Annotated in this window: 59 protein-coding genes and 1 pseudogene (2 of these 60 running past the window's edge); 37 read left to right on the top strand and 23 right to left on the bottom strand. The window is 66.2% G+C overall.

Translation table 11 applies throughout. The annotated features are described in order from the left end of the window. Positions 1–1149, top strand: partial view of an LCP family protein gene (locus tag A5785_RS14960; protein WP_331710867.1) — the 3' portion only. Its footprint begins 438 nt before the window's first position; the window shows 1149 of its 1587 coding nt (coding positions 439–1587); its start codon lies beyond the left edge, outside the window; it ends in the stop codon at positions 1147–1149. A gap of 124 nt (positions 1150–1273) precedes the next feature. Further along, complete coding sequence (locus A5785_RS14955) at positions 1274–2689, top strand: purine-cytosine permease family protein (protein ID WP_064867218.1); 1416 nt, start codon at positions 1274–1276, stop codon at positions 2687–2689. A 73-nt stretch (positions 2690–2762) separates the two neighbouring features. On the opposite strand, the gene A5785_RS14950 is transcribed toward A5785_RS14955, so the two are convergent. After that, a complete protein-coding gene (locus A5785_RS14950) occupies positions 2763–4343 on the bottom strand; it encodes a PucR family transcriptional regulator (RefSeq protein ID WP_064867216.1) in 1581 nt (526 codons plus the stop codon). Positions 4344–4429: 86 nt separating this feature from the next. On the opposite strand from A5785_RS14950, the gene A5785_RS14945 reads away from it, so the two are divergent. The 7 genes from A5785_RS14945 to A5785_RS22985 all read left to right on the top strand — a co-directional run bounded on the left by A5785_RS14945 (position 4430) and on the right by A5785_RS22985 (position 9264). Next, positions 4430–4951, top strand: coding sequence for a nucleoside deaminase (locus A5785_RS14945; RefSeq protein WP_051993999.1), 522 nt, complete (start codon positions 4430–4432; stop codon positions 4949–4951). 8 nt (positions 4952–4959) lie between these two features. Then, entirely contained in the window at positions 4960–5928 is a 969-nt protein-coding gene (locus A5785_RS14940; protein WP_064867242.1) for an isopenicillin N synthase family dioxygenase, read from the top strand. Between the two features lie 143 nt (positions 5929–6071). Beyond that, positions 6072–7142, top strand: coding sequence for a PHP domain-containing protein (locus tag A5785_RS14935; protein ID WP_005207730.1), 1071 nt, complete (start codon positions 6072–6074; stop codon positions 7140–7142). 69 nt (positions 7143–7211) lie between these two features. Further along, a complete protein-coding gene (gene cynS / locus A5785_RS14930) occupies positions 7212–7664 on the top strand; it encodes a cyanase (protein WP_005207731.1) in 453 nt (150 codons plus the stop codon). Between the two features lie 92 nt (positions 7665–7756). After that, complete coding sequence (locus tag A5785_RS14925) at positions 7757–8428, top strand: class I SAM-dependent methyltransferase (protein ID WP_064867214.1); 672 nt, start codon at positions 7757–7759, stop codon at positions 8426–8428. A gap of 40 nt (positions 8429–8468) precedes the next feature. Continuing rightward, the gene (locus A5785_RS23310) at positions 8469–8639 is read left to right on the top strand and encodes a hypothetical protein (protein WP_156528063.1); all 171 of its coding nucleotides are present in this window, start codon (positions 8469–8471) and stop codon (positions 8637–8639) included. A 166-nt stretch (positions 8640–8805) separates the two neighbouring features. Then, positions 8806–9264, top strand: a complete 459-nt coding sequence (locus A5785_RS22985; RefSeq protein ID WP_039856502.1) for a hypothetical protein — start codon at positions 8806–8808, stop codon at positions 9262–9264. A 17-nt stretch (positions 9265–9281) separates the two neighbouring features. Here A5785_RS22985 and A5785_RS14920 read toward each other — a convergent pair. Both A5785_RS14920 and A5785_RS14915 read right to left on the bottom strand, forming a co-directional pair. After that, positions 9282–10004 (bottom strand): annotated as a pseudogene (locus A5785_RS14920) (ABC transporter ATP-binding protein); the annotation flags it as partial. Next, positions 10001–11041 (bottom strand): ABC transporter permease, encoded by a 1041-nt coding sequence (locus A5785_RS14915; protein ID WP_005207734.1) that lies wholly within the window; start codon positions 11039–11041, stop codon positions 10001–10003. The gene A5785_RS14915 and the pseudogene A5785_RS14920, both read right to left, overlap by 4 nt. A 205-nt stretch (positions 11042–11246) precedes the next feature. Between A5785_RS14915 and A5785_RS14910 the strand changes: the two genes are divergently transcribed. Both A5785_RS14910 and A5785_RS14905 read left to right on the top strand, forming a co-directional pair. After that, positions 11247–12446 (top strand): sensor histidine kinase, encoded by a 1200-nt coding sequence (locus A5785_RS14910; protein WP_039856503.1) that lies wholly within the window; start codon positions 11247–11249, stop codon positions 12444–12446. Continuing rightward, positions 12443–13078, top strand: a complete 636-nt coding sequence (locus A5785_RS14905; protein ID WP_005207736.1) for a response regulator transcription factor — start codon at positions 12443–12445, stop codon at positions 13076–13078. The genes A5785_RS14910 and A5785_RS14905 overlap by 4 nt, the downstream gene beginning before the upstream one ends. Positions 13079–13082: 4 nt before the next feature. Here A5785_RS14905 and A5785_RS14900 read toward each other — a convergent pair whose 3' ends face one another. The 6 genes from A5785_RS14900 to A5785_RS14875 form a co-directional block, all read right to left on the bottom strand. Continuing rightward, positions 13083–13940, bottom strand: a complete 858-nt coding sequence (locus A5785_RS14900; RefSeq protein WP_039856505.1) for a TIGR03621 family F420-dependent LLM class oxidoreductase — start codon at positions 13938–13940, stop codon at positions 13083–13085. A gap of 89 nt (positions 13941–14029) precedes the next feature. Continuing rightward, positions 14030–14665 carry a LutC/YkgG family protein gene (locus tag A5785_RS14895; protein ID WP_005207738.1) on the bottom strand — a complete coding sequence of 212 codons (636 nt, stop codon included), beginning with the start codon at positions 14663–14665 and terminating at the stop codon, positions 14030–14032. Further along, complete coding sequence (locus A5785_RS14890) at positions 14662–16104, bottom strand: LutB/LldF family L-lactate oxidation iron-sulfur protein (protein ID WP_168431295.1); 1443 nt, start codon at positions 16102–16104, stop codon at positions 14662–14664. Before A5785_RS14890 ends, A5785_RS14895 begins: the two co-directional genes overlap by 4 nt. Positions 16105–16229: 125 nt before the next feature. Next, positions 16230–16970: a (Fe-S)-binding protein gene (locus A5785_RS14885; RefSeq protein ID WP_064867210.1), complete on the bottom strand. Its 741-nt coding sequence runs from the start codon at positions 16968–16970 to the stop codon at positions 16230–16232. 216 nt (positions 16971–17186) lie between these two features. Next, complete coding sequence (locus A5785_RS14880; RefSeq protein WP_005207411.1) at positions 17187–17687, bottom strand: acyl-CoA thioesterase; 501 nt, start codon at positions 17685–17687, stop codon at positions 17187–17189. A 169-nt stretch (positions 17688–17856) separates the two neighbouring features. Beyond that, on the bottom strand, positions 17857–18183 hold the full coding sequence (locus A5785_RS14875) for a transglycosylase family protein (RefSeq protein WP_005207410.1): 327 nt from the start codon (positions 18181–18183) through the stop codon (positions 17857–17859). A 310-nt stretch (positions 18184–18493) separates the two neighbouring features. Between A5785_RS14875 and A5785_RS14870 the strand changes: the two genes are divergently transcribed. Then, positions 18494–19279: an enoyl-CoA hydratase gene (locus A5785_RS14870; protein ID WP_005207409.1), complete on the top strand. Its 786-nt coding sequence runs from the start codon at positions 18494–18496 to the stop codon at positions 19277–19279. Between the two features lie 8 nt (positions 19280–19287). On the opposite strand, the gene A5785_RS14865 is transcribed toward A5785_RS14870, so the two are convergent. The 3 genes from A5785_RS14865 to A5785_RS23750 form a co-directional block, all read right to left on the bottom strand. Continuing rightward, positions 19288–20517 (bottom strand): AI-2E family transporter, encoded by a 1230-nt coding sequence (locus A5785_RS14865; RefSeq protein ID WP_064867208.1) that lies wholly within the window; start codon positions 20515–20517, stop codon positions 19288–19290. Between the two features lie 183 nt (positions 20518–20700). Next, entirely contained in the window at positions 20701–21276 is a 576-nt protein-coding gene (locus tag A5785_RS14860) for a hypothetical protein (protein ID WP_005207407.1), read from the bottom strand. Further along, positions 21273–21983: an RNA polymerase sigma factor gene (locus A5785_RS23750; RefSeq protein WP_373278553.1), complete on the bottom strand. Its 711-nt coding sequence runs from the start codon at positions 21981–21983 to the stop codon at positions 21273–21275. The genes A5785_RS14860 and A5785_RS23750 overlap by 4 nt, the downstream gene beginning before the upstream one ends. Positions 21984–22298: 315 nt before the next feature. Here A5785_RS23750 and A5785_RS14850 point away from each other — a divergent pair, with 315 nt between their 5' ends. From A5785_RS14850 to A5785_RS14820, 7 genes are read left to right on the top strand one after another with little or no spacing between them, the layout of a single operon-like run. Next, a complete protein-coding gene (locus A5785_RS14850; RefSeq protein WP_005207405.1) occupies positions 22299–22802 on the top strand; it encodes an Asp23/Gls24 family envelope stress response protein in 504 nt (167 codons plus the stop codon). Next, positions 22802–23371 (top strand): hypothetical protein, encoded by a 570-nt coding sequence (locus tag A5785_RS23745; RefSeq protein ID WP_005207404.1) that lies wholly within the window; start codon positions 22802–22804, stop codon positions 23369–23371. Before A5785_RS14850 ends, A5785_RS23745 begins: the two co-directional genes overlap by 1 nt. Then, complete coding sequence (locus A5785_RS14840) at positions 23364–23546, top strand: DUF2273 domain-containing protein (protein ID WP_005207403.1); 183 nt, start codon at positions 23364–23366, stop codon at positions 23544–23546. Before A5785_RS23745 ends, A5785_RS14840 begins: the two co-directional genes overlap by 8 nt. After that, entirely contained in the window at positions 23539–24159 is a 621-nt protein-coding gene (locus A5785_RS14835) for an Asp23/Gls24 family envelope stress response protein (protein ID WP_005207402.1), read from the top strand. Before A5785_RS14840 ends, A5785_RS14835 begins: the two co-directional genes overlap by 8 nt. Continuing rightward, positions 24156–24818: a DUF6286 domain-containing protein gene (locus A5785_RS14830; RefSeq protein ID WP_005207401.1), complete on the top strand. Its 663-nt coding sequence runs from the start codon at positions 24156–24158 to the stop codon at positions 24816–24818. The genes A5785_RS14835 and A5785_RS14830 overlap by 4 nt, the downstream gene beginning before the upstream one ends. Continuing rightward, entirely contained in the window at positions 24815–25372 is a 558-nt protein-coding gene (locus A5785_RS14825; RefSeq protein ID WP_005207400.1) for a hypothetical protein, read from the top strand. Before A5785_RS14830 ends, A5785_RS14825 begins: the two co-directional genes overlap by 4 nt. 14 nt (positions 25373–25386) lie before the next feature. Next, a complete protein-coding gene (locus tag A5785_RS14820) occupies positions 25387–26829 on the top strand; it encodes a WS/DGAT domain-containing protein (RefSeq protein ID WP_005207399.1) in 1443 nt (480 codons plus the stop codon). Here the strand turns inward: A5785_RS14820 and A5785_RS14815 are convergent. After that, the gene (locus A5785_RS14815) at positions 26759–27673 is read right to left on the bottom strand and encodes a hypothetical protein (RefSeq protein WP_039856265.1); all 915 of its coding nucleotides are present in this window, start codon (positions 27671–27673) and stop codon (positions 26759–26761) included. The genes A5785_RS14820 and A5785_RS14815 overlap by 71 nt on opposite strands. Before the next feature lie 9 nt (positions 27674–27682). Continuing rightward, a complete protein-coding gene (locus A5785_RS14810; protein ID WP_064867206.1) occupies positions 27683–28270 on the bottom strand; it encodes an HhH-GPD-type base excision DNA repair protein in 588 nt (195 codons plus the stop codon). 77 nt (positions 28271–28347) lie between these two features. Here A5785_RS14810 and A5785_RS14805 point away from each other — a divergent pair, with 77 nt between their 5' ends. Further along, positions 28348–28827: a hypothetical protein gene (locus A5785_RS14805; protein ID WP_039856249.1), complete on the top strand. Its 480-nt coding sequence runs from the start codon at positions 28348–28350 to the stop codon at positions 28825–28827. A gap of 161 nt (positions 28828–28988) precedes the next feature. Beyond that, positions 28989–30509 (top strand): sugar porter family MFS transporter, encoded by a 1521-nt coding sequence (locus tag A5785_RS14800; protein ID WP_005207395.1) that lies wholly within the window; start codon positions 28989–28991, stop codon positions 30507–30509. Between the two features lie 7 nt (positions 30510–30516). Here A5785_RS14800 and A5785_RS14795 read toward each other — a convergent pair whose 3' ends face one another. The 4 genes from A5785_RS14795 to A5785_RS14780 form a co-directional block, all read right to left on the bottom strand. Further along, positions 30517–31278, bottom strand: a complete 762-nt coding sequence (locus A5785_RS14795) for a lysoplasmalogenase family protein (protein ID WP_005207394.1) — start codon at positions 31276–31278, stop codon at positions 30517–30519. Next, positions 31278–32555: a lipase family protein gene (locus tag A5785_RS14790; protein ID WP_064867204.1), complete on the bottom strand. Its 1278-nt coding sequence runs from the start codon at positions 32553–32555 to the stop codon at positions 31278–31280. The genes A5785_RS14795 and A5785_RS14790 overlap by 1 nt, the downstream gene beginning before the upstream one ends. After that, the gene (locus A5785_RS14785; RefSeq protein ID WP_082946583.1) at positions 32552–33508 is read right to left on the bottom strand and encodes a hypothetical protein; all 957 of its coding nucleotides are present in this window, start codon (positions 33506–33508) and stop codon (positions 32552–32554) included. Before A5785_RS14785 ends, A5785_RS14790 begins: the two co-directional genes overlap by 4 nt. A 294-nt stretch (positions 33509–33802) precedes the next feature. After that, positions 33803–34609 carry an Rv1157c family protein gene (locus tag A5785_RS14780; protein ID WP_064867200.1) on the bottom strand — a complete coding sequence of 269 codons (807 nt, stop codon included), beginning with the start codon at positions 34607–34609 and terminating at the stop codon, positions 33803–33805. A gap of 451 nt (positions 34610–35060) precedes the next feature. Between A5785_RS14780 and A5785_RS14775 the strand changes: the two genes are divergently transcribed. From A5785_RS14775 to cofG, 13 genes are all read left to right on the top strand, one after another. Continuing rightward, positions 35061–36080, top strand: coding sequence for a thiamine ABC transporter substrate-binding protein (locus tag A5785_RS14775; RefSeq protein WP_064867198.1), 1020 nt, complete (start codon positions 35061–35063; stop codon positions 36078–36080). Next, the gene (locus tag A5785_RS14770; RefSeq protein ID WP_064867196.1) at positions 36056–37699 is read left to right on the top strand and encodes an ABC transporter permease; all 1644 of its coding nucleotides are present in this window, start codon (positions 36056–36058) and stop codon (positions 37697–37699) included. Before A5785_RS14775 ends, A5785_RS14770 begins: the two co-directional genes overlap by 25 nt. Then, positions 37696–38742 carry an ABC transporter ATP-binding protein gene (locus A5785_RS14765; RefSeq protein ID WP_064867194.1) on the top strand — a complete coding sequence of 349 codons (1047 nt, stop codon included), beginning with the start codon at positions 37696–37698 and terminating at the stop codon, positions 38740–38742. The genes A5785_RS14770 and A5785_RS14765 overlap by 4 nt, the downstream gene beginning before the upstream one ends. Beyond that, positions 38739–39149, top strand: a complete 411-nt coding sequence (locus A5785_RS14760; RefSeq protein ID WP_005207387.1) for an NUDIX domain-containing protein — start codon at positions 38739–38741, stop codon at positions 39147–39149. Before A5785_RS14765 ends, A5785_RS14760 begins: the two co-directional genes overlap by 4 nt. Before the next feature lie 239 nt (positions 39150–39388). Next, positions 39389–40777 (top strand): lipase family protein, encoded by a 1389-nt coding sequence (locus A5785_RS14755; protein WP_005207386.1) that lies wholly within the window; start codon positions 39389–39391, stop codon positions 40775–40777. A 64-nt stretch (positions 40778–40841) separates the two neighbouring features. Further along, complete coding sequence (locus tag A5785_RS14750) at positions 40842–41729, top strand: EamA family transporter (RefSeq protein WP_005207385.1); 888 nt, start codon at positions 40842–40844, stop codon at positions 41727–41729. 177 nt (positions 41730–41906) lie between these two features. Continuing rightward, the gene (typA, locus tag A5785_RS14745) at positions 41907–43832 is read left to right on the top strand and encodes a translational GTPase TypA (protein WP_039856245.1); all 1926 of its coding nucleotides are present in this window, start codon (positions 41907–41909) and stop codon (positions 43830–43832) included. Between the two features lie 86 nt (positions 43833–43918). Next, a complete protein-coding gene (locus A5785_RS14740; RefSeq protein ID WP_051993951.1) occupies positions 43919–45853 on the top strand; it encodes an ABC transporter family substrate-binding protein in 1935 nt (644 codons plus the stop codon). Continuing rightward, on the top strand, positions 45838–46761 hold the full coding sequence (gene mshB / locus A5785_RS14735) for an N-acetyl-1-D-myo-inositol-2-amino-2-deoxy-alpha-D-glucopyranoside deacetylase (RefSeq protein ID WP_051993949.1): 924 nt from the start codon (positions 45838–45840) through the stop codon (positions 46759–46761). The genes A5785_RS14740 and mshB overlap by 16 nt, the downstream gene beginning before the upstream one ends. Further along, positions 46761–47132, top strand: coding sequence for a hypothetical protein (locus tag A5785_RS14730; RefSeq protein WP_005207381.1), 372 nt, complete (start codon positions 46761–46763; stop codon positions 47130–47132). The genes mshB and A5785_RS14730 overlap by 1 nt, the downstream gene beginning before the upstream one ends. Before the next feature lie 79 nt (positions 47133–47211). Continuing rightward, positions 47212–48351, top strand: coding sequence for a hypothetical protein (locus A5785_RS14725; protein WP_064867192.1), 1140 nt, complete (start codon positions 47212–47214; stop codon positions 48349–48351). A gap of 11 nt (positions 48352–48362) precedes the next feature. Then, positions 48363–49853: a flavin-containing monooxygenase gene (locus A5785_RS14720; RefSeq protein WP_039856258.1), complete on the top strand. Its 1491-nt coding sequence runs from the start codon at positions 48363–48365 to the stop codon at positions 49851–49853. A gap of 17 nt (positions 49854–49870) precedes the next feature. After that, complete coding sequence (gene cofG / locus A5785_RS14715; RefSeq protein WP_005207378.1) at positions 49871–51103, top strand: 7,8-didemethyl-8-hydroxy-5-deazariboflavin synthase CofG; 1233 nt, start codon at positions 49871–49873, stop codon at positions 51101–51103. Between the two features lie 59 nt (positions 51104–51162). Here the strand turns inward: cofG and A5785_RS14710 are convergent, their stop codons facing one another. Continuing rightward, positions 51163–51531 carry a rhodanese-like domain-containing protein gene (locus A5785_RS14710; RefSeq protein ID WP_285897655.1) on the bottom strand — a complete coding sequence of 123 codons (369 nt, stop codon included), beginning with the start codon at positions 51529–51531 and terminating at the stop codon, positions 51163–51165. Positions 51532–51555: 24 nt separating this feature from the next. Then, positions 51556–52155 (bottom strand): cysteine dioxygenase, encoded by a 600-nt coding sequence (locus tag A5785_RS14705; RefSeq protein ID WP_064867188.1) that lies wholly within the window; start codon positions 52153–52155, stop codon positions 51556–51558. Positions 52156–52624: 469 nt separating this feature from the next. On the opposite strand from A5785_RS14705, the gene fdxA reads away from it, so the two are divergent. Continuing rightward, positions 52625–52957 carry a ferredoxin gene (gene fdxA, locus A5785_RS14700; RefSeq protein ID WP_005207375.1) on the top strand — a complete coding sequence of 111 codons (333 nt, stop codon included), beginning with the start codon at positions 52625–52627 and terminating at the stop codon, positions 52955–52957. A gap of 1 nt (position 52958) precedes the next feature. Next, positions 52959–54083, top strand: a complete 1125-nt coding sequence (gene dapC / locus A5785_RS14695) for a succinyldiaminopimelate transaminase (protein WP_064867186.1) — start codon at positions 52959–52961, stop codon at positions 54081–54083. Positions 54084–54423: 340 nt separating this feature from the next. Here the strand turns inward: dapC and dapD are convergent, their stop codons facing one another. The 3 genes from dapD to A5785_RS14680 all read right to left on the bottom strand — a co-directional run bounded on the left by dapD (position 54424) and on the right by A5785_RS14680 (position 56197). Beyond that, positions 54424–55392 carry a 2,3,4,5-tetrahydropyridine-2,6-dicarboxylate N-succinyltransferase gene (gene dapD / locus A5785_RS14690; RefSeq protein WP_005207373.1) on the bottom strand — a complete coding sequence of 323 codons (969 nt, stop codon included), beginning with the start codon at positions 55390–55392 and terminating at the stop codon, positions 54424–54426. Positions 55393–55453: 61 nt separating this feature from the next. Then, positions 55454–55741: a hypothetical protein gene (locus tag A5785_RS14685; protein ID WP_005207372.1), complete on the bottom strand. Its 288-nt coding sequence runs from the start codon at positions 55739–55741 to the stop codon at positions 55454–55456. A gap of 165 nt (positions 55742–55906) precedes the next feature. After that, positions 55907–56197, bottom strand: coding sequence for a hypothetical protein (locus A5785_RS14680; protein ID WP_005207371.1), 291 nt, complete (start codon positions 56195–56197; stop codon positions 55907–55909). 144 nt (positions 56198–56341) lie between these two features. Between A5785_RS14680 and A5785_RS14675 the strand changes: the two genes are divergently transcribed. Further along, a protein-coding gene (locus A5785_RS14675; protein WP_141630904.1) for an AraC family transcriptional regulator crosses the window boundary here: on the top strand, positions 56342–56425 show its start. Its footprint extends 618 nt past the window's final position; the window shows 84 of its 702 coding nt (coding positions 1–84); its start codon is at positions 56342–56344; the stop codon falls past the right edge of the window.

Here is a 56425-nt window from a genome sequence, read left to right as displayed (position 1 = left end):
ACCGTCACACACGTCGCCGGAGGGTTCGGTAGATCGGCAGCACTGGCCGGCGGACCGGCGTCGAGCGGTGGGGCCGAGAACATCCTGTTGATGGGTCTCGACACCCGCAAGGATCGCGACGGAAACAATCTGTCACCCGACATCCTCAAGCAGCTCCATGCCGGAGATGGTGACGAGGGTGGCTACAACACCAACACCCTGATCCTCGTGCACATCCCCGCGGACAGAAAGAACATCGTCGCCTTCTCGATTCCGCGCGACGACCTCGTCGACGTCGACGGTCTCGATGTGAGCCAGGCCAAGATCAAAGAGGCGTACGGCCGCAAGAAGGCGATGGTCGAGGACGAACTGACAGCACAGGGCATCACCGATCAGGCCACTCTCGAGTCACGTGGACGTGAGGCCGGTCGTGCCGAGACCATCGAGACGGTGCGTCAGCTCACCGGCGTGCCGATCGATCGGTTCGCGGAGGTGAGCCTCGTCGGCTTCTACGACATCGCCAAGGCGCTCGGCGGCATCGACGTCTGCCTGAATCACTCTGTCCGTGACTCGTATTCGGGCGCTCGGTTCCCCTCCGGTCGCCAGCACCTCAACGCGTCGCAGTCGTTGGCCTTCGTCCGGCAACGCCACGGACTCGACAACGGCGACCTCGACCGCACCCACCGGCAGCAGGCCTTCCTGCTCTCGGTGATGCATCAGGTACAGAGCACCGGAATGCTGACCGACCCTGGAAAACTGAACAGACTCAGCAGCGCACTGAACAACGACGTGGTTCTCTCCGACGGCTGGGACCTCACGTCATGGGGACAGCAGATGCTCGCACCGAGCGACCAGCGCGTCAGTTTCCGCACGCTTCCGGTCGAGCGGTACGACACCGTCGACGGCCAGGACGTCAACATCATCGACACCGCGAAAGTGCGCGCCCAGATCCAGACGGCCTTCGGGATGCAGGCACCGTCGACTTCCTCAAGGGCCTCGGCGGAGTCAGCGTCTTCCGGGTCGTCGTCTTCTGGATCGACCGACGCGGCGTCGGGTGCGACGTCGACGAGTGATCCGGCCGACGCCGAGACGACGGCATCGCTCGACGGTCCCGCGCCCGACTCCGGCGGCGCCGTGAGCAATGGTTCGGCCATTCCCTGCGTTGACTGAGTGAGCAGCGGCGTCGCGCAGTCGCGTCGATCACGCTCGACCGTCGAAATGTCGTATCCGCGAGTGAGTGCAACGGACAATCCGTCGGTTGCTGCTCCCGACCCGACGCAGCACAGTAGCGGCCATGAGTACTGACGCACCCACCGACGACGATGCCGCCGTCACGCAGTTGAACTACGGCAGCAAGGTCCTCGCCGTCGAGCCAGGTGGCAACGAGCCGATTCCGGTGGAGGCCCGCCACGGGTCACCGCGCGGTCTCTTCTGGACGTGGACGGCCCCCAACCTCGAGTTCGCCACGATTTTCGTCGGTGTGCTGGCAGTGGCCGTGTTCGGTCTGTCGTTCTGGCAGGCCGTCGTCGCGGTGGTGCTCGGCAATGGACTCGCCGCAGTCGCGCACTACCTGTTGTCGGCTGACGGCCCCCTGCACGGGGTGCCGCAGATGGTGCTCGGTCGACTCGCCTTCGGATATCGCGGCAACATTCTGCCCGCGACCTTCATGGCGGTCATGTGTGGTGTCGGCTGGTTCGCAACCAACAGCGCCAGCGGGGCGTTCGCGTTGTCGTCGTTGTTCGGGTTCACGCCGCTCGTGGGGCTGATCATCATCGTCATCGTGCAGACCGCGTTCGCGTTCTTCGGGCACAACCTCGTGCAGCGCTTCGAGCGGATCGCCGCGCCGATTCTGGCCGTGATCTTCTTGATCGCCGCAGTGATCATCTTCAGCAAGTCGCACCTCGACGCGCCTCCGTCGTCGGGTGGCGGGTTCTCGATGGCGGGCTTCTGGCTCACCGTCGGTGCCGCATTCGGGTACACCGCAGGCTGGACACCCTACGCCGCCGACTACACCCGCTACCTCCCGCCGACCGTGTCGCGGGTGCACACGGGCCTCTACGCGTCGCTCGGTTTGTTCGTCTCGTGCACCGTGCTGATGCTCGTGGGTGCGGCGTCGGTGACGATCGGTCCGGCGACGTCGGACAACCCGACCGCCGCGTTCACCGCGAACCTGCCGACGCTCGTCGCGGATCTCACGCTGCTCGCCATCGCGGTCGGCGCCGTCGCTGCCAACGCGATCAACGTCTACTCCGGCTCCATGGCGTTCGTGACCATGGGATTCAAGCTGCCGATGAACACGCAGCGCGCGCTTGTCACAGTGCTGTTCGGCATCGTCGGATTCCTGGTGGCCTGGTGGGCACTTGCCGACGCCGCGGCGTCGTACGAGGCGTTCCTGCTCCTGGTCGCGTACTGGATCGGTCCGTGGCTCGGTGTGGTCTTCGCCGATCGGTTGCTGCGCAAGAAGCGTCCGTCGCTGGATCTGCTGTACGACACGCGGTACGTGAACTGGGGTGGCCTCGCCGCATTCGTCATCGCATTGGTCGGATCGGTTCTGCTGTTCTGCAATCAGGAGAAATTCGTCGGGTACGTGGTCCGCGCGGTTCCCGAGTTGGGTGACATCGGTGCGTTCGTCGGTTTCGCAATCGCATTCGTGGGGTATGTGATTCTGGCCAGAAAGAGCGTCGAGGAGTCGCAGCGCACATACGGCTGACGACACCTGCCACGGCTGTCACACGCACGCGGACCTTCCGCCGAGACCGAACTCGGAGGAAGGTCCGCCTGTGTCATGCGGGCGCGAGAGCTCCGGCGCCGTCTACGCGTAAAGCGCTGAAGGCCAACAGAATCGACGCGTACATCTCGGGATCTGTCGGGTCGAAGCCGAGCACCTCGCGCACACGGTCGAGGCGCTGATAGAGACTCTGGCGTCCGATGTGCAGGGCCTGCGCCGAGCGAGTCGCGCTGCAGCCGTTGCGCAGGTGTACCTCGAGTGTGCGCGCGAGGTGCGTCGACGACGCCCTGTCGTGTCGGACGAGCGGGTCGATGAGGTCGATCAGTTCGTCGCGCGCCGCGGCAGACATGGTGCCGGCCGCGGCGTCGACCGCGAGCGATCGAGCGGTGAACACGCGTCCGGCAACACCCTTGGTCTGCACGGATTCGACTGCGCTGCCCAGTCTTTCGGCACAGGTGCGCAGCGAGTCTCCGATCGATAGTGACAGTCCTGGCCCGGGTCCGGCGTCGGCGGTCGCACACGGTTGACCGATGACCACGGTCACGCGGCTGGCGTGTGCACCGATGTCGGTGAAGGCCGTGCGGACACAGTCGACGGCGTCGTGGTCACCGGTAGGTGTCGGCATCACGACGAGCCCGTACACGGTGGCGTCGACGGTTTCGAAGACAACGCCGCCGAGCGTCGCCGCGGCACGAGTGAGTGCACTCTCTGCCATGCGCGAATCGGGCGATTCGACGACGACCGGCACGATCTGAGTCGACTGCGCCACCGGAGCTCCCGAGCCCGACAGGCGAGCGAACAGGTCGGCCCGTCGAATCGGGCGTGACGCCAACAATTCCTCGATGAGTCGCGACGCCACTGCGGAGCGTCCGATGCCTGCGCGAACGAGTGCCGACGTGAGTGGACCTGCCGCACAGTCGAGGAGCATGGCGGCGCGATCGCCGGAGACCTGCGTGGCGCCAGGGCCCGCGATCAGCCGTGCGATCTCGCGCCCGCGCGCGATGATCGGTGCCGACGCGACTTGACCGTCGACGGCCCGCCACGCCGATCGATCGTCGTCGACGCCATGCGCGGCGATCAGTGCGCCACCCGAGCCCACCAGGACGATCGGGCAGCGCACGGCGTCGGAGACGTGTTCGAGCATCTTGGCGACGCCACCTCCGGCGGCCATGTCGTCGTGCAACTTGGTGTCGAGCTCGCCCCGTAACCGCAGGTCGGCGAGTTCTGCAGACACGATCGCCGTGTTCGCGGTACGGCACATCGTGATGAACGGCACCACCCGACGCAGCTCGATGATCGGCAGCCGCCGCGCAGATCCCTCTCGGATGATCTCGTCGGGAACGCTGTCGAAGCTGCGTCCGATCTCGAAGGCGAGCGCCACCACACCGCGCTCGGCCAGCTCTCGGATGTAGTGGCGGCGTGTGCCTGCGTCGAGTCCCGCCAACCCGAGTCCGGTCGTCAACAACAGTTCACCGCCCGAGAGCAGGGGCCCTATCTCATAGATCTCGCTTGAATGCACCCAGATCACGGGGCGTTCGAGGTGATCGTGTGCGGTGAGTACGTGCGGATCGGCGTCGGCGAGGTAGTCGTCGATGATCTGTCGCAGGGTGAGCGTCGACCCCGGGGATTCGTGCATAGACAGACGATATGCACGTTGCGGTCGCTGTGCGACGCGACGGACTGTCGGTTGAACACGACGGCGTAGCCACGCACAGTCGAATCATGCTCTCGCGACATGGGACGACGTCCACGTTCGACGCCGTGGCTGCGCTCGACACCGCCTACCGACAAGCACAACTCGGCCTCTCCGAGGGCGGCATCCCGATCGGTGCTGCCCTGTTCAGCTCCGACGGCACGCTCCTCGGTGAGGGACGCAACCGTCGCGTGCAACACGACGACCCATCGGTACACGGCGAGACCGATGCCTTCCGCGTCGCGGGCAGGCAGCGCGACTATTCGTCGACCATCATGGTGACCACGCTGGCGCCCTGCTGGTACTGCAGCGGTCTCATCAGGCAGTTCGGCATCGGGGCGGTGGTGGTCGGGGAGAACCGCACCTTCGACGGCGGCCAGGAGTGGCTGCGCGAGCTCGGCGTCGACGTGACGATTCTCGACGACGAGCGGTGCGTCGCGATGATGACCGATTTCATTGCCGGGAATCCCGCGCTCTGGAATGAGGACATCGGGGTCGTCGATGCCGGCGTGAACGCGGCGCGCTCCGACAAAATGGGGAGTCTGCGGTGAGCGGCGAGATGTCGAGTCCGATCCTGACCGTCGATCTCGCGCAGTGGCGTGCCGGTGGCGAAGGCGCCGACGCCGTGTGTGCCGCGGTGGACGAGTCGCTGCAGAAGGCGGGATTCCTGCTGGTCACCGGCCACGGTATCGATCCGGAGCTGCCCGCCGCGCTGCGTGCCACCGCCCGCGAGTTCTTCGCCATGTCGCCGGAGGTGAAGGGGCAGTACGCCGTCGGAGTCGGTGGTCGAGGCTGGATCGGCCCGGGCCTGGAGGCCAACGGTTACTCCGAGGGCACCGAAACGCCTCCCGACCTAAAGGAGACCTACAACTCGGGTGCCCAGACACGAGTCGGCATTCCCGAGGTGGACGACTACTGGTTCGCTCCGGACGTCTGGCCCGCGGAGGCGCCGCGGTTACGCGAACTGTTCACCGCGTGGACCGCGGCGTGCAAGAAGCTCTCCGACGATCTGCTCGCCCTGATGGCGGCGTCGCTGGGACTTTCCGGCGGCGAGAACCCGTTTCGCGACCTCGCGGGCTCGGCCACCTGGACGTCGAACATCAATCACTATCCGCCCATGACCGATGTCGGCGAGCCCGAGCCGGGGCAGTTCCGCATCGGCCCGCACACCGACTTCGGCACCGTCACCATCCTCGACCGCGAGCCGGGCGCGGGCGGGTTGCAGGTCTACAGCGAGGAGGGTGGCTGGGCGGATGCGCCGTACGATCCGTCTGCGTTGACGGTCAACATCGGCGACCTGCTCGAGTACTGGTCGGGCGGCCGATGGCCCGCCGGCAGGCACCGTGTGCTGCCGCCGCAGGCCGACGCCCCGGAAGAAGATCTCGTCTCGTTGATCTTCTTCTACGAACTCGACCACGACGCCGTCGTGACACCCCTGGGCCCTCCCGTCGGCAAGGTCGCGGGTCGGCCACCGGTGATCGGCGGCGACTTCATCCGCGAACGGCTCGATGCCATCACGGTCGGCTAGCGCCGCGCCGGATCTCGTCGACTGTGCGCTCTATCCGGTCGACTGGGCGCTCTATCCGGTCGACTGTGCGCTGAAAGCGGGTGAGTGGGCGTCGAATTCGGTCGAGAGTGCGCTGCTGGGTCGGGCGAGGCTACTGTCGGGGAATGCGCCCACTGATCCCACTCGCCGCGCCGGTGGATCCCGCGCAGGCGCTGACGAGGATCGCGTGGTTGCTCGAGCGCGACAGGCAGAGCAGCTACCGCGTCGAGGCGTTCCGGCGTGCGGCCGCGACGGTCGTCGACGTCGGCGATGACGAGATTCGACGACGCTCCGCGGCGGGTTCGCTGACCGCGTTGTCGGGCATCGGCAAGACCACCGCAGCCGTGATCGACGACGCCGTCTCCGGGATACTTCCCGACTACCTCGGCGGGTTGCAGGCCCGGGCCGATCCCTTGACTGACACTGCAGCCGAGTCAGGCGGCCTGCTCTACGAGGCGCTGCGCGGCGACCTCCACGCACACACCAGGTGGAGCGACGGCGGCGCCTCCATCGACGAAATGGCAGCGGCGGCAGGCGCTCTCGGACAGCAATGGCTCGCGATCACCGATCACTCGCCCCGGCTGACCGTCGCCAACGGACTCTCGGCCGAGCGTCTCGATGCTCAGATCGGCGTCATCGAGCAGATCAACGCGCGCGGCGACGTCGACCTCACCGTGTTGACCGGAATCGAGGTCGACATCCTCGACGACGGGGCGCTCGATCAATCCGCGGAGATGCTCGAGCGCGTCGACGTCGTCACGGCGTCGGTGCACTCGAAGCTGAGGATGGACGCGGCTCCGATGACCCGACGGATGGTAGCCGCGGTCGAGCATCCGCGCGTCCGTGTGCTCGGGCATTGCACGGGCCGGCTCATCACCGGCGGACGAGGTACGCGACCACAGTCGACATTCGATGCGCACCAAGTGTTTTCGACGTGCCGCGACACCAACACCGCAGTCGAGATCAACTCCCGACCCGAACGCGTCGACCCTCCCGACGATCTGCTCACCCTCGCACGCGACCTCGGCTGCCTGTTCGCCATCGACTCCGATGCACATGCGCCCGGCCAACTGGAATTCAAAGCACTCGGCGCCCAGCGCGCTGAGAAATTCGGCATCGACGCCGACCGCATCGTGACGACGTGGCCACTGGACCGCCTGCTCGCGTGGTTGGCCGACGCCGACGTCGTTGCATGACCGCACCATTCGCAATAACCAACCAGCTGTATCGACCAACCATCCGTATCACCAACACAGGAGCGACCGTTGAACCCACCGATCATGTCCAAATCCGACGCCGCCGAACTCATCGTCGCAGCGCGACTGCGTGCCGGTTTGACGTGGGCCGAGATCGCCGAGCGCATCGAGGCACCGCTCGTGTGGACCGTTGCCGCGCTACTCGGCAAGCATCCCGTACCTGCGGAGAAGGCCGAAATCGTCTGCGAGATACTCGGTCTCGGTGAAGGCGTCGCAGAGAGTCTTCGCCTGCAGCCCGCTCGGACACGCGACGACGAACTGACGTCCGACCCGACGATCTACCGCTTCTACGAGGCGCTCGCGGTGTACGGCCCCGCGCTGAAAGAACTGATCCACGAGGAGTTCGGCGACGGCATCATGAGCGCCATCAACTTCAAGGTCGACATCGCGCGAAGGCCCGACCCCGACGGCGACCGCGTGGTGGTCACCTTCGACGGAAAGTTCCTCGATTACCGGTGGTGAACGCGATTCTGTGGCGCCGCACATATCCGTCGCGCCCACATCACCGGTAGCATTCCGTCGGATTTGTCCGACAAACGAAGGCAGGGCTGGCGATGGGTGCGGCGCGTGAAGGAATCGTCGGCGGTGCGCGGCGGCAAGCGGCACGCGGGGTGGGACTCGTGTCGAGCCACCTGCGCCCGTATTCGTCCGCCCACGGTGTCGACGACTGTGAAGACGAGTACCGCGACGGCGAATGGGACTACCTCGCCAACGAGCAGGAGGCCCCGCGCTTCCACGTCGTCGCCGGGTACTGCCTGCGCACCTCACCCCGACCCCGAGTGCTCGAACTCGGCTGCGGCGAGGGGCTGTTGGCGCAGCGGCTCTCGCCTGCGCATTACACGGAGTTTCTCGGAGTCGACGCCGCGCAGGATGCCGTCGAGAAGGCTAGTGCGAGGGGGCTCGACCGCGCCGCGTTCGTGCAATCCGACGCCAGCACGTTCAGTCCCGATGACGTCGACCCGACGGGTTCGGCTAAGCGGTTCGATGCGATCGTGTTCTCCGAGATGCTCTACTATCTCCCGGATCCGCTGGCGACGGTTCGCCGCCTGCAGAAGGGGTGGCTGGAGCCGACCGGTGAGATCGTGGTCTCGCATTACAAGTCGATCGACCTTCCCCAGGCCCGCCAGGTCTGGAAGCTGCTCCACTCCGCCTTCGATGTGCGGCTGCGCTCCACGCTGACCACGGGCGATCTCACGTGGACGATCGAGGCGCTCGCGCCGCGGTGATCTCGACAAGCTCGATCAGCGGGGTGGGGCTCGGTCGGCGGTGATCTCGACAAGCTCGATCAGCGGGTTGGGCTCGATCAGCGGCGGGTGGCTCGATCAGCGGTGGGGCGCGATCGGCGAGTGGGGTCAGCGCGATCGGCGGGTGATCTCGACAAGCTCGATCAGCGGGTGGGGTCAGCTCGATCGGCGGGTGGGGCTCGATCGGCGGTGATCTCGACAAGCTCGATCAGCGACGGGGTCAGCTCGGTCGGCGGTGATCTCGACAGGCTCGATCAGCGGGGGTAGCTCGATCAGCGGCGGTTGTGGCGCACAACCGGCATCGTCGCCACACTGGAGGGCAGCCCGGTGTTCGCCGGGTGCTCGCAGGGAGGTAGACGATGGCAGGCAACAATCCGTTCGGCATCGATCCGGAGGACTTCGATCGGTTCGCACGCGAGGCCGGCGACGGCCTGCGCGACATGGTGGGCAAGTTCCTCGGTTCACCTTCGTCGGGAGTCGCGTGGTCGACTGTCTTCGAGCAGCCCGCGCGCCGTGCGGCACCCGAACCGGAGACGACAGGAAAGTCCGGCTCGGGCGTCTGGGCGGTCTTCGTCACCGACGCCGACGGCGGTGCACGCGTCGAGCAGGTCTTCGCGAACGAACTCGACGCCCTACGGGCAAACCAACACAACACCGATCCCACCCGTCGGGTTCGATTCCTGCCCTACGGCATCGCGGTGAGCGCACTCGACATCGCTGTCCCGCCCACGGACACAGGCCCCACGCCGTCGAGCGACGGTCCTGCATCCGACGGCGGTCCTGCCTCTGACGAGCCGACGCCCGGTTCCACGTCCTGATCGCCGGTCACGCTGCGTAGGCGTCCGTCGACCATCTCGTAGACGGCGTCCATCCGGTCGAGGTGTGTCGGGTCGTGAGTGACCAGAACGCACGCCGCGCCGTGTGTCCGCGTCATCGCGACGAGGAGTTCGATGATCGCGGCACCGCGTGCCGAGTCGAGCGCTGAAGTCGGCTCATCGACGAGCAGCAGCGACGGCGTGTTCATGAGTGCGCGCGCGATGTTGACGCGCTGACGTTGGCCGCCGGAGAGCTGCGCGGGAAGCTTGTGCGACTGATCGGCCAACCCGACCTGGTCGAGCAATAGTCGGGCGCGCTCACGCACCTCGCGGCGTCGGCTCGGTCCCGACCACCATCGCTGGCCGAGATGAGCGGTGACCTCCAACTGTTCGATCGCGGTCAGCGACGCGATGAGATTGGATTGCTGGAACACAAAGCCCAGGTGTTCGCGACGAGCCCGCGCGGCCTCGCCACGGGAGAGACCATTGAGTTCGACGGTGTCTCCCGACCGGGTCGCAACCGAAACGCGCCCCGAATCCGGTCGGATCAGACGGCCCGCTACGGCGAGCAGGCTCGACTTCCCAGAACCCGACGGTCCGGTGATCGCCACGATCTCGCCCGGCGCTACCGCGAGGCTGACATCCTCGAGCGCTCGCACACGCCCGGTGCCGTCGGGAAAGGTCAGCGTCACTGCCGACATATCAAGGGCAGGAACAGAATTCGTTGAGACAATCGTGCTCATCGAGCACCTCCAAGTGCGGTCAGTGGATCAGTGGTGACGAGGAATCGGAGCGCCAGCGCGGCGCCTATCAGGCCGAGCGCGATGATGGCGGCAGCGGGCAGGAGGGTCGTGGAGGTGGTCAGCACGAACGGTATTCCGCCGAGGAATCCACCGACCAGGGCAGTGATGGCCGTTCCGATCGCGGCTCCGACGACGAGCACCATCGCGGCCTGACCCAGCGCATCGCGCACCAGTGAACCGGTCGACGCGCCCAACGCCTTGAGGACCGCGATGTCGGGGATGCGCTGCACCGTCCACACCGTGAAGAAGGCGCCGATCACCAACGCCGAGATCACGAACAGCATGACTGTCATCAACGTGAGTGAACTGCTCTCGGCCTTGTAGGACGCCAGCGCTGACAGCGCATCGTCGGAACTCGTGACCGTCGTCTGTGTCGCCCGCGCGACCGCTGACATGTCGGCACCGTTCGAATCCGTGAAGGTGACAACGGTTGCGGCGCCGGCGTGCGGTGACAACTGCTGCCAGTCGCTGAGTGCCAGGTACACGACGGGACTGTGCGAGTACCAGTCGTCGCCGACGATCCGCGCAACCGTAAATGGTCGACCGCCGAGGTCGACGGGTGCTCCTTCACTCGCGTGCAGTGTCTCCGCCACCGAGGAACTCAATTCGACGCTCCCGGGTGCAGGCGAGTCGCGGTCGGTACCGATGAGCGCCACGGGCACAGGGGAGTCGGGTGCAGTGGTTGCGGCTATCCGCGACCGCGATATCCCGACGCCGACGCTATCGGGTTGCGCCGAGCGCCATGCGGCCAGTTGCGCTGCGGTGAGCGAGGATTCGTCGAACGAGGGTGCAGTTCCGGCGTCGGAGAACACCACCGAGTTGCCCGGAAGGTGTTGCACCGCCGAGATGTTCTGGTGGCGTAGGCCCGCCGTGAGTCCGCTGAGGAATGTGACGAGTATGGCCACGAGCACGACGACGAGCGCTATCAGCGCGAACCGTCCACGGGCGCGCCGCAGGTCGCGAAGCGCGACAAACATCGAGAGGTCCTTTCTGTCGCGGCGCAGCCGGCGATCCTCGTGATCGGCGGCAGCGCAGCGTCGAACTGTGGTGACTTCTTCATGCTCGGCCGCACACGCCGTAAGCGCGTCGCCCGTCGGGATGGCATCGGCTCCGCCCTCCGTGCGTGTCCTCTCCTCCTTTCGATGGATGCGCGGAGACCGAGCGCGGCTATCGTTGAAAGACATGCACCCGTCCCCACTCACCCCCGTTGTCGCTGCGTTGCGGTGGGGTCTGCACCTGCTCGCAGTCGCATTGACCGTCGTGGTGATGGTGCGCGCGTTGATCGCGACTCCGACCGACGTCGCGGCAGCGATCGTCGCGGGGGTGTGGCTCGCGGTCTACTTCGCGGGCGGTCTTGTGGTGGGCAATCGTCGGCGGGCGCTGCTGTGGCTGGCTGTACTCACCGCGGTGTGGCTGGTCGAATTGGCACTCACCGCGGAGGCGACGTATCTCGTCTTCGTCCTGTTCTTCCTCTACCTGCACCTGATGGGTAGACGCATAGGCTTGGCGGCGGTCACGTTGGCTACCGGTGTTGCGGTAGTCGGCTACGCGCTGCACAACGGATGGTCGGCGGCCGCGATCATCGGACCAGTGCTCGGTGCAGGTGTCGCCGTCGTGATCTCCGCGGGCTACGCACAGCTCTTCGCCGAGGCGCGACAGCGTGAGCGACTCATCGACGAATTGGTCGCTGCGCGAGCCGATCTCAGCGACCAGCAACAGGCCATCGGCAGAGCCGAGGAACGTGAACGGCTCGCTGCCGAAATCCACGACACCGTCGCGCAGAGCCTGTCGAGTATCCAACTCCTGTTGCACGCGGCCGAACAGTCGACCGGAGAACAAGCGGCGTCGTCGATCATGTTGGCGCGCAAAGCTGCTGGTGACGCGCTGACCGAGACCAGACGCCTCATCGCAGAGCTGTCGCCGGCGCCGCTCGACGGCTCCTCTCTGGCGGATGCACTCCGACGAGTCGCCGCCGACGCATCGGGACACGGCATCACCGTCAGCGTGCTCATCGAGGGCGACGCACAACCACTCGCCATGCCCACCGAGGCGGCGCTTGTCCGTGTGGCGCAGGGCGCGGTGTCGAACGTGGTCCGCCATTCTCACGCCGGGAGACTGCATCTCACCCTCACGTACACCGCCGACGAGGTGCACCTCGATATCGTCGACGACGGAACGGGTTTCGCGTCCGATGCGTCGGAGGGATACGGGCTCAGCACTATTCGACGGCGCGTCGACTCTCTCGGCGGACAGGTCGACATCACCTCAGACGACGGAGGTACCACCGTTGCCGTGTCATTTCCCGCGGTCTCATTTCCCGCCGTGTCATTTCCCACCGTGGCGCCTGCTGCCGCGCGGTCGGTGCAGGAGAGCGGCCGGTGATCCGCGTATTACTTGCCGACGACCATCCGATCGTGCGGGCCGGGTTGTCGGCGTTGCTCGCCAACGCCGCTGATATCGACGTGATCGGCGAGGCCGCGAAGGCCGACGACGCGGTGGCCTGGTGCGCCGACACCGCCCGATCCCCACAACCCGATGTCGTCCTGATGGATCTCCGCTTCGGAGAGGGGATTTCGGGAGTGGAGGCCACGCGGAGGATTCACGCCCTGCCACGGGCGCCGCATCTTCTCATCGTCACGAACTACGACACCGACGCCGACATCCTCGCCGCCATCGAGGCAGGGGCGAGCGGGTACCTCCTCAAGGACACCGCGCCCGCGGAACTACTGGCCGCGATCCGCGCTGCGGCGGCGGGGGAGAGTGCGCTGTCGCCGTCGGTCGCGACCCGACTGTTGACGCGGGTGCGCGCCACACCCGACACCGTGCTGACGCCACGCGAGATCGACGTCGTCGCACAGGTGGCCACGGGCCGGAGCAACCGCGAGATCGCGAAGGCGCTGCACGTGAGCGAGATGACCGTGAAGTCGCACCTGGTGCACATCTTCACCAAGCTCGGTGTCGGCTCCCGGACCGCCGCTGTTGCCAGCGCGCGTCGTCAGGGACTCATCGACTGACCGGTCAGCCGCGCACGAGACCGATCACCTCCGCCAGTCCGTCGAGATCCTTCGCCGACGGTTCGATGAACGTGAAGTACGAGATCCCGGCCGTTTCGTTGAGGTGGTTGATCCTGTCGGCCACCTCCGCAGCGCTGCCGTGGAGGATATTGACTGATTCGCGGAGCGCGGCGTCGTCGAGGTCCGGGTTTGCCCCGCGCAGCGCGGTGACATCGGGTTCGCGCCCGACGGCAAGGTCGAAGACGATCACGTTGAGTTCGAGTGCGTCGAAGCGCTCACCGGCCTCGGCACGGACGTGGGCGACTCGGTCGGCGAGCACGTCGTCGGTCGGCAGGTTGGAGAACGCGACGATGTCGGCCTTGCGTGCGGCAAGAGAGAGCACGCGGTCGCCGATCCCCGCGACCATGATCGGCGGATGCGACTGTACGAACGGCGGCGCCTGCGCGGGATCGTCGAAGGCGACGTGCAGATGGTCGACGACCTCCTCGAGATGATCGACTCGCTGGCCGGGGCGGCCGAACGGGATGCCCGCGGCGTCGAATTCGGCTTTCACATAGCCCGCACCGAGACCGATCTCGAGGCGTCCGCCGCTGAGTTGATCGACGGTTGCGAGGTCGCGTGCGAGCAGCGCGGGACTGTAGAAGGGCGCGTTGAGTACGAAGTTGCCGATCCGCAGGTCCGGTGCCTGCGCGGCAGCCGCGACGAGGGCAGGCATCGGCCCGATGAGGCCGAGATGGTCGGGCACGAGAACGACATCGGCGCCGGAATCGGCGACAGCTTGCACTTGCGCACGGAACTGATCTCCCGTGCCGGTTCCCATCAGGTTGACTCCGAAACGGATACTTCGAGTATCTGGCGACATGCCTACTACCAACCGGCGTGGCCCGAAAAGGATTCCACGCTGAAAGAATTCCGGGCAGGGCCGAAGTCAACCGGTCTCCCGGCCGGCCACTACGCCTCGACGATGATGACGTGCAGTGTGCGCGGTCCGTGGACGCCCTCCACGCGATCGAGTTCGATGTCGCTCGTCGCGCTCGGTCCGCTGATCCAGGTCTGGGGGCGGATCGCCGAGCCCTGCTCGATCAGGCGGGCCACTGCTTCGGGAACGTCGCTGACGATCTGATCGGTGCGGATCAGGCAGAGGTGGACATCGGGTACCAGTGACACGGCTCGACGACCTTGTCCCGCGCCGTGATCGAGCACGATGGTGCCGGTGTTGGCTATGCCGACCGCCACGGTGGTGATCACCGCGGACGCGGCGTCGAGTTCGGTGGGGGAGAGATCGTCATCGGACAGCCACACCGGGTCTACCCCGGACAGCAGGTCGCGGACGACGGCGTCGGCGATGATCGGACCGTCGACGTTCTCCAGCAGGGCGTTCACGTGATCCGACAGGTGCGCTGAATTGACGCGTTCGACAACGGCCTTGTAGTCGGCGACGCGCTCGGCGAATCGGTCGACGAGGCCGAGATCGCCCGTGCTCGAGGGTCGGCCGTAGACCCAGTCGACGGGTGTGACGTCGTCGGCGGGTACGTCGGCCAGTGCCGCGCGGACCCGACCGATGATCTCCTCACGTGCGGCGGTCATCGTGTCTCATCTCCAGAAGTGTTGCCGCGCTCGCGTTTCCACCACTCGCGGAACGTCTCGGCGGGTGGGACCGGGGTGTCACGCGCACTCGACCACGGAGTCATCGGCCAGGGCAGCGCGCCGAGCGTGCGCCGGTTGCCGAAGAAGCGGTGACTCACCGTCGCGGCTTTCTGCGCGGCTTCGAGTCTGCGGTGATCGGCGAAGACCTTCTCCATGGCCTTCATCGCTGCAGCTTCGGCGGTCGGAAGCCCCTTCCGATGTTCGTCGACGACGCGGGTGCGCAGATGAACGAGTATGTCCGGTATGGGAATTCGGACCGGGCACACGTCGAAGCATGCGCCGCACAGGCTCGACGCGTAGGGAAGCGATTGATCGATCTTCGACGCCGTGCCGCGCAGCTGCGGCGTGAGGATCGCGCCGATGGGACCCGGGTAGACTGAGCCGTACGCGTGCCCGCCGGTGCGCTCGTAGACCGGACACACGTTGAGGCACGCGGAGCACCGAATGCAGCGCAGGGCAGCGCGCCCGACCTCGTCGGCCAGGATGCCGGTGCGGTTGTTGTCGAGCAGGACGATGTGCACGTTCTGCGGACCGTCGCCCGCGGCGACGCCCGTCCAGACCGACGTGTACGGATTCTCGCGTTCGCCGGTGCTGGAGCGGGGTAGTACCTGCAGGAAGACCTCGAGGTCGGCCCACGTCGGCAGGATCTTCTCGATGCCCACCACGGAGATGAGCGTCTCGGGCAGCGTCAGGCACATGCGTCCATTGCCCTCGGATTCGACGACGACAAGGCTCCCGGTGTCGGCGATCGCGAAGTTGGCTCCGCTGATGCCGACCTTGGCGCGCAGGAACTTCTCACGCAGATGCACGCGTGCCGCTTCGGCCAGCCGCGCAGGCTCCTCGGTCAGGTCGTCGGGTGCGGGGCGTCCCACCTTCGCCATGTTCTGCAGAAAGATCTCGCGGACTTCACTGCGATTTCGATGGATTGCCGGCACGAGGATATGACTCGGCCAATCGTTGCCGAGTTGCACGATCAGTTCGGCGAGATCGGTCTCCCAGGCATCGATGCCTGCGGCGGCAAGCGCCTCGTTGAGTTCGATCTCCTGGGTGGCCATCGACTTGACCTTGACCACTTCCGAGGCGCCGGTGTCGCGGACCAGATCGACGACGATGCGATTGGCCTCCTCCGCGTCGCGCGCCCAATGTACCTGTGCGCCAGCGGCAGTCGCCTTCTCCTCGAACTCGAGCAGATAATCGTCGAGGTGACGTAGCGTGCGGTTCTTGATCGCCTCCGCCGCGAGTCGCAGTTCCTCCCAGTCGGCGAGTTCGTCGACAACCGCTGCGCGCTTGTGCCGGATCGTCGACGTCGCGTGCTCGAGATTGCGGCGCTGGACAGTGTTCGCCAGCTCGTGGCGGGCCGCCTTCGGGAACTTCGGCATCCCGACGAATGTCGCGGTCACCCCGACGTGCGGATGTCCGAGCCCGAAACCGTGCTGGCTCAACGCTTCCTGCTCGGCGTGCCGATCGGACTCATCGACGTGCCGATCGGACTCAACGGTCTCGCTCATGCCGGGTGCTCCTCGGTCGATGCCAGGATTTCTGCGAGGTGCATGGTCCGGACGCCCGCCCGTTCGCGGGAGAGAAGTCCCCCGATGTGTGCAAGACACGAATTGTCGCCGGCGACAAGAACTTCGGCCTCGGTGTCGCGTACATGCCTGGATTTGTCTGCGCCCATCGCCACCGAGACGTCGGCGTTCTTCATGGCGAAGGTACCTCCGAAGCCGCAACACTGTTCGGCGGCAGGCAAGTCGACGAGATCGATGCCACGTACGCTGCGCAGCAAGCGAAGTGGCTTGTCGCCGACACGCAGCATCCGTAGGGAGTGACACGTCGGGTGGTAGGTGACCCGGTGGGGAAAGTAGGCACCGACATCGGTGACGCCGAGCACGTCGATGAGAAACTCGCTGAGTTCGAAGAATCGTGGTGTCATTTCGTCGACCGCGTGGCGGAGCCGGGTGTCGCCGGTTCGGGCGGCAACGGCCGCATGTTGGTGGCGGACCGATCCGATACACGAACCCGAGGGGGCGACGATCGCGTCGTATCCGGAGAAGACGTCGACGAACTGTCGGACACCGCCAATGGCCTCGTCGGCGTAGCCGGTGTTGGTGAACATCTGCCCACAGCATGTCTGCTCGACAGGGAACTCGACTCGGACACCGAGGCGTTCGAGCAACAGCACGGTGGCGCGTGGGGTGTTCGGCCACATCGTGTCGTTGAAGCAGGTTGCGAACAGTGCGACTCTCATCGCCTGTCGTTCTCGGTTCTGCTGTGGTGCATCGCTCACCGCCGGGGCTAGAGGTCAGGGGCTAGGGGCCAGGAGTTGAAGGAGAGGGGGCTGACGAGGGGCTGGTGGCCGGTGTTCCGTGCGACCCGACCTCGCTTCGACGCTATGGCCACCGGCAGTGAGCGTCAACCGCTGCGCGCCCTACATCCGATGGGAGTGCTGCCACGGCGGTCGCGGCTATCCGTCACGCGCGGAGCGCAGCGCCTCGCGGCGGAGTTCAGCCTCGGCGAAGCGTCGTTTCTGGTCGTCGGTCTCGGGCGTGAGCGGTGGTACCTCGCGCGGCCGTCCGTCGTCGCCCATGGCGACCATGGTGAAGTAGCAACTGTTGGTGTGTCGGCGAATCCCGGTATGGATGTTCTCGGTCTCGACCCTGATCCCGACCTCCATCGACGTGCGGCCGGTGTAATTGATCGACGCCGACAGGATGAGCAGCTCGCCCACGCGTATCGGTTCACGAAAGATGACGCGATCGACCGACAACGTGACCGCGTATCGACGCGAGTATCTGCTCGCGCATGCGTAGGCGACCTCGTCGAGCAGTTTGAGCAGCGTGCCGCCGTGGACGTTTCCGGTGAAGTTGGCCATGCCCGGCGTCATCAGCAATGACATCGACAGCGTCGAGCGGTCGGCGTCGGACACGTGATGAGTGCTCTCCGACGATCCGTGCCCGGCATCCATGTCGCGAATCGTAGCCCGCGATCACGGGGTCTGGCGCCCTATAGGCGCGCAAACGCCCCGCGACCGGGCAAACGCGCGTGGTACACCACGGGCGTCCGCGTAGTCGCGGGGCGTTGACAAGAACCGTTGACCCGATCGGGTCGTCACGGCAGGTGGGCAGACCTCAGGATCAGAGGTACTGGCCGCACACGGGCCATGCGCCCGGTCCCTGAGTTGCGAGTACGTTCTCCGCGACGCGGATCTGCTCCTCGCGCGACGCGCTGGACGCGCTGCCGCTGCCGCCGTTGGCCTCCCAGGTGCTCTGCGAGAACTGCAGGCCGCCGTAGTAGCCGTTGCCGGTGTTGGTTGCCCAGTTGCCGCTGCTCTCGCAGTTGGCGACGGCATCCCAGTCGTGTCCATCCGCAGAGGCGGTCGCGGTCGCGACGCCGAAGGGAGCAAGTGCGATCGCGCCGATGATTCCGGCGCGAAGGGCGGTCTTCTTCATCCGCGTGGTCATTGTTCCTCCTATCAGTCACCCGGTCAGGACAAATTGAGTGGGGTGTTCGGGTGACTCGTATTTGGACCAACGGCGACCTTACGGAGTGATCACGGAAAGGTCACATCGACTTTCTGACCTGCGCTGTGACGATTACCCAAGATAAATCTGGCATTTTTCTGAGAAATGCCTGCGCACTCCGGCGTTTCGTCGTGCTATTTCGCAAGTTTAATGAGTGCCTATACTGTGAGACAGATCACCACTATTTTGTGGTCCGGCGCACAGATATCGTCGAGTTGGTTAACGTTGAGCGCGGAGAAATGAGGACGAAATGTCGGAAATGAATTCCACCACGGTCACTGTCTCGCACGACGGGCCGCTGCGTTACCTCACGCTGACCGATCCACGACGACGCAACCCGCTCTCGACGTCGACGATGCGGGCAGCCACAACGGCGCTGCGTGAGTTCGATCAGGACCCCGGCGTACGTGTGGTCGTCATTCGGGCAGAAGGACCCGCCTTTTCTGCGGGACACGACCTCACCGAACTCGTCGACAGAACTCTCGCGGACGAGGAGGCGGTGTTCGCGACGTGTGTCGAGCTGATGGCGACCATCCACGAGATCCGTCAACCGGTCATCGCGCAGGTCGCGGGGGCCGCCTTCGCGGCGGGATGCCAGCTCGTCGCCGCGTGCGATCTCGCCGTGGCGTCCACAGCGGCATCGTTCAGTACGCCGGGCGTACGGATCGGATTGTTCTGCTCGACGCCGATGGTGGCGCTGACCAGGGCGATCGGGCGTAAGCGTGCGATGAAGATGCTGCTGACCGGAGACCCGATCGACGCGGCGACCGCGGCGGATTGGGGGTTGATCAATGACGTCGTCGAACCGGAAGCTCTCGATGACACCGTCCGTGGTCTTGCGCTGCGGATTGCGGCGTCGAGTGCGTCGACCCTGATGATCGGGAAGCGTGCCTTCTATCGGCAGATCGACGAGCCCGAGCCGCAGGCGTACCGCTCGATGAGTTCGACGATGGCCACCAACGCGATGACGTGTGACGCACAGGAGGGGATCACGGCTTTTCTCGCAAAGCGAGAGCCGGTCTGGTCAGATCGCTGACGAGACCATCAGGCGATGCTTTCACCGCCACCTCTCTCCTCGCCATCCCTGCTGTCGCTGTTGTCGCTGTCGCCCGCGCGTAGAGTCTGGTTCTCGACCTTGCGGATCCGCTCCTCCCGATCGTTGTGACGTCGCGCGTCCTCGACCTCGTCCGTGGTCGGTCGACCCGACGAGACCAGTACGTCAGCCCAGCGGGTCGACGGATCGATGTCGATCAGGAGCGACTTGCACAGCAGCGTGAGTGGGATGGCGAGAAGCGCACCGAGCGGGCCGATCACCCAAGCCCAGAAGATCAGCGACAGGAACGTGACCGTCGTGGTGAGACCGACGGAGTCGCCGACGAACTTGGGCTGGATCACCGACTGGATCACGAAGTTGATCACCGAATAGACGATGATGACCCACAACGCGAGCGTCCAGCCTCCGTCGAGGAGTGCCAGGATCGCGGGCGGGATGACTCCGAGCACGAAGCCGATGTTCGGGATGTAGTTGGTGATGAATGAGAGCAGGCCCCACAGCAGCGGGAGCGGAATGCCCATCAGCCACAACGCGCCGGTATCGAAGACGGCCACGATGAGGCCGAATACCGTCGAGACGACGAGATAGTTACGCGTGCCCGAGGCGAACGTCTGAAACGCGTGCGCGACGTCGGGGCGAACCTTCTTCAGAACGTCGAAACGCTCGTCGGCGTTGATCGAGTCGACGGCCATGAACAGCAGCACCGTGAGCACCAGGATGAGTGCCGACGCTGCGCTCGCCGTGCTCGACACGACGTCGCCGACTACGTCGAACACCTTGCCCGCGTCGACGTGCGAGAGCATGTCGTTGACCTTGTCCTGTCCGATGCCGTGGTCGGACAGTGCCTTTTGGGCGTCGTCGATGAGGTCGTTGAACTTGTCGCTGTACTGCGGGAGGATCGTCGCGAGCCGGGCGATGCAGTAGATGACAGAACCGAACAGCCCGAGGATGATCCCGTAGACCAGTAGGACCGTCGCGAGGAACGCCGCCCATTTGGGCCAGCCCTTGCGCCGCAACCAGCCGGGTAGCGGAGCGACAGCGACGGTCATGATCAGTCCGAGGAACACGGGCCCGACGATCGATCCGATCGATTTGATGCCCAGGACCGCGACAACGATGCCCGCGATGGTCAGCAGCACCACCGTTCCCCGGGGAAGTGCCCAGGTCGGCGAACCCGGGTCGTCGATCACCTTGTCGTCACTCGTGTCTTCGTCCGCCATGTCGACCTTTCTGTCGGCGTCGGCCCCCGCAGATATCCCTCGTGACGCAGCAATCCCGATGGCGCAGCCGTACTGCCTCTGTTGCCGCGCCCGTTATGACGGTTATGACGAAGAAACCCGTCGGGCAAAGCATATAGACGCTCGTGCCAATCGCGAGAGCGAAACACGCGTATGGACTCGGGCTCAGTCGATCCAATTTAGGGTGTACAGATCCTGCCAGCGGATGTCGATGTGTCGGCGTGCGGTCGCAGAGGTCGATGGTCCGAGCGTCGACGCCAGCACGGCGTCGGCGACCTCGCGCACGCGATCGGAATCGACGACGAGATCGTCGTGGTAGCGGGCGATCAGCCCGATACGCACCCGACTGACAGCGTTCTCCGGGCTGCCCTGCGACTGCAGGTTCTCGCCGGTGTCGGGGATCTCGCTGCCGTCGGGGCTGTCGAGTTCCACCAGCACGACGAGTCGGCCGAGGGTGTGCCGGATGCGTGTGGCGAGTAGTTGTTTGACGACGCGGTCGTTGACGCGCACGGTGCCGTCGTCGGTGTCGAGAATGCGGCCGCTGCGTCGGACTCGTCCGAGCTTTCCCGTGATCGACGTGATCAGCCGGGCGATGTAACGGTCGGGTTCCTCGAGTCGGCGACTCGCGTCCACGAGCCACGCGTCGGTCTCGTCGGAGTCGTCGTCGAGTCTCTCGTAGCGGTCGTCGAAGTCCGTGTCGGGAGAACCTGCGCCGCGCGTTGTCCTGCCTGCTCGCGTCATCGTCGTCCTCCTCTCAGCGAACGTGACCCGGTAGTTGATGGCCCTGTACCTGATTGCCCTGTACTCGCCGGCCCTGTACGTGTTCGCCCTGTGTTGTCGGGCCCTCGGCCGGGTTTCTCAGCGTTGGTTGCGTCGTCATTGGTTGCGCCGTCATTGGTTGCGTCGGGACGCCACGGGGCAAGGCGGGTCGCGAGGTAGCGCCGACTTCGTTGCAGATGCCCGCGGACCGAGCCGACGGAGATCTGCAAGACCCGAGAGATCTCGGTGAGCGAGAGTCCCTCGGCTTCTCGCAGCCACCATACGGCGCGCGATGTCTCCGGAAGGGTCGTCAGTTCTCGACGCAGCGCTTCGACGAGAGACGTGTGCAGCACGTCGTCGGCAGGAAGGGGATGGGGGTCGGTGAGGTCGGCGAAGCGTTCTTCCGCGGTCGGGATGTCGCGACGTCGACGCCAGTGGTCGACGGTTCTGCGGTGTGCAATCCCGAACATCCACGTCTTGAACGAACTGCGGAATGCGAAATCGGGTAGTCCGCGCCATGCGTCGAGGAGTGTGTCCTGGGCCAGATCCTCCGCGGTCTGCGGATCGTCGACCATGCGGCGTAGGTAGCGCAGCAGGGAGGGGGAGAGCTTTCCGACGAGGACCGAGAACGCCTCGGCGTCGCCCGCTGCCGCGGCGGCAGCGAGTTCATCCTCGGAGAAGTCGCTCAGCGCGGGCGCCTGTGTCGACGGACCGGGAGCCGAACGCAGCGTCGGACCCGGCGTGCCCGCGTGTCGGCCTGCCGCTGACGGTGACTCGTCACTGTGTCCGGGGTCACGCGAATTCACGCGTGCAGATATCGGATTCACTACGACTGACCTTATACGGGAGCGATGGGGAAGCGGGTCATAGATCCCCGCCGTCATCGCTCCCCATTCCGGCGACCGCCGGACGGCGTGCCGAGAAGTTGGCACGTGCGGTCGAGGTTGTCGGGATGCCGTCGTCTGACCATCTACATCGGATGAGAACGAGGAAAGAGGAGCGTCATGGCCGAGAGCGCAGCCACAGGAACCGCAACCAATCAGTCGAGCACAGGCAGCACCGAGAGCGCCAAGAGCAGCGCCGTCGCGCTGACCGACGCCTCCAAGAAGGTGGCGCCCGCCGGAGAACGCGGTAAGACGTCGATCGCCGACCAGGTGGTCGCCAAGATCGCGGGCATCGCAACCCGCGAGATCAACGGCGTCTACGACGTCGGCGGCACGACCGAACGCATGGTCGGCAAGGTCCGCGAGGTGATCCCGGGTACGGGCACCAGCACCACTCAGGGCATCAACGTCGAGGTCGGGGAGCGGCAGGCCGCTGTCGACGTCTCGATCGTCGCCGACTACGGCGTCGCCATTCACCAACTCGCTGCGGCAATCCGACGCAACGTGATCACCTCGATCGAGCAGATGACCGGACTCGAGGTGACGGAGGTGAATGTCACCGTGCACGACATCCACTTCGGCGACGATGACGACGACTCGTCGAGCGCGCCGCGGGTGCAGTGATGTCTGAGTCGTCGTCGCTGTCGGGGTCGTCGCTGTCCGGCGGCGCAGGCGATCAGGACGCCGCCACCCGCTCCGATGTCGGAGCGGGGTCGGTGGCGCAGAAGGTCGCAGCGGCGGCGGAGGCGGTGCCCGGGGTCACGGGGCTGCACGCCGGAGTCTTCGGTGAAGTCGCGACGTATCTGCCCGGTAGCCGGGTCAGCGGTGTGCGCATGTCCGACGACTCGGGCGAGGTACACATCGTCGTCGACATCAACCACGACCTGCGAGCGGTCGCCGACGAGGTCGTCACGGTCGCGTCGCAGGTAGCAGGCGTACCCGTCTCGGTGGTCGTCGAGGACATCTCGGTCGGACCCACCGAGTCTCACGACGAACCCCAGACCACATCAGGCGAGACCACGTCAGCCGGGACCACATCAGGCGGGGATACCCCAGCCGGAGAGATCCCCGTTGGCGACATTCCCGTCGGTGACATCCCAATCGGTGACATCCCCATCGGTGACATCCCCGTCGCCGATACATCGACGCAGGCACATCCAACTCGATCAACAGAGGTGAACAACGATGAGTAACAACGCGGTGATCGGTCTGATTGTCGGATTGCTCCTCGCACTCGCGGCAACGACCGGTGGCTTCACCGGCTTCATCCTGGCCATCGTGCTCGGAGCGGTGGGACTGGTCATCGGGCTACACCGCGACGGTGTGCTCGATCTCGGTCGATTGCTGAAGAGCCGGAACCGTGGCTGATGCGGTCACCGTCACCCGTGGCGATCTAGGCGCGTCGGCGGTCGGTACAGCAGCGCCGGCCTTGTCGCCAGAGGCTGCCGACGCGTCCGATCCCGGGGCACGCGGAAGTCTGGTCCTCGACGACCGCGTCGGCGAGAAGATCGCAGAACGAGCCGCACTCGGGGTAGACGGGGTGATCGAATCCGACGGCAAGGGCGAATCGGTACTGAACGCGCTCAATCCACTCTCGGGTGGGTATCCGTCCGCGTCGACCGACATGTCACAGACCGCGCCGACCATCACACTCACGGTTGCGCTGCGGTGGCCGTGCGCGGTTGCCGCGGTGTGTGCCGAGGTTCGCGATCACGTCGCGGCAGAGGTCACCCGCCTGACCGGAGTGCGCCCCGGACGCGTGGATGTGACGGTCGCAGAGATCGTGACGACGACGCAGGCAAAGCGGCGCCAGGCAGGGTACGTCGAGATCCCGAACCCGACGACGCCATCGGAACTCGCCGGGCAGTCGGGCGATTCGCCGGAGGGTCGGGACCAGGACCCTGATCGTGACCGCGACACCCGCAGTCACCGGGACACCGACAGTCACCGAGACACCGACAGCGACGAGGAGGAGTCATGAGCACGACCACTACGGACGCCGCCCCAGGTGACAAGAACGCCACAGGTGACAAGAACGCAGAGGACAAGCCAGAGCACAAGAACGAGCGCGCCGTCGTCGAGGCGCGTACCGCTGACACGCACAAGGGCAAGGTCTTCACCCCGGCAGCGGGACCGAAATCCGTTGTCTCCGGGGTGATCATCGGGATCGCATTGCTCGCGCTGGTCGCGGTCGCCATCCACGACCTGCTCGTCGAGGCGGGCTGGGTGTCCGGCACGCGGTGGCTTCAGGCCGCTGCCGACTGGATCAACGGGGCAACGTGGCAGGACTGGATGTGGGCTGCGGTAGTCGGGTTCATCATCGTGGGCCTGCTCCTGGTGTGGACGGCTCTCGCTCCGCGTCGACGCACTCACGTCAGTCTCGGCGATTTCGAGGTCCTGTGGACTCGACGCGGCGACGTCGCACGCCGATTCAGCACAGCGGCGCTGTCGGTGCCGGGCGTCGAACACGCGACAACGGTCGTCGGACGACGGCGTGCCAAGGTCCTCGTCACCACCGATTCCGCGGTCGACGAGTCGGCGCTTCGCGACACGCTCGAAAGCGTTGCGTCGTCGTTGGAGAAGAAGATGCGCGTGAAGCTCAAGGTGGTCACTCGACACAAGAAGGGGGCATCGCGATGAACCGCGGACCCGCGTCATTTCACCGGATCACGGCAGGACTGATCGGTCTGATCTGCCTCGTCGTCGGAGTGGGTGCTGTTCTGTGGAAACTCAACGTGCCCAAGGTTCGTGACTGGGCCGATCACCTCGATTCGGGCTGGCCCGCCCGCCTCGACGGCACGGACTGGTGGACGGTGCTGCTGTTCGGAATCGTCATCATCGGTCTGATCTGGGGATGGTCGCTGATCTCAACGGCCATTCGCCCGAGCAAGGTCGACGACCTCGAGCTCGCGGGCAGCAACGACGACGGCGAACTGATCGTCGCGCCCAAACTGATCGCGAACGCGGTCGCCGCCGACCTCGCCGGACACACGATGTTCGACGATGTCTCGGCCAAGGCCCTCGACGACAGAGGTCGCAAACTCATCAGGGTCACCGTGACGGCGCCGCCGACGTACTCCTACGACGACGTCGCCGCTGTGCTCGGACCAGAAATTGAACTGATCCGGGCTGCGGTGGACGGTTCTGACGTCCACGTCCAGGGTCTCGTTCACTTCGAAACCCCCAAGGGCTGACGGGATCTCGCCCGATGCAGCGGTTGTCGGCCACGGATGTGGTGCCGTACTGGATGGCGCCGATCATCCCCAACGACCAGTTCGTGGTCTACATCTTCGCCGACGACCGGCCGGTCGACGCCGCTGAGCTCGCAGCGTGGATCGCGACGAGGGCGGCGAACATCGCGGACCTGAGGCTGCGCGTCCTCGACATACCGTTCACGCTCGATCGGCCCTACTGGGTGCACGCCGATATTCTGCCGCGGCAGTTCGTCGTCGACGACGCCGCGCTCACCTGGCAGGAATGTCTCGCGATTCTGGCCGATCGGATGGCCGAGCAGCTCGATCCGACCGAGATGGCTTGGCGGGTACATCTTTTCGCTCACGTGTCGTCGGTTCCGGGCACGGGAGCTCTCGGTGACGAGGTTCCGGACGCCGCCGGACCGAGAGGTGGCGATGGTCGCGGCGTCGTCGTGGCCCTGCAGTTCTCGCATGCGCTCGGGGACGGTCGGCGCACCGCGGCCATCGCCCGCGACCTCTTCGGACCCGTTGCCGAGAAACCCGCCTCCTCGGCGTATCCGGCACGCGCACTTCCGGATTCGGCGTTGCGGGTCGCAGGTGCGGTGATCGGGGCGATGCGTCTGCCCGCGCAGGTCGCTTCGATGATCGCTCGCGGATTCGTTGCCTGGCAACGGTATCGGGCTTCTCCGCCACAGCAGAGCGGCGGTGTGCCGCTCTCACGCCTGAATCGCGCACCGGGAGCGGGTCGAACCCTGCGCACGATCACCGTGGAGCGCGAGGCTCTGCGTATCGGTGACCTCGGTGTCACAGTCGGTGCGCTGGTGGCCATTTCGCTGGCACTGCCGACGTTCCTCGCCGATCCCGAGGGCAGTCTCGTCGTCGAGCTCACCGTCGCACGGTCACCAAAGAAGGCGGTGCGCAACAACTTTCGTAACGTCGGCGTCGACCTCCACGTCGACGAGCCGGATCTCGCGCAGCGGGCTCGTCTGATCGCCGCCGAGATCGACACCGCCCGTCGCGCCGACGACGATCCGGCGCGCGTCGCATCGCGTGCGGCAACCGCCGCGACTCCCGCGGCGTTGACCCGGTGGGGCATCGGACACTTCGATCCGACGTTGGTTCCCGAGAACATCACCGGGGTCACCGTTGTGTCGTCGGTGAATCGGGGTGCGGGCGACCTCGCGCTCGATGGCAGACCGGTCCTCGCGACAACAGGCTTCCCCGCGCTGTCTCCCGTGCAAGGGCTGACGCACGGCGTGCACGGAATCGCCGATCGAGTCACCATCTCGGTGACGACGTCGCCGGAAATCGCTCCCGACGTCGACGACTACGTGACGTTGTTGTCCGAAGCGATCGACCGGCTCGGGACCCTCCGACCCCGCAGCGTCAAAGCTGGTCGTGTGGCGCCCGCGATGGATCGTGGCCGCTCGGAAGAGAATTCCGTGGGCCACGTGTGAGCCGCTTCGGCAGCCGGTCGGCGAGTCCGCCGAGCGGTGCAACAGTCTGGTTGAGAAGATCGACGGTCTCGGCGAGCTCGTGGACCGTGTCCTGCATCGCGATGAGATTCGGGGCGAGCGTCGCGATGACCTCTGTCAGTTCGGTGATGCGATCGAGCGTGCCGCCGGGCGTGATGGCGCGCTCGACCGCGCCGTTCTCGCCGACGAGTTGATCGAGAAGACCACCGTCGGCCGCGAGCCTGTCGAGGACACCACCGGGTTCTGTCGCCTTCTCCAACACTCCACCGGGAGCGGTGAGCTGGTCGACGATCCCACCCTCGGACGTCAGACGCTCGAGGATGCCCTCGTTCTCGGTGAACTGGTCGACGACGCCGCCCTCGCGGGTGAGTCGGTCGAGCGGTCCGTCCTTGGCGGTCAGCCGGACGAGAATGCCGTTCTCGTCGGTGATCTGGTCGAAGATCCCGCCCGGGGCCGTCAACTTCTCGAGGAGGCCGTCCTTGGCGGTGAGGCGATCGATGACGCCACCGGGAGTGACCAGTCGCTCGAGTGGACCTCCCGGCGCGATAAGCCTGCCCAGCGGGCGGTCGGGTGACATCAGATCGCTCAGCTGAGCCAGCAGCGCGAGCGGGGCGCGTGCACCGCCGAGTTCGGCGCCCGAGACCCCGATGGCCTGCCCGATCTCGTGCTGCACACTCGTCGCGGTCACTCGCGCGATGGTGACCGCCGATTCCGCGGCGGTCAGTGCCACACCTGCTATCGCGAACCCTAGGCGGAACGGCAGGTCGACGGCCGAGCGCAGGTCCACAGGCACGATGTCGACATCGGTGTCACGTTCTTCGACCACCACGACACCCTAGCCTTTCGACGACGCCTGATCGCCCGCTTTGGCTGCTGCCTTGGCGGCCTTTTTGAAGTCCCGAACCTTCTGCAGTGAGTCGGGGTCGGTTACGTCCGCAACCGACCGAAAACCCTTCTTGCCGTAGTCGCCGACGACCGTGGTCCAGCCGCGCGGAGCGACGTCGAGTTGCTTTGCGAGGAGCGCCGTGAAGATCTTCGCCTTCTGATCGCCGAAGCCGGGCAGTGCGCGTATGCGGTCGAACAGTTCCGTGCCGGTGGTGGCTGTCGTCCACAGGCGCGCGGTGTCGCCGTCGTACTCGTCGACGATAACCCGGGCGAGCGACTGCACACGGCCTGCCATGGAGCGGCCGTAGCGATGGATGGCAGGCGGTGTGGCGCACAGGTCGGCGAAGGCCTCGGGATCGGCGTCGGCGATCGCTTCGGGATCGAGCGAACCGAACCTGTCGCGGATCTTCGCCGGCCCGGCGAAGGCGCGCTCCATCGGAAACTGTTGATCGAGCAACATGCCGGTGAGCAGTGCGAACGCGTCGGTCGACAGCAGTTCGTCTGCGGCCGGGTCTTGGGCAATCTGCAGTTTTGCCATGGCTCCATCCTAGGGACTCCTACAATGACGCCATGCGCGAAGGGGTAGTCGGTGCAGGCAGGCTGATGGTGCGCCGGATGGCGGTGATCGTGGGTGCGGCAATCCTCGCGATTACGGGACTGACGACCGTCGGCGTCGGCGGCGCGCAGGCGATTCCGGAATACAGCAACCCCAACTTCGTGACCTCGCTGAGGTGCGACAGCGCCAATCCGTGGCCCTTGGGGCCATTGCGCATCCACGTCGATGTCTTCAACGGCATCCGTTTCCCGTCGGACGGTCTGCCACCTCCGGCGATCGAGCTGATCGGCACCGATCGCGGCAAGCCGGGGCTCGTCGAGTACTCGATGGACGTCACGGTCTCGTGGCGCAACCTGGCGACGGGTCGCACGGGTGTGGTCAGCGCGCCGAGCCGGGCGCGAAACATCTCCTGGCAGATCGACATTCATCCGGGTTCCGGACCGGTGTCGTTCGTCATTCGACAGAAGATCGGGGCCATCGCGTTCGTACCGATGGTCAACCCGCAGTTCTCGACGTGCCGCGGCACGGCAACCGCCTGAACGCCGGACTGTCACGATCTGAGCTCGATCTCGTCGCGCTGTCACGGTTTCGCGTGTGGTGCCGTGCAAAACGCCTTCACGCTGAACAACATTGGGTAACGTGAAAATCACGTCTGGGGCGCTGCGTCCCCGCGAACCGAGCATCGAGGCGAGGTCAGGCAATGTCACAAGCACGTTCTGCCCCTTCATCTGATCAACACACAGCGCGGGTCATCGGCGTCAGCGTCGCAGCGGCCGTCGGCGGATTCCTCTTCGGCTTCGACAGTTCCGTTGTCAACGGCGCGGTCGACTCCATCCAGGACACCTTCGGGCTGGGATCGCTGTTCAAGGGCTTCGCCGTCGCGATCGCACTGCTCGGTTGCGTTGTCGGTGCATGGTTTGCCGGTCGTCTTGCCGACGTCTGGGGTCGCAAACGCGTGATGGTCCTCGGTGCGGTGATGTTCACCGCGTCGGCCGTCGGAACCGCGTACACCCAAACGGTCTGGGACCTGCTCATCTGGCGCGTGATCGGCGGACTCGGCATCGGCATCGCTTCGGTGATCGCCCCCGCCTACATCGCCGAGATCGCGCCGGCGCGCTATCGCGGCGCGCTCGCATCCATGCAGCAGTTGGCCATCACACTCGGCATTTTCGCAGCGCTGTTGTCGGACAAGCTCTTTCAACAGGCCGCGCCCGGTGGCGACCCCATGAACACCCTGTGGTGGGGACTCGAGGCCTGGCGGTGGATGTTCCTGGTCGGCGTCATTCCCGCAGTCGTGTACGGCATTCTCGCGCTGCTGATCCCGGAGTCTCCGCGGTATCTCGTCGGGCACAACCGCGACGAGGAGGCCGCCCGCATCCTGCAGGAGGTCACCGGAGAGCAGCATCCGCTCGATCGTGTCAAAGAGATCAAACTGACCGTCAAGCGTGAATCGTCGGCCAAGCTGTCGGATCTGCGCGGTCCGTCGTTCGGTCTGCATCCGCTTGTCTGGGTGGGTATCTGGCTGGCGATCTTCCAGCAGTTCGTCGGTATCAACGCCATCTTCTACTATTCGACGAGCCTGTGGACGTCCGTCGGATTCAGCACAGACTCCGCGTTCACCACGTCGGTCATCACGTCGGCGATCAACGTGGTGATGACGTTCGTGGCGATTCTGTTCGTCGATCGAATCGGGCGGCGAGTGCTGCTTCTCTGGGGTTCGGTGGGCATGTTCATCGGACTCGTCATGGCGTGCGTCGCCTTCACACAGTCGCACTACAAGGAGACCGGCTCTGTCGGCGATACGCAGTGCACACCGGGGAACACCAATTCCGAGTGTCTGACGCTCAATGGGCACTGGGGTGTCGTGGCGCTGATCGGAGCCAACCTCTTCGTGATCGCGTTCGCCGCCACCTGGGGTCCGGTCATGTGGGTCATGCTCAGCGAGATGTTCCCCAACCGAATCCGCGGGGTCGCGCTCGGTGTGTGTACCGCGTTCAACTGGCTGGCGAACTTCACCATCTCGATGCTCTTCCCGCAGGCCAGCTCGAGCCTCGGACTCGGATGGGTCTACGGCTTCTTCGCGTTCTGTGCCGCGGCGTCGTACTTCTTCGTCAGGGCGAAGGTGCGCGAAACCAAGGGTCTCGAACTCGAGGAGATGGATGCCGTTGCGGCAGACGATCTCTCCCGCTTCGAGGCGACGAAGCGGGCGAAGTCGAGTTAGGTCCGGGTCAGGCGAGCTCGCCGGCTGCGTCGGGTGACGCCGCGACGTCGACTGCATCGGTGAGCAGATACTGTGCCGCGAAATAGCTTGCGAGGACCCAGACTTCGCTGATGCTGCGCGCGGTGGCACCCGAGATCAGGTGTCGGCGGTTGAGAATCGTGAAATCTGATGCGAGGAACAACAGTCCGCCGATGCGAGCGGACGGCTGCGGGGAGTCGACGGCGCCCGCGAGCGTCGACATCGCCGCCAACGAGGTGCCGTACGGGGCGAGCACGAGCAGCGGACGAGGTCGGTTGGCGGCCAGGACTGCGGCCGACTCACTCAGGGCCGCCATCCTCGGCGCGAATGCCTTGACCGTCGGTCGGGCACCGCGTCGCCAGAACAGCGCGCAGTAACAGAGTTGGGCAGCACCGAAAAGCGCTGCGCCCGTGGCGAGTCGACGATCCTTTGTCACGCGATCGGCTTCGCTGTCGGTCGGCGTGAACTCCTCCAGAAGCATCGCGCGGTCGCCTGCTGCCGAGAACGCTATGGCACCGGCGAGCAGCGCATCGTCGATGCCCAGACCGGAGTAGTGGTGCTGTCGACGCAGTAGTGCGCGTCCTGCGAGCAGGGCGAGCGGAATCGGCTTGGTGAGTGCGGCGGCGCGTCGTGTTCCGAATGCGCCCGCGGCGCTCGCGACAGCCGATGAGAGTGCGTAGGCGAGGGGAAAGCCTGCCGACGCCGCTCGGTGTCGAAATCCTCCCGACGCGGCTCGCTGTCGAGGACCCATCAGCGCATGACGGTGGCGATGAACGAACGGATGTCGTTGTCGGCCATCTTGTTTGCGCCGTCAGCGGACAGAGTCAGATACGGGCGCGGGGTGACTTGTCTGTCGGCCATCCGGGCGTCGTTGATGTAGTTCAGCGTCAGCGGCACGATCACGGACGGATCGACGAGCCCCTGCGTCATCATCACCGGTCGGGTGAAGCCACGAACCGGCAACACCGATGCCGCCTCGAGAACACCTGCGAGCTCTCGATTGCCCGAGAGTGGTTTGGAGAACAGCGATCCCAGCGACACACCGTCGACCTCGCGGGTCAGATCGGCGACGCACAGTTGCGCCGCACGGTTCAACCAGCTTCTGCCGCTCTCGGTGAGGTAGTCGACCACATCCACTGACGGGCGCGCGCTGCTGATGGCGCTGAGAGTGTAGAGGGCGTCGGCGGTCAACCCGGCGGGCAGGTTGACGGTGCCGGGGCCGAGTTTCGTGAGCAGCGACGAGAACTGTGCCGGGATCGACGACGCGGCGGCGCCGCGGAAGTCCAGGTTCGGGCCGCCGAGTGTCGGCCCGATCCGAGCGAGTGTGACCGCAGCTGCGGCACCTTGTCCCTGACCGACGACGGCCCACCGACGCGAGACATCGCTGCGCAATGATTGGGTGGCACGCACCGCGTCGACGATGTTGCGCGCCGTCGCATCGGTGTCGAAATACTGTGGTGTTCCGGCGGTTCCGAGTCCCGCGTAGTCGGTGCTCACCACCGCGTAGCCACGTGACAGCCACGTCCGTGCTTGATCGAGATCAGCGACAGCCGGCCGCACCGACGGAGCGCACCCGTCTGCCAGGCCCCGGGAACCGTGCGCCCACGCGATGACCGGGAATCCGCCTGCGGGAACGGATCCGAAGGGTGTCAGCAGCACGCCGCTCGATCGTTGCGGCTTGTGATCTGCCCCGGTGGTCGCGTAGGTGAACACCGTGCCGCTCGCCGCGCCGGGCACCAGATCCGATCGGGTGATCGGCCGCCGCGAGTACACCGCGCCTGCCGACGCCCCGCTTGTCGTGACCGCATCGACAGTCGTTGTGGTGTCGGAAAACTTGGTGGGGTCGGAAGTCTTGGCGGGGTCCGAGGAGGACTGCGCGCTCGGCTCACCGGCCGACGCTGGTGGGGCCGCCGACGCCAGGGCAGGTGCTGCCGCGAGGCTTGCGCAGACGACGGCTGCGCACGTCGCAATCCGAAGCGATCTGCCCTGTGCCCTCCGCGGTCTCCGACGGCGAGATGACGTGGTCACTTGGCGTTCACCACGCCGACCGCAGGCAGGAAGAAGCACGAGCGTCCCGCGTTGTTCGACGTGCCGTAGATGGCGGCGAGAATGGTGCCGCTACCGGTCTTCACCGGTGCGAGGCGCACACCGGACAGCATCGGCAGCAGAACCCGCGCGGTCGGATCCGTCACCGGGGCAAGCTTTTCGAAGCCGCCCTGGAGCGTCGAGGTGTTGAACCACGCAACCTGCATCTGACCGTCATCGGCGGTGCCGGTACCGACGGCGGCCGGGACGAACGCGAAAGCCGTCTCACCCTTGTCGACGAGATTCAGCTTCTTCGGCAATGTGATGCCGGGGATGAGTTTCAGCAGCGGCGCCAGGGGCTCGACAACCTTCATCGGCTCCTCCTTGGCGGGCCACGGACCGGGCGCCGCACCGGCGGCGCCTGTCACGATCCCGAGCGGGTTGTCGTCGGTGGGCGCTGCGCAGAACGGTGCGATCGCGGGCGAGAACGGTTGGATGCCGAGCGTTTTGAGTACCGACGCGACATCGGAACCGGCGACGGGATGGGGGGCGACGCCGGTGGCGCTCACGTCGCGCGATGCCGAAGCGCCACCGAAGGCAACGGAGAGGGTATTGAGTTTGCTCTCGATGTCGGCGGTGGAGAGCTGTCCCAGCGAGGACTTCACGGCCTCGGCGGCCTTGAGTGCCAACTGGTCGACGCCTGCGGCCTTGAGTGCTTTGACTGCCTCGGCGAGCTCGTGGTCGAGCGGGACACTGCCGAGTGACTGAGGGTCGGGAGCCAGTGTCGTCGGCGCGGTCGGCAACGCGGGCGCAGCCGATGCTGTCGCCGGTACGACGAGCAGCATCGCGGCCGCCGTGACCGCTCCCGCAACGCCAACCCGGATTCGACGGCGGTTCTGCTCGCGCTGCCCGGTCATGGTGCGGTGCCCGAGTGCGGTGTGTAGGGCCGACATCATCATGCTTCTCCTCGACACGACCATCAGCCCACGCGCGAATAGCGTGGTGCAGATGTGACAGATGTTTCTAGAGTTACAAGAGACCACGGTTGAGGTGGGGTCTGCAAGTCGCGAGTCCGAGCTGTGATGTGCACGCGACCCCGATGCGATCCCGCACGGTGACCCCGATTCGACGGCTCGGGCCACATCGGGAGCCGGAAACGGCGAAGCCGGGGAAGCAGATCTGCTTCCCCGGCTTGTCGTTGGTGCTGCGGGCCGAGAGTGGTACCGGTCGAGCGTGGTACCCGGGTCGGATCAGATGATCGCGAGTCCGATCGTCGGGATGATGGTGCAGCTGAGCACCTTGCCCTTGGTCTTGGTGGTCACGTCGCCGTAGATCGTGGAGATCACGCGTCCCTTGCCTGTGGAGGCGATCCCGGTGAAGGTGCCCGGTCCGTTGGTCGCGTTGATCAGCGCGTTGCGCTTGAGCTGGAGCTGACCGGTGCGGCCGTTGTCGATGTTGATCCAGCTGACCAGCAGCTGGCGGGCCTGATTGTTGATCGCGGGGCCGGTGCCGAGGCTGGTGTAGACATAGCCGGCCTGTCCGCGCTTGGGGCCTGGGGCCGGCGCCTTCTGCGGACCCGCCGTCACGAGAGCTCGTCCGAGGGAGTTGCCGCCGCCGGGCATGCAGCCGAAGCCGAGCGTCGGGTAGAGGAACTCCTGGATCTTCGGTGCGTTCGGACCTTGCGGGATCTCCGGATCGCCTGGCTTTGCGGCCTCGATCCGGGCGACCTGCTTGCGGCCGGGTTCGCCGAGGAAGTCGGTGATCTTCTGCCAGGTGGCGGCGACCTGCGGGGGAAGCCCCGGTTGGTCGGCCATCGCTCGCGCCTGCTGCAACAGCTGAGCGTTCACCTTGCCGTCCGGTCCGGGCGTGGTGACCGAGCCGATGATCGCGGGCGCGAAGGCTCCGAGGGAATCCAGCGTGCGCTGGTCGACCTTCGTGGCCTGGGTGGGCGCAGGTGCGGCGTGCGCGATGCTCGGGGCCGCGAGCGACGCGGCGACGGCGACCGTTGCTGCGGCCACTGCGATGCGGGCGCGACTGGTCAGTGCTGAGAGACGCACTTGTCGGAGTCCTATCGGTTGTCGGTGTCTATATCGGGCGCTGGATATCCGGCACTCGGGACCCTACCCGGGTGCCCCGTCCGGAAACGCCGGCGCGTCATTCTAAGCCCCGGCGATGGGGCGGTGTCCAGGGGAGCCTAACGCCGCAAGCACCCCGATTCTGGTGCAGGTGATGCAATTGTTACGAATGTTACGTACGGACATGCACTGTCTGCTGGTCTGCGGAACGTCTGTGATGCACCTGGTTAGATCGACAGGAGTTCGATCAATGTCGGTCTTCTCGGTGGTGTGTCTTTCTTCAGTGGTGTCGCCCGAGTTCTGTGTGTCGGACGGCGTCGATCTCGCATGCGAAGAGCACCAGGAGATGTGGATCGCCCGGAGATGAGGAGCGCTGGTGACAGACCGGACCGCAGTGAGACGCCCCCACTGGCAGCGGAGTACGCGCAGAGGGATGGTACGCACCGGGGCGGTGGCCGCAGCGGTTGTCGCGGTCGGAGCGTCGATGTTGACCGCGTGTGGCGACGATTCGTCGTCGAATTCTCAGGTCACGCTGCTGACCCACGATTCGTTCGATCTCCCGCAATCGGTCTTCGACGAGTTCAAGAAGGAAACCGGTCAGACGCTGAAGGTCGTCAAGAGCGGCGACGCGGGCCAGCTGGCGTCGACGGTGTCTCTCACGCCGGGTTCGCCGAAAGGTGACGCGGTGTACGGGATCGACAACACGTTCGCGACCCGACCCATTCAGGCCGGGGCGCTCGAGTCGTACGCATCGCCGGCTCTGGCCGACGGCGCCGATCAATACGTGGTGCCCGACTCGAACAACGAGCTGACGGCAGTCGATCGTGGCGACGTCTGCCTGAACATCGACGACGAGTGGTATCGACGCGAGGGCCAGACCCCGCCGAAGAGTCTGCGCGACCTGACCGATCCCACCTACGCCAAGCAGGCCGCGCTGATCGACCCCGGTACGTCGTCGCCGGGTATGGCATATCTGCTCAGCACTGTCGGGGTCTTCGGTAACAACTGGCAGGACTACTGGAAGCAGGTGTCCGCGGCGGGCGCGACGATCGTGTCGGGCTGGGAGATCGCGTACAACCAGCTCTTCACCGCCGGAGAAGGCAAGGGCGACAAGCCGATAGTGCTGTCGTACGCCTCGTCGCCTGCTGCGACGCCGGGGACGAGTGCACTGCTCGACAGTTGCTTCCGGCAGGTCGAGTACGTCGGCGTACTCAAGGGTGCTCCCAACGCGGCCGGTGCGCGCAAACTTGTCGACTTCATGCTGAGTCCCACTGTGCAGAAGGCGCTTCCGGCGTCGATGTACGTGTACCCGGTGCAGAAGAACACGCCGTTGCCCGACGGCTGGGCGCAACGCGCACCGATCCCACAGTCGACGGTGAATCTTCCGCCCGCATACATTGCGCAGAATCGGGAGACGTGGCTTCAGCAATGGCGCAGCGCAGTCGGTCGCTGAACAGCAACCGCCTCGGACGCTGGCTGCTCGCGGGCGTTCCCGTGGTGTTCCTCGGGGTGCTCTTCGTCTGGCCGGTTGCCGCGCTCGTGTGGCGCGCGATCTCCCAGAACAGCAACGCCGCAACAGGATCCGCATCGCTGGGGGAGTTGTTCACGCGAACACACGCGGCTCATCTGCTGGGGGTGACACTCGCCCAGGCGGCCGCGTCGACGGCGCTGGCGCTCCTGGTTGCCGCACCCATCGTCTGGTTGTCGTCGAGGCTGCGAGGAGCGTCGGCGATGATGCTGAACGTCGTCGTGACGGTGCCGTTCGTCTTGCCGACGGTGGTGGTCGGTGTCGCGTTCCGAGCGGTCTTCGACGGCCCACTCGCCTTTGCGCACATCGGTTCCGGATGGTGGGCGGTGCTGGCCGCGCACGCTTTTCTCAACGTCGCGGTGGTGGTTAGGGTTGTCGGCGCGGCGTGGCGCGGGCTCGACACCCGTGCTCTCGATGCCGCACGCACGTTGGGCGCCGGGCGGTTTCGTGCGTGGCGGACGGTGATCGCCCCCGCGCTGCTGCCCGCGGTCGGCGCCGCTGCCACGTTGATCTTCCTGTTCTGCTCGACCAGTTTCGGCGTGATCATCATCCTGGGTGGCGGCACGCTACGCACACTGGAAACCGAGATCTACCAACAGGCCATCGGCTACTTCCGGATTCCGGAGGCGGTGGCGTTGTCGCTGTTGCAGATCGTCGTCGTGGTCGTCGCACTGTTGCTCACCCGCCTCGTCACGGCACGGTCGCGAAGTTCCGCCACGAGCACGCGCGCGCCTCGGCGTCGTCGACTCCGGGGGTGGGCGCGGGTGTCGGCGACGCTCGCGTGGGCCTGGACGATCGTGGGCCTGGTCGTTCCGATCGTGGTGCTCGCGGTGCGGTCGGTTCGCCCCGGTCGTGACGGCGCGTGGACTCTTGCCGGCTATCGCGCGCTGGCGGAGCCGGTGAACGGTGTGACACCACTTGCGACGCTGCGGTATTCGTTTCTCTCCGCCTTGCTGGCGATGCTGATCGCGCTGGTCGTCGGTGTCATGGCCGCGATCGCACTGCACACCGCACGAGGCGCTGCGCGGACGGTTGGCGCGGTCCTGGCGCTCATCCCGCTCGGGATCAGTGCTGTCACACTCGGTTTCGGTTATCTCATTGTGCTGTCGGAGCTTCCCGCACGAACGGCGTCCTCGCCGTTGATCATTCCGTGTGTTCAGGCGCTGATCGCGATACCGGTCGTGATCGGGATTCTCGTGCCCGCGCTCGACGCGGTTCCCGACCGTGCACGCGCTGCTGCTGCGACGCTCGGGGCGGGCCCGCTGCGCGTGCTGCGCACCATTGACCTTCCCGCGATCGGCAGGTCGCTGGCCGCCGCAGCAGGATTCGCATTCGTGATGGCGCTCGGCGAATTCGGTGCGACGAGTTTTCTGGCGCGCGCCGACACCACGACGCTGCCGGTGTTGATCGGGTCCGCGCTGAACCGTCCCGGCGCAACACAATTGGCGACGGCGATGGCGGCGTCGATGCTGCTCGTCGTGGCGACCGCCGTGGCGATGCTCGCCGTCGAAGTGCTCAGGCCTCGGTCGAGGGCGGTGCTGTGAAGCTCGAACTCGAGGGCGTGCGCGTCTCCTACGGTGCGCACACGGTGATCGACGATCTTGACTGGAGCGTCGGGGCGCACGGTCTCGTGACCGCGCTGCTCGGTCCGTCGGGGTGTGGAAAGTCGACGCTGATCCGCGCCATCGCAGGTCTCGAAGAGGTCGAGCGGGGAAGTATCCGCCTCGACGGAGACGATGTGGTCCGAGTGCCGCCGCACCGCAGGGACTTCGGTGTTGTCTTTCAGGACGGTCAACTGTTCGGCGGCAGAAGCGTCGGTGCCAACGTCGCCTACGGACTCAAGGCCAGGCACATGGGCAGGTCACAGATCGCCGAACGGGTTGCCGAGATGCTCGAACTCGTACAGTTGCCCGGATTTGAGCGGCGTTCGGTCGACGAACTGTCGGGCGGGCAGGCGCAACGCGTCGCGTTGGCGCGTGCGCTCGCGCCCCACCCCCGACTGCTGCTGCTCGACGAACCGCTCGCCGCACTCGATCGCAGACTGCGCGACGAGCTGGCCGTCGACATCGGTCGCGCCGTGCGGGCGACCGCGACACCCGCGATCCTGGTCACCCACGATCACACCGAGGCGGCGCTGGTTGCCGACGCGATCTCGGTGATGAGGTCGGGCGACATCGTGCAGACGGATCCACCTGCGCGGCTGTGGCAGAGACCGGTCGATACGTGGACTGCACAGTTCCTCGGATGCACGACGGTGGTGCAGGCGCGACGAACCGACGGTGTGATCAGCACGTCGTTGGGCGTCGTCGACCCGGAATCCCTGCGGATCGACAATGACTGGGAATCAGGCGAACTCGGACTCCGCGCGGAGTCGCTCGCCGCGGAAGCAATTGCGCGCGACCGGACTCTCGACGCGGATGCGGTTCGTGGCGAGGTGGTCGTGGTGGCCGATCTTCCTGCAGGCCAGCGGATTCGGGTGTCGACATCGGTGGGTGAGGTCGATGCGGTGTCGCCGGACGGTGTGCGCGTGGGGGATTCCGTCGCGCTGCGGTTGCGTCCTGAACACGTGGCGGTGATCGGCAGGTGAGCACGAGGATCGTCGTCGCGGGTGCCATCACCACCTCCGATGGCCGACTTCTTTTGGCGCAGCGCAGTTATCCGCCACAGGTTGCCGGTCTGTGGGAGCTTCCGGGTGGCAAGGTCGAAGACGGCGAAGACCTGGCGACCGCGTTGCGTCGTGAACTGCGCGAAGAACTCGAGGTCGACGTCGAGGTGGGTGCACGCCTCGCCGACTCCGTCGAACTCTCGCACGACCTGACGCTCGTCGCGCTGTGGGCGCGGATCGTCGACGGTGCGCCGAGGGCGGTCGAACACTCCCGACTGCTGTGGGTGAGCGCCGACGAACTCGACGATATGGCTGCGGTGGGCCGGCTGGTGCCCGCCGATACCGCGTGGCTGCCCGAACTCCGAAAGGTTCTGCGCCGAGCGCGATGACAGGGCAAGCGTCAACTCGTTACATCACGAATCGGTAATCGAACCTGCACTCAGACGACACTCGGTTTACTGTCGTACACCGAACACCGGGGGTGGCGATCCGCACATCCCGTCGTACCAGGGGAGCACGCGACATCGCTGTGGCTGTCGAATCGAAAGTGGGAGTCGGAGTGGGCAATCGAGGGGGAGAAACGCCGTATCGGCGTACGGTTCGGTCGCGTGGCGGCCGGTGGCGATCGATGGCGACCATCATTTGCGTCGTGGCGCTCACGGTCGCCGGGATGTTGGGAACGAGCGCGGTGTTCGACGCCGGTCGCGCCGCGGCGGCACCGCTCGGGTCGTCGGGCTCAGCCGATAGCGGTTCGGCGGGATCGTCGGGTGGCAGCGACCCCTTCTACACACCGCCGACGGGCGCGCTTCCCGCGCCAGGCACACTGCTTCGGACACAGTCCATGTCGACGTTCATCACCGTGCCCAATCGGGCCGGGAAGATCCCGGCGTCGGCGACGAAGATCTTGTATGTGTCGACGAATGCTCTCGGCAAGAAGGTCGCGGTCAGCGGCTACTATTTGCAACCGTCGCGGCCGTGGGCCGGACCGGGCACGCGTCCCCTCGTCTCCTACGGGCCCGGTGCACACGGCATGGGCGACCAGTGTGCGCCTTCACGTTTGGTCTCCTCGCCGAACGTGGCGTCACCCGGCGGACCGATGGCCGAGATCGAAGCACTGATCACCTACAACCTGCTCGCGCGCGGCTACGGCGTGGTGAGCACCGACTACATCGGACTGGGGACACCCGGCGATCACACCTTCGCGATGCGCATCGACCAGGGCAACGCCGTGATCGATGCCGCACGCGCCGCGTTGCACCTGCCCGGCGTGAATCCGGCCACCAAGGTCGCGCTCGCCGGTTATTCGCAGGGCGGCGCCGCGACGGCCGCTGCAGCGGAACTGATTGACTCCTACGCCCCCGACCTGGCCAACCATGTTGTCGGAATCTATGCGGGCGGTGCTCCGACCGATCTGCGCAGTCTGCTCAATCACCTCGACGGTCAGCGCCTCGGCGGAGCGATCGGGTGGGCCATCGACGGGGCGATGGCGCTGTATCCCGATATGGCGCAACAGATTCCTCCGCTGCTCAACGCCGAGGGCAAGCGCGTGACGAATCTTGTTCGCGGACAGTGCATCGTGGCGACGACCCTCATCGGATCGCCGAAGACCAGTACGTGGACGGCCAGCGGCAAGACAATCGGGGAGCTGATCGACTCCACCCCCGCGCTTGCCGCGCGCGTGAATGATCAGAAGGTCGGTATGCGCAAGCCCACCGATATCCCAATCCTGTTGTCCAGCAATCCCGTTGACCCGACGGTCCCCGTCTCGCAAGGTCAGACGCTCTTCGCCGAGTGGTGCGCCGAGAACCCACGATCACTCGAGTATCGGAACATCAGCTTTCCGGTGATCGGAGGAACTGCGTTGGGCCACATCGCGGGTGGAGTCGCCGGATACAACGAGGCCTACGAATGGCTCGCCGACAGATTCGCCGGGAAAGCCGCGGCGAGCGGATGCGTGCGGAAGGCGCCATCGAACGGACTGACGACGGGCTCGGCAGGATCATCCGGTTCGTCCTGACGACGATCGTGTCGGTGAAAACTTCCGTGCGAGGTGACTGCGGCGCGGAGTAGGTTCGTCGGCTGTGACGCAACAGCGACGGCAACGGGTCGAGCGGCCTTCGGCCACACGCGACGTGCGTTGGCTGGGTCCCGCGCTGATGCTCCTGGGTGGCACGTCGATGTACCTCGGTGCCGCCATCGCGATCGAGCTCTTCGACGTGGTGTCGCCCGCGGGTGTCGCGTGGTTGCGCATCGCCGGGGCAGGCCTCGTGCTGCTGATCGTGGTGCGTCCCGGCCGTGCCGCGTGGCAGTGGTCGCGGCTGCGCCTCGCGGGCATGTTCGGCCTGATGACGGCCGCGATGAACATCGCGTTCTACCTCGCGCTCGACCACCTGCCACTCGGCACGACGGTCGCACTCGAGTTTCTCGGTCCCATCGCGGTGGCGGCGGCCGGATCACGTACGAGGCGCGATGTCGCGGCGCTGCTCGCCGCGGTGATCGGCGTGGCACTCATCGTCGACGTGCACTGGGCGGGGAGTGTGCTCGGCGTCGTGCTGGCGCTCGTGGCCGCTGCGTGTTGGGCGGGTTACATCGTGCTGGGCCGGCGCGTCGCCGTCCGCGGGGCGGGGATCGAGGACCTGACAACGGGTTTCGTTGTCGCGGCGATCGTGACGTCGCCGCTGGCGCTGACCGTGGGACCGGCCGTGCGAGCCGGCGAGAACGTGTGGTGGCTCATCCTGCTCGCGCTGGGACTCGGGGTGCTCTCGACAGCGGTTCCGTACGCCCTCGATCAGGTCATCCTGCGTTCGGTGGGTCCGGCTCGGTTCGCCGTGCTGCTCGCATTACTGCCGGTCACAGCCGCTGTGGTGGGCTTCATCGCGTTGCGGCAAGTCCCCGCGCTCACCGAGCTGCTCGGAATCCTCGCCGTCGCCGGGGCGATCGGAGTCCAGGCGGGTGGTCGGTCGCGGTGACGATGACGACCCCTCGAAAGAGCACCGCAAAACACGCTCCCACCTGTGTGATCGCGCTCTCATGGTCCGAGCAGATACCCTGTTGAGCGTCGTAGAGTCCACATCCGGTGCCTGAAACCGGATCGCCGACGGCCCGCACATGCCTTCGGGACGTCGAAAAAGATGAAAGAGAGCTCAGTGAGCGCTGTCCCCAACTTCCGCAATGTCGCGATCGTCGCGCACGTCGACCATGGCAAGACCACGCTGGTCGACGCGATGCTCCGCCAGTCCGGAGTGTTCGGTGAGCGTGCCGAGCTCGTCGATCGCGTGATGGACTCCGGAGACCTCGAACGCGAGAAGGGCATCACCATTCTCGCGAAGAACACCGCGGTGCATCGTCGTCAGCCCGACGGCACCGAGGTCGTCATCAACGTGATCGACACCCCCGGCCACGCCGACTTCGGCGGTGAGGTCGAGCGCGGCCTGTCGATGGTCGACGGCGTCGTGCTGCTCGTCGACGCGTCCGAGGGTCCGCTCCCGCAGACCCGCTTCGTGCTGCGCAAGGCGCTCAGCGCATCGCTGCCGGTCATCCTGCTGGTCAACAAGACCGACCGTCCTGACGCGCGCATCTCGGAGGTTGTCTCCGAGACCCACGATCTGCTGCTCGACCTCGCCTCCGACCTCGACGACGAGGCCGCCGCCGCTGCCGAGCAGGTCCTCGACCTCCCGGTCCTGTACGCCTCGGGCCGCGCAGGCATCGCCAGCACGGTGGAGCCCGCGAACGGCGAGGTACCCGAGGGCGAGAACCTCGACCCCTTCTTCGACGTCCTGATGGAGCACGTCCCCGCGCCCAAGGGCGACGCGGACGCTCCGCTGCAGGCGCACGTCACCAACCTCGACGCCTCGCCGTTCCTCGGCCGCCTCGGGCTGGTCCGTATCCACAACGGCACCCTCAAGAAGGGCCAGACCGTCTCCTGGATGCGTGAGATCACCAAGGAGGACGGCACCGCGGAGCCGGTCGTCGAGCGCGCCAAGATCACCGAACTGCTCGCAACCGTCGGCGTGGAGCGCAGTCCGGCGGAGTCGGCGGTCGCAGGCGACATCGTGGCCATCGCCGGTATCCCCGAGATCATGATCGGCGACACCCTCGCCGACGCCGAGAACCCGGTTGCCCTGCCGCGCATCACCGTCGACGAGCCTGCCATCTCGGTCATCATCGGCACCAACACCTCGCCGCTCGCCGGTCGGGTGAAGGGCCACAAGCTCACCGCGCGCATGGTCAAGGATCGCCTCGACAGCGAGCTCATCGGCAACGTGTCGCTGCGCGTCGTCGACATCAATCGGCCCGACGCCTGGGAGGTGCAGGGTCGTGGTGAGCTCGCCCTCGCGATCCTCGTCGAGCAGATGCGACGCGAGAACTTCGAGCTGACCGTCGGCAAGCCGCAGGTGGTCACACGCAAGGTCGACGGCAAGGTGCACGAGCCATTCGAGCACCTGACGATCGACGTCCCCGAGGAGTACCTCGGTGCGGTGACCCAGTTGCTCGCGGCGCGTAAGGGTCGCATGGACCAGATGAACAACCACGGATCCGGTTGGGTCCGCATGGAGTTCCGGGTGCCTTCCCGCGGGCTGATCGGCTTCCGCACCGACTTCCTCACCGAGACGCGCGGCACCGGCATCGCCAACGCCGTGTTCGACGGCTACGACGCCTGGGCGGGCGAGATCCGCGCACGCCACACCGGCTCACTGGTCAGTGACCGTGCGGGTACGGTGACGCCGTTCGCGATGATCCAGCTCGCCGACCGCGGCACGTTCTTCGTCAATCCGGGCGACGACACCTACGAAGGTCACGTCGTCGGTATCAACCCGCGTGCGGAGGATCTCGACATCAATGTGACCCGCGAGAAGAAGCTGACCAACATGCGTCAGTCGTCGGCAGACGTCATGGAGACGCTGGCCAAGCCAATGCATCTCGAGCTCGAGGGTGCGATGGAATTCTGCGCAGCAGACGAGTGTGTCGAGGCGACCCCCGAGGTCGTGCGTGTGCGTAAGGTGCATCTCGATTCGTCCACGCGTGCCCGTGAGCGTTCGCGAGCCAAGACGCGTGATCAGGCGGCCGGCTAGCCGACCTCGTGAGTGTCGGGGTGGTGCTGACGTGAACATGGGGACGTGATGGTGGGGGTGAGTGGGTGACCGGCAGGAGGCCGCCGATGCGGGCGCGAGCGGTTGACCGTTCTCGACGGCGTAGGCACCTCCTGTTGGCGGTGCTGAGCGCTGTTGTGGCCGCGACGATGGCCGGGTGCATGTCCGACCCGCCGCCGCCGGTCCGCGAGACCGAGGCCCCACCGCAGACCCCCGCCGAGTACCCGACGGAGAAGACGATCTACGTCGCCACCGACTCGGTCGGCCAGGGATTCAATCCGCATCTCGCCGCCGATCAGAGCCCCGTCACCACGGCGATCGCCTCGATGACACTGCCGAGTGCGTTCGAACCCGTTCAGACGCCCGACGGTGTTGTCTGGCAGCGCTCCGAGGCGCTGCTCACCTCGGCGGAGGTCACGTCGCAGCAGCCGTTCACGGTCACCTACAAGATCCACACCAATGCGCAGTGGTCCGACGGTCTGCCCGTCACCGGCGACGATTTCAGCTACCTGTGGCAACAGATGTCTCGACAGCCCAACGTCGTCGCGCCCGCGGGGTACCGGTTGATCGACTCCGTGGAGTCGAGCAGCGGTGGCAAGGTGGTGACGGTCAAGTTCGCGCGCGCATACCCGGCATGGCGCGAGATGTTCACCTGGCTGCTTCCCAGTCACGTCCTGAAGGGGGCGCCCGCCGGATTCCAGACCGGTATGGACAGCGGTAAGCCGGTGTCGGCTGGTCCGTTCTCGGTGTTCTCGATCGACACCACCCGCGACGAGGTGCGCCTGATCCGCAACGACCGCTTCTGGGTGAAGCCGTCGATCCTCGACCAGGTGGTGTTGCGCAGAGCGGGTACCGCGTCGCAGATGGTGGAGTCCGTACGTTCGGGCGACTCGTCGCTCGCGACGCTGGCCACCGGGCCCGCCAGTAGCGCAGAACTCGCCGCCGTCCCAGGGATCGCGACGCAGCGCTCGGCGACGTCACGAGCGTTGAGTATCAGCGTCAACGCGCGCACTCCGGTGATGAACTCGGTGGCGGTTCGTCGAGCAATCTTGGGAATGATCGACCCGGCGGTCGTCACCTACGCGGGCGCGGGCGACACCATCGTCACGCCGTACGCGAACACCGTTCTCGCACCGTCGGATCCGGGGTACTTCGCAGTCGACCGCCAGCGCCCGAGCGTCGAGCAGATCGACGAGTTGCTCGGGTCGGCGGGCTACCGGCGTGGAGCGCCGACCCCGACCTCGACGCCGCCCGCCGGTTCGTCGGTTCCCTCGAGTGCACCGGCCACCAGTTCTGTGTCACCTTCGTCGGGAGCCCCGTCGTCCTCGACGGCCCCCGTCTCCCCGTCGTCCTCGACGCCACCCGACCCCGCGTCGACCATGTCGCCGGTACCCGACGGTGTCGCCGCTTTCTCCAAGGACGGCCGCGACCTCGCCGTGCGCGTCGGTGCGATCAGCGGTGACGCGCGGTCGACCGCCGCCGCTGCCAACATCGTCGACCAGCTACGCAACGCCGGTGTCCGTGCCGCCGTGGTCTCCCTGCCCAACAACGAGTTGTATGGGGTCGCCCTCACCGAATCGCGTGTCGACATGGCCGTTGGCTGGACGGGCCTCGGCGTGCCGCCTGCCGCGGCACTGGCGTCCCAGGTCGATTGCGATCAGCCCAAGCCGGGTACGGCACCGAGCCTCTCGACGCCGCCGACCCCCACGAGCGATGCCCCCGACCAGCAGCAGCAGACGTCGACCCAGGACGTCTACGCGTCGAATCCCTCGGGAGTCTGCGACAACGTCCTCATCGGCCTCGCGCGCGACGCGTTGTCGTCGGACAACCCGCTTCCGCAGTTGACCGAGGCCGAACCGCTGCTGGCAGCGCAGTCGATTTATCTGCCGCTCTATCAGGACAGCATGATGGTGGGTGTGACGCGCAAGGTGACCCGTGTTCCGCTGTCCGGACCGATCCAGGTCTCGATCTTCGGCACGGCGAGCACATGGAATCTCTCGTGAGCGACCAGCGATCCGATCGTCGACTGCTGCTGCTTCACGCGCATCCCGACGACGAGACGATCATGACCGGGGGCACCATCGCGCGGTACCTCGCCGAGGGCGTCGACGTGCGCGTCCTCACGTTCACGCTCGGCGAGGAGGGCGAGGTGATCGGCGACGAATGGGCGCAGTTGGTCGCCGACGGCGGTGCCGATCAACTCGGCGGCTACCGTATCCGCGAGCTGACCGATGCGCTGGCCGCGCTCACTCCGGAGGGTGCAGCGCCGCTGCGTCCAAAGTTCCTCGGCGGTGCGGGGCATTGGCGCGATTCGGGGATGGCCGGTTCGGCGTCGGCGCAGCATCCGCGTGCGCTCGCGCAAGCGCGCTTCGACGACGTCGTGGCAACACTCGCGAACGTCATCGCCGAGTTCGACCCGCACGTCCTCGTCACCTACGACATGGCGGGCACCTACGGTCACCCCGACCACAAGATGGTCCACACGGCGTCGATGGCGGCGATCCCACTCGTCGAGGCCCGAACCGGGCGTGAGCTAATCGTCTGGGAGTCGGTCACCGAACACAGTGCGCTGCACGAGGGATTGGCCTCGGCGAGCAGTGTTCCGCAGGGGTGGCGGATGCCCGGGACGGGGGAGTTGCCCAGCTATCCCGACGACGAGATCGACGCCGCGATCGACGTCAGCGCCGTCTACGACCGTAAGGTCGACGGGCTGCGTGCACACGCCACGCAAGTGACCGTCGCGCCGTCGGGAACCGAGTACGCGCTCAGCAACAACATCCTGCAACCGATCATGAGCGACGAACACTTCGTGCTGCGGTCGAACCGGGATCGCCTCACGTCTGGGCGCCGGGCTGCGGATCTCTTCTTCTCGGACCACGCGTCTGACGGCTCGTCCGACGGAGTGGCGTGATGCGTGTCGCCGACCGCGTGCTCCTCGGATTCCTGATCCTCGATGGATTCATCGTCGGACTCCTCTCGGTCGGCTTCGTCTATCTGCGCCTCGGAGGGACACCCGTACCGGTCGCTGCGATCGGCGCCGGCCTGCTCAACTGCCTGCTGCTGTGGCTGGCCGCGAAGTACACCGACGGCCCGCTGCGGTACGGCCCCCTGGTGGCGTGGCTGATTGTGCTTGCCGTGGCCGGCATGGGTGGCCCGGGCGGCGACGTGATGCTCGCGCTGCAGGGCAGCATGACGCTCGCGACCTTGCTGCTCGTGATCATCGGACTCGGTGCACCCGTCGCGTTGGTGTGGTCGAGACGCCTGCCCGAGGCCGAGGCCTGACCGGGGTTCCGCGTCCGCTGAGCCTCTCCAGCCGCGTCCGCCGGGGGTAGCGACGGCGGCGATCGTTAGAGTGTTCTGCATGGTGTTGCGCGCGTGGGCGAGTGACCGCCCCGCCCCAGTCGAATCGGTTCGGTCGGCATTGGCCGCTGTGCGAGCCGGCGCGGCGTCGGTGACCGACGCCGAGTGGGTGGCCTTGCTCGGCGCCGATGATGACGACCTGCTCGCGTTGTGCGCACTCGCCGACGCCGCCCGCAGGGAGGTCACCGATCCCGACGTCATGACCTTCGTGGTGAACCGAAACTTCGACACCGCGGTTGTCGCGGCCGACGATTCGGCAGTCTCGATCGAGGCGCTCGTCGCCGAGGCGTGGACGCTCGGCGCCACCGAGATCTGCATGCAGGGCGCGATACCAGGCGATGAACGCGGCGACGTCTACCTGCGAATCATCGAAAGAATCCACGCCGCGTCACCCGACATGCACCTGCACGCCTTCCGACCACCCGAGATCCGCGACGGTGCTGCGCGCATGAATCTCGACGTCCCGGAGTTCCTCCGGCTGGCGCGCACCGCGGGACTCGGGTCGGTACCGGGCACCGCGGCACAGATTCTCGACGACGAGGTACGTGCGGCACTGCATCCCGCAGGTGCGCCACAGCCGGTATCGGAGTGGGTCGACACGATCCGCGCCGCCCATTACGCGGGCCTGTTCTCCACCGCCACTCTGCTGTACGGCCACGTCGAAGAGCCCGAGCATGTGGTCGCACACCTGCGACTGCTCGCGCGCATCGCCGACGAGACCCACGGCTTTCACGAGTTGATCGTCATGCCGCTGCTGCCCGAGAACGCACCACCTCACCTCGCCGGCGCGGCCACCCACTCGGTCGGTGTTCGTGAGACCCGAGCAGTCCACGCGGTCGCGCGTCTGATGATGCTCGGACACATCGACCACATCCAGGTCGCCTGGACCAAGCTCGATCGCGACGTCGTCCTCGACGTTCTCGCGGGCGGGGCCGACGACATCGGCGGCTTGCTGCTCGACGGCGAGCTCTCGCCGGAATCCGGCCAGGAGGCCGGTCGCACGCTGTCCGTCTACGACATCGCGGAGATCGCTCACGCGGTTGGTCGGCTGCCCCGGCAGCGTCGTACCGACTATGGCGATCCTCCGGAGGGGCGTCGAATCACGTTGCCGCGCAACGAGAATATGCGGGCCTGCGGGTGACTGCCGATCATGTGAGCACGCCTGACCGTCGAGCTGTCGCAGAGCCCGACGTCGACGTCGTGATCGTCGGTGCCGGGTTCGCCGGAATCGGGATGGCCACCAAGCTCGCTCGACGTGGAGGCGAGTCGTTTCTCGTTCTCGAGCGTGCCGACGCCGTCGGGGGAACGTGGCGGGACAACACCTATCCGGGTATTGCCTGCGACATTCCGGCGCATCTCTACTCTTTCTCGTTCCGTCCGCCTGCCGATTGGTCGTCGGTGTATCCCAGTGGTGGCGAGATCCGCGAGTACCTCGAACGGACCGTGCTCGACGAGGGATTCGACGACCGACTCCGACTCGGCTGTGAGCTGCTCGACGCCACCTGGAATCCCGTAGCGGCTCGGTGGACGATCACGACGTCCGACGGCGAGATCATCTGCCGTGCATTGGTTCTCGCTGTCGGGCGGTTGTCGGAGCCGAGAGTCCCCGACATCGAGGGACTCGACTCATTCACCGGCGAGGTGGTCCACACCGCCGCCTGGCGTGACGACCTACCGCTCGACGGCGCGCGCATCGGTCTGGTGGGTACCGGTGCGTCGGCGGTGCAGATCGCTCCGCATCTCGCCGAGAACGCCGAAGAACTCGTCGTCTTCTGTCGGACGCCACCGTATGTCGTGCCGCGTGACGATCGGCAGTACACCGTTGAAGAACGCGCCACCTACCTCGATCCCGCTGTCGCAGATGATGTGCGCGATCAGCTTCTGCGCGACGCCGATGCCGCGTTCCGTCAGCGGCTCGCGCTGCACCCGGATATCGACGAGATCCGCGCGCGCGCACGAACTCAGCTGCACGCCCAGATCGACGATCCGGAACTCCGATCGATCCTCACACCCGACTACGAGATCGGGTGCAAACGCATCCTGTTGAGCGACGACTTCTATCCGACGCTTCTGCGCGACAACGTGATTCTCGAGCCGAGTGCGCTCGACACGGTGCGCGAATCGAAGGCTCGCGCGGCCAGTGGACGCTGCTATGACCTCGACTTACTCGTGATGGCAACGGGATTCGAGGCCGCCCGACCTCCGGTCTCCACGCGCATCACCGGTGTCAGCGGCGAACGGCTCGACACGCACTGGTCCGACGGGATGACGTCGTACGCGTCGACCACCGTGCACGGCTTCCCCAACATGTTCGTGCTCGACGGCCCCAATGCCGCACTGGGGCACAACTCCGCCATCTACATGATCGAGACCCAACTCGGCTACGTTCTCGGCGCGCTCGATGTACTCGCCGACGACGGCATCCGATCGGTGGAGGTCACCGCCGACGCCGAAGCCTCCTACACAGCCGAGATCGACGAACGCGCCTCGTCGACGGTGTGGTTGACCGGCTGCAACAGTTGGTATGTCGATCCGGACAGCGGAAGGCTGACGCTGCTCTGGCCTGGTACGGCAGTCTCGTTTCGAGAGAGAAACGGTACGTTCGATGTAGGGCCGTATGTCGTCGAGACCCGCGAGGGGTGAGCGTGATGACAACTGACATGACTGCACGTGAGGCGCTCGACGTGGTGCGCGCGGGCGGCGACGTCGGGCTCGCCGAGGCGACGGCGCTGCTGTCGGCGTCGGGCGACGACCTGACCGCGGTGGCGGCGGTCGCGTCGGCGATGCGCGACGAGGGGCTTGCCGAGGTGGGTCGGGAACGTCAGATCACCTACTCGCGCAAGGTGTTCGTGCCGTTGACGCGGCTGTGCCGCGACCGGTGTCACTACTGCACGTTCGTGACGGTGCCGGGCAAACTGGCACGGGCGGGCGAGGGCATGTTCCTCGAGATCGACCAGGTGCTGTCGATCGCACGCCAGGGAGCCGCGCTCGGCTGCAAAGAAGCGCTGTTCACCCTGGGCGACCGGCCGGAGGATCGCTGGCCGCAGGCGGGCGAATGGCTTGCCGCACGGGGATATTCGTCGACACTCGACTACGTGCGCGCAGCAGCGGTTGCCGTCCTCGAAGACACCGGCCTGCTGCCGCATCTCAACCCCGGCGTGATGAGCGCCGAGGAGATGGCGGTGTTGCGGCCCGTTGCGCCCTCGATGGGCATGATGCTCGAGACCACCTCGCGCAGACTGTTCACCGAGAAGGGGCAACCGCACTACGGCAGCCCCGATAAAGACCCGTTGGTCCGGCTGCAGGTGCTTCGCGATGCGGGTGATCTGCGGATTCCCTTCACCACGGGCATCCTCGTCGGCATCGGCGAGAGCTTGACCGAACGCGCGGAATCGCTACTCGCACTTGCCGATATCGCGCGTGCCGGTCACATCCAAGAGGTGATCGTGCAGAACTTCCGGGCCAAGCCCGACACCGCGATGCGCGGCACACCCGACGCCGAGATGACCGAGTTCCTCGCGGCTGTGGCAACCGCACGCATCGTGCTCGGGTCGCGCATGCGGGTGCAGGCGCCGCCGAACCTGGTGTCGGGGGAGGAGTGCGCGGCGTTGATCGCCTCGGGCATCGACGACTGGGGTGGCGTGTCGCCGCTGACGCCCGACCACGTCAACCCCGAACGTCCGTGGCCCAACCTGACCACTCTCGCCGAGATCACCGCGGAATCGGGATACGTTCTCGCCGAGCGGATCACGGCCCAACCGCCGTACGTGCTCGACGCCGAGAACTGGATCGATCCGTCACTGACGGCGCACGTTGCGGCACTCGCCGACCCGGACACCGGACTCGCGGCAGACGCCATGCCGTCGGGCCGTCCCTGGCCCGCCGTCGCGTGAGCGAGTCTGAGGCGTCGGGAGGTCTCGCGGCTTCGGGAGGTCTTGCGGCACTGAGAAGTTCAGTCGTCTGACTGCGTGGCGAGGATCGCTCGGTAGCCGCCGACGACGTCGGTGGCGCGGTGTAAGCCCAACTGCTGCAGCGACGCCGCAGCCAAGCTCGACGTATAACCCTCCGAGCACAGGATGATCCACCGCACGTCATGATCGACCGCCTCGTCGATCCGGGCGTCACTGGCGGGGTCGCAGCGCCACTCGAGGACGTTGCGCTCGATGACCAGTGCGTCGGGATGCTCTCCTTCGGCGGCGCGCTGCGCGGCCGGGCGGATGTCGACGAGGACTGCTCCCCGCTGGAGTTCGTCGGGCAGATCCTCGGCGTCGACCCGCTGGAGGCTCTCGCGGGCGTTCAGCAGGAGGTCATTGATCGTCATCGGCACACCGCAAGGCTATCGGGATCATTCGGGTTCGTCGGTGAGTTCTGTGCGTGTGCGTCGCAATCTGCTCGAGTCGGTGACCTCGTAGAACGACATCGCCGTCAGCGGCGGCGAATAGGCATGCACGCTGAGGGTGGGGTTCGGTTCGTTCACCGAGCCGAGGCGGTGCGAGGTTGCGTGCGCCTGGTTGAGTCCGCGTAGCGGAGGGGCGCTGGCGTGATGCTGCACGTCGTGGACCCAGCCGAGGGGAAACGACGCCTGGTCGCCCGCGGACAGGATGCGCAGTGCGAGATCGTTGCCGGTCCAGCGGTACTCGCGCAGCGCGCCGGACAGCACGGTCAGTGCGCCGAGTGAGCCGGCGTGGTCGTGTAGGTCCGTCGAGCGGTCGGGTGTCCAACTGATCAGCCAGAGGTCGAGGTCGTCGTCGGATTCGAGGCGGGTCGACCAGCGCTCGACGGGGTCCCAGGTCGGAGGCAGCAGGTGGTTGTATCGACCGTCGAGAACGTCTGCGACGCCCTGATCGGTGATGCGCAGGAGGTCGGCGGGTCGAAGTCTGGTGGGAAGGGTGGCGCTCGTCGGTCGTGTCGCGGCGCGGTGCACGGGATCGAGGGTCGAGGTCATGAGTACTCCGGACGAAAGGTGGAGAGGGGGTCGGGGATCAGCGGATGATCAGCGACGTCGACAGTGCGCGATGGCCAATCCCACGCTGATCTGCTGGGCCCCGTTCCGGGCGATGATCAGACTCACCAGGACAGGATGCTCCCGACGTCTGTGCCACGGGAGGGTTGGCGTCACGCTGAACGCAAATCGACGGCTGCCGTCGGGGAGGGAATCGAGTCGTCGAAACTGTGATCTTCGTCGTGCCGAGTTGCCCTGACCGGGAAAGATGTGGGAGATAGCACGGGGCGATGTGGGCTGTGGCATTGCCGGGCAGATAAGGTTGACGATGCGTGTGTGCTCGGCGCCTGTCTCGGGGGAGGTCGGCGGTGCGCGCGTGCGACGCGATCAGCCCTCGCGTCGAGGTCTGCCGCCGTGTGAGCACACGCGGGCGCGAGCGGACACATGAACGTGTGATGCGGAAAAGGAGAAAGTGGTGACGTACATCATCGCGGAGCCCTGTGTGGACGTGATGGACAAGGCCTGCGTCGAGGAGTGCCCTGTCGATTGCATCTACGAGGGTGGCCGCAGTCTGTACATCCAGCCGGATGAGTGCGTGGACTGTGGTGCCTGCGAACCGGTGTGTCCTGTGGAAGCGATCTTCTACGAGGACGACGTTCCCGACGAGTGGGAGCCCTACGTCAGCGCGAACGCCGACTTCTTCGACGACCTCGGTTCGCCGGGTGGCGCGAGCAAGGTCGGCAAGACCGACTTCGACCCGCCCTTCGTCAAAGAACTCCCGCCGATGAACGAGGGCGAGGACTGACTTGCGAACGGCCCGTCGGGCACGTGTGAGTGAGGCGCTACCCGATTTTCCCTGGGATTCGCTCGCCGAGGCCAAGGCGACTGCTGCCGCCCACGAGGACGGCATCGTCGACCTCTCTGTCGGCACGCCCGTCGATCCCGTCGACACGCTGATCCGTGAGGCGTTGGCGTCCGCGTCGGATTTCCCCGGCTATCCGACAACGATCGGTACGAAAGAGCTACGCGAGGCCGCAGCAGAGGCGCTCGCACGCCGGTACGGCGCATCGGATCTCGACGAATCGTCGATTCTCCCGGTCATCGGGACCAAAGAGGCCATCGCCGGGCTGACCTCCGCGCTCGGTATCGGCGTCGGCGACAACGTCGTGATCCCCGAGGTCGCCTACCCCACGTACGAAGTCAGCGCGCTGCTGGCGGGCGCGTCGGTGACACGAGCGGATTCGACGCTGCAGATCGGCCCGGTCATGGGCAGTTCGGCACCCGCGCTCATGTTCATCAACTCCCCGTCGAATCCGACGGGCCGCGTGCTGGGCGTCGACCATCTGCGCAAGGTGGTTGCATGGTGCCGCGAGCACGACACGATCCTCGCGTCCGACGAGTGCTACCTCGGACTGTCGTGGGACACCGAGGCGGTGTCGATTCTCGATCCGCGGGTCAGCGATGGCGACCACACCGGGCTACTCGCCATCCACTCCCTGTCGAAGATCTCCAACCTGGCGTCGTATCGCGCGGGCTTTTTCGCGGGCGACCGCGACCTGATCGCCGAACTCCTTGCCGTGCGCAAACATTCGGGCATGATCGTGCCGTTCCCGATCCAGGCCGCCATGACCGCTGCGCTCTCCGACGACACGCACGTCGAGGCGCAGCGCGCCCGCTACCAGCTGCGCCGTTCGCGGCTGCTGCCCGCGGTGCGCGAGGCGGGTTTCCGCGTCGACGATTCGGAGGCCGGGCTCTACCTCTGGGCCACCCGTGGCGAGGGCTGTCGCGACACGGTCGCATGGCTCTCCGAGCGGGGAATCCTGGCTGCCCCCGGAGACTTCTACGGACCTCTCGGGGTCAACCACGTGCGCTTCGCACTGACCGCCACCGACGAGCGCATCGACGCCGCCGTGGCGCGGCTCACCGCCTGAGGGCCACCCGCCCCGCCGACTGGGCGCTCTATCCCGCCGACTGTGTGTCGCCCCAGCCGCGCCCGCCGCAGATGTGTGTCGAACGTAAAGATGTGGGTGCTGCAGCACCCACATCCTTCGATCTGACACATTTACAACCCGACCCGACGCCGCGCCGCTGATTGAGCCGGCCCCACCGCTGATTGAGCCCGACGCCTCGCCGCTGATTGAGCCGGCCCCACCGCTGATTGAGCCCGACGCCTCGCCGCTGATTGAGCCGGCCGCGAGCGCAGCGAGCTGCCGAGTCGAAATCACACGCCCCCACGAACGCGTCCGCGATGTCGACCCGGCAGCCCCCGAGTCAGTTGTTCTTGTGCAGCGCCTCGTTGAGCGCGATGCCGTCGCCCTTCCACGGCACAACCTCGACGGCGCCGGTGAGGCTGTTGCGGCGGAACAGCAGATTCGACTGTCCGGACAACTCGCGCGCCTTGATCGACGCGCCGTCGGGTCCGGTCACCTTGGTGCCGGCGGTCACGTACAGACCTGCTTCGATGACACAGTCGTCGCCGAGAGGAATGCCGCAGCCGGAGTTCGCGCCGAGCAGGCAGCGCTTGCCCAGCGAGATGATCTCTTTGCCGCCACCCGATAGCGTGCCCATCGTCGACGCTCCGCCACCGATGTCCGAACCATCGCCGACGACGACGCCCGCGGAGATCCGACCCTCGACCATCGACGACCCGAGCGTGCCCGCGTTGTAGTTCACGAATCCCTCGTGCATCACGGTGGTGCCGGGGGCGAGGTGTGCGCCGAGACGCACGCGATCGGCGTCGCCGATGCGGACTCCGCCGGGTGCGACGTAGTCGACCATCCGGGGGAACTTGTCGATGCTCAGTACGGTCACGTGTCCGCGAGCGCGAAGGCGTCGTCGAACCTTCTCGAATCCCTCCACCGGGCACGGGCCGAAGTTCGTCCAGACGACGTTCGACAGCAGACCGAAGATGCCCTCGAGATTCGCCTCGTGCGGCTCGATGAGTCGATGCGACAGCAGGTGCAGACGCAGGTACACGTCGTAGGCATCCGACGGGGCGACCGACAGATCAGCAATGGAGGTGCGCACCGCGACGATCTTGACGCCGCGTGCCTCATCGAGCCCGACCAGATCGTTCAGGTCTGTGGGAATGTCGTCGCCCTCGAGGATCTTGGTGTCGGCAAGATCGGGCGTTGCGAGTTCGGGGTCCGGGTACCAGACGTCGAGGACAACGCCGGGATCGGCGGACCCTCCGTTGGTCACGGTTGCGATGCCTGTTGCGTAAGCGCCATTCGTCGTCACGGGCAGGAGTTTACCGGCGACCTCCGCTCGGATTGGGGCAGGTCGCCGGGATCGACCCGAATCAGTGCTGGTGATACATGTGGTCGTACTCGGCGCGGTCGTGCTCGGTGTTCACCGGGAAGAACGCGCTGTGGTACATCTGTCGGCTCAGTGCGATCAGCACCGCCGCACCACCGGCGAACGCCGCCACCATGACCACCGCCCAGACGATGCCCGCGGTGGTTTCGCCCGTCGCCAACATGGTCAGCGAGATCGCCAGCGACAGGAAGCCCGCCAGCACGAGAACGAAGGCGACCACCCCCATCGGGTGATTGCCGTGTGACACGTGAGATCTGTGGAAAGCCGTCATGGCGCCATCTCCTCGATTCGACGACGCACTCAGCCTAGTGTTACCAAGGTCACATTTTGATGGTCGATGAGGGCAAGATACGACCGTCGACCAGGAAGTACAGCGAGGTCGACGCCCCGCCCAACTCGGGACCTCGACCTCGCTGACCACTATCGTGGCCGGGCGCTAGGCGGCCTGGTGGCGGTAAACCTCCAGGTAGTGCTGTTCCTCTTTCGGTGACGCATCGGGCAGCAGCGCGCTGTGATGAAGGCGTTGTGTCATCACCGAGACGATGCCGATCCCGATCGCCATTCCGATGACCGCCACGATCGCGGCGACCAGGGCGGCGGTTCCGTGCCCGAAGGCGAGCGCTGTCAGGGCCAGCGGTGCGGCGCCGAAACCGACCAGGAAGATCGCGAATCCGACGATGGCGGCTGGGTGCTGCGGGTTATCGGTGTGCGTGCGGCGGATGGACATCGGACATCATCTCCTCGACGAGTGGTCTACGTGTCCAATGTTCGACCTCGGTTGGCTTGGGGGAGAGGGTCTTTCGTCCCAACACGACAGGGCTTTGGGTCCGGTGGGCTGACACCCGAACCTGCGGTGGGCGACACTGGACGAATGACGGCATCAGCCCCACCCGTGGCAGTCGTTCACGCGTGGCGAGGTGCCGTCGACGTCGGCGAAGCGACAATCCTTCCCGAC

Origin of the sequence: Gordonia sp. 852002-50395_SCH5434458, assembly GCF_001665905.1 — a bacterium.
In the GTDB taxonomy this organism is placed as follows: Bacteria; Actinomycetota; Actinomycetes; order Mycobacteriales; family Mycobacteriaceae; genus Gordonia; species Gordonia jacobaea.
Note: the sequence above shows the minus strand (reverse complement) of the source record. Positions and strands in the feature narration are given on the sequence as shown.

Excerpts from the sequence above, each read along its gene's own strand:
- A5785_RS14955 (WP_064867218.1), top strand. The coding sequence starts at position 1,274 with ATGAGTACTGACGCACCCACCGACGACGATGCCGCCGTCACGCAGTTG.
- A5785_RS14950 (WP_064867216.1), bottom strand. The coding sequence starts at position 4,343 with ATGCACGAATCCCCGGGGTCGACGCTCACCCTGCGACAGATCATCGAC.
- A5785_RS14945 (WP_051993999.1), top strand. The coding sequence starts at position 4,430 with ATGCTCTCGCGACATGGGACGACGTCCACGTTCGACGCCGTGGCTGCG.
- A5785_RS14940 (WP_064867242.1), top strand. The coding sequence starts at position 4,960 with ATGTCGAGTCCGATCCTGACCGTCGATCTCGCGCAGTGGCGTGCCGGT.
- A5785_RS14935 (WP_005207730.1), top strand. The coding sequence starts at position 6,072 with ATGCGCCCACTGATCCCACTCGCCGCGCCGGTGGATCCCGCGCAGGCG.
- A5785_RS14925 (WP_064867214.1), top strand. The coding sequence starts at position 7,757 with ATGGGTGCGGCGCGTGAAGGAATCGTCGGCGGTGCGCGGCGGCAAGCG.
- A5785_RS22985 (WP_039856502.1), top strand. The coding sequence starts at position 8,806 with ATGGCAGGCAACAATCCGTTCGGCATCGATCCGGAGGACTTCGATCGG.
- A5785_RS14915 (WP_005207734.1), bottom strand. The coding sequence starts at position 11,041 with ATGTTTGTCGCGCTTCGCGACCTGCGGCGCGCCCGTGGACGGTTCGCG.
- A5785_RS14910 (WP_039856503.1), top strand. The coding sequence starts at position 11,247 with ATGCACCCGTCCCCACTCACCCCCGTTGTCGCTGCGTTGCGGTGGGGT.
- A5785_RS14900 (WP_039856505.1), bottom strand. The coding sequence starts at position 13,940 with ATGTCGCCAGATACTCGAAGTATCCGTTTCGGAGTCAACCTGATGGGA.
- A5785_RS14895 (WP_005207738.1), bottom strand. The coding sequence starts at position 14,665 with ATGACCGCCGCACGTGAGGAGATCATCGGTCGGGTCCGCGCGGCACTG.
- A5785_RS14890 (WP_168431295.1), bottom strand. The coding sequence starts at position 16,104 with ATGCCGAAGTTCCCGAAGGCGGCCCGCCACGAGCTGGCGAACACTGTC.
- A5785_RS14885 (WP_064867210.1), bottom strand. The coding sequence starts at position 16,970 with ATGAGAGTCGCACTGTTCGCAACCTGCTTCAACGACACGATGTGGCCG.
- A5785_RS14880 (WP_005207411.1), bottom strand. The coding sequence starts at position 17,687 with ATGGATGCCGGGCACGGATCGTCGGAGAGCACTCATCACGTGTCCGAC.
- A5785_RS14875 (WP_005207410.1), bottom strand. The coding sequence starts at position 18,183 with ATGACCACGCGGATGAAGAAGACCGCCCTTCGCGCCGGAATCATCGGC.
- A5785_RS14870 (WP_005207409.1), top strand. The coding sequence starts at position 18,494 with ATGTCGGAAATGAATTCCACCACGGTCACTGTCTCGCACGACGGGCCG.
- A5785_RS14865 (WP_064867208.1), bottom strand. The coding sequence starts at position 20,517 with ATGGCGGACGAAGACACGAGTGACGACAAGGTGATCGACGACCCGGGT.
- A5785_RS14860 (WP_005207407.1), bottom strand. The coding sequence starts at position 21,276 with ATGACGCGAGCAGGCAGGACAACGCGCGGCGCAGGTTCTCCCGACACG.
- A5785_RS14850 (WP_005207405.1), top strand. The coding sequence starts at position 22,299 with ATGGCCGAGAGCGCAGCCACAGGAACCGCAACCAATCAGTCGAGCACA.
- A5785_RS23745 (WP_005207404.1), top strand. The coding sequence starts at position 22,802 with ATGTCTGAGTCGTCGTCGCTGTCGGGGTCGTCGCTGTCCGGCGGCGCA.
- A5785_RS14840 (WP_005207403.1), top strand. The coding sequence starts at position 23,364 with ATGAGTAACAACGCGGTGATCGGTCTGATTGTCGGATTGCTCCTCGCA.
- A5785_RS14830 (WP_005207401.1), top strand. The coding sequence starts at position 24,156 with ATGAGCACGACCACTACGGACGCCGCCCCAGGTGACAAGAACGCCACA.
- A5785_RS14825 (WP_005207400.1), top strand. The coding sequence starts at position 24,815 with ATGAACCGCGGACCCGCGTCATTTCACCGGATCACGGCAGGACTGATC.
- A5785_RS14820 (WP_005207399.1), top strand. The coding sequence starts at position 25,387 with ATGCAGCGGTTGTCGGCCACGGATGTGGTGCCGTACTGGATGGCGCCG.
- A5785_RS14810 (WP_064867206.1), bottom strand. The coding sequence starts at position 28,270 with ATGGCAAAACTGCAGATTGCCCAAGACCCGGCCGCAGACGAACTGCTG.
- A5785_RS14805 (WP_039856249.1), top strand. The coding sequence starts at position 28,348 with ATGGCGGTGATCGTGGGTGCGGCAATCCTCGCGATTACGGGACTGACG.
- A5785_RS14800 (WP_005207395.1), top strand. The coding sequence starts at position 28,989 with ATGTCACAAGCACGTTCTGCCCCTTCATCTGATCAACACACAGCGCGG.
- A5785_RS14795 (WP_005207394.1), bottom strand. The coding sequence starts at position 31,278 with ATGGGTCCTCGACAGCGAGCCGCGTCGGGAGGATTTCGACACCGAGCG.
- A5785_RS14785 (WP_082946583.1), bottom strand. The coding sequence starts at position 33,508 with ATGATGTCGGCCCTACACACCGCACTCGGGCACCGCACCATGACCGGG.
- A5785_RS14775 (WP_064867198.1), top strand. The coding sequence starts at position 35,061 with ATGGTACGCACCGGGGCGGTGGCCGCAGCGGTTGTCGCGGTCGGAGCG.
- A5785_RS14770 (WP_064867196.1), top strand. The coding sequence starts at position 36,056 with ATGGCGCAGCGCAGTCGGTCGCTGAACAGCAACCGCCTCGGACGCTGG.
- A5785_RS14755 (WP_005207386.1), top strand. The coding sequence starts at position 39,389 with ATGGCGACCATCATTTGCGTCGTGGCGCTCACGGTCGCCGGGATGTTG.
- A5785_RS14740 (WP_051993951.1), top strand. The coding sequence starts at position 43,919 with ATGCGGGCGCGAGCGGTTGACCGTTCTCGACGGCGTAGGCACCTCCTG.
- mshB (WP_051993949.1), top strand. The coding sequence starts at position 45,838 with ATGGAATCTCTCGTGAGCGACCAGCGATCCGATCGTCGACTGCTGCTG.
- A5785_RS14730 (WP_005207381.1), top strand. The coding sequence starts at position 46,761 with ATGCGTGTCGCCGACCGCGTGCTCCTCGGATTCCTGATCCTCGATGGA.
- A5785_RS14725 (WP_064867192.1), top strand. The coding sequence starts at position 47,212 with ATGGTGTTGCGCGCGTGGGCGAGTGACCGCCCCGCCCCAGTCGAATCG.
- cofG (WP_005207378.1), top strand. The coding sequence starts at position 49,871 with ATGACTGCACGTGAGGCGCTCGACGTGGTGCGCGCGGGCGGCGACGTC.
- A5785_RS14710 (WP_285897655.1), bottom strand. The coding sequence starts at position 51,531 with ATGACGATCAATGACCTCCTGCTGAACGCCCGCGAGAGCCTCCAGCGG.
- A5785_RS14705 (WP_064867188.1), bottom strand. The coding sequence starts at position 52,155 with ATGACCTCGACCCTCGATCCCGTGCACCGCGCCGCGACACGACCGACG.
- A5785_RS14685 (WP_005207372.1), bottom strand. The coding sequence starts at position 55,741 with ATGACGGCTTTCCACAGATCTCACGTGTCACACGGCAATCACCCGATG.
- A5785_RS14680 (WP_005207371.1), bottom strand. The coding sequence starts at position 56,197 with ATGTCCATCCGCCGCACGCACACCGATAACCCGCAGCACCCAGCCGCC.